At 60.2% G+C, this 57,671-nt stretch carries 52 protein-coding genes (2 of these 52 running past the window's edge); 29 read left to right on the top strand and 23 right to left on the bottom strand.

Annotated elements, in window-relative coordinates; genetic code table 11:
• The 8 genes from EGJ86_RS01025 to EGJ86_RS00990 form a co-directional block, all read left to right on the top strand.
• A protein-coding gene (locus tag EGJ86_RS01025) for a lipopolysaccharide kinase InaA family protein (RefSeq protein ID WP_125833615.1) crosses the window boundary here: on the top strand, positions 1-785 show its 3' portion. The gene continues 643 nt to the left of window position 1, outside the view; 785 of the gene's 1,428 nt are visible here — the last part of the coding sequence; the start codon falls outside the window, past its left edge; the stop codon is at positions 783-785.
• A gap of 76 nt (positions 786-861) precedes the next feature.
• Positions 862-2,637, top strand: coding sequence for a carbamoyltransferase (locus EGJ86_RS01020; protein ID WP_125833614.1), 1,776 nt, complete (start codon positions 862-864; stop codon positions 2,635-2,637).
• A 32-nt stretch (positions 2,638-2,669) separates the two neighbouring features.
• Positions 2,670-3,716 (top strand): polysaccharide pyruvyl transferase family protein, encoded by a 1,047-nt coding sequence (locus EGJ86_RS01015; protein ID WP_125833613.1) that lies wholly within the window; start codon positions 2,670-2,672, stop codon positions 3,714-3,716.
• A 215-nt stretch (positions 3,717-3,931) separates the two neighbouring features.
• Complete coding sequence (locus EGJ86_RS01010) at positions 3,932-5,065, top strand: glycosyltransferase (RefSeq protein ID WP_125833612.1); 1,134 nt, start codon at positions 3,932-3,934, stop codon at positions 5,063-5,065.
• Entirely contained in the window at positions 5,062-5,976 is a 915-nt protein-coding gene (locus tag EGJ86_RS01005; protein ID WP_125833611.1) for a glycosyltransferase family 2 protein, read from the top strand. Before EGJ86_RS01010 ends, EGJ86_RS01005 begins: the two co-directional genes overlap by 4 nt.
• Before the next feature lie 12 nt (positions 5,977-5,988).
• Entirely contained in the window at positions 5,989-7,158 is a 1,170-nt protein-coding gene (locus EGJ86_RS01000; RefSeq protein ID WP_218565864.1) for a glycosyltransferase, read from the top strand.
• A gap of 31 nt (positions 7,159-7,189) precedes the next feature.
• Positions 7,190-7,981 carry a glycosyltransferase gene (locus EGJ86_RS00995; RefSeq protein ID WP_125833610.1) on the top strand — a complete coding sequence of 264 codons (792 nt, stop codon included), beginning with the start codon at positions 7,190-7,192 and terminating at the stop codon, positions 7,979-7,981.
• 25 nt (positions 7,982-8,006) lie between these two features.
• Entirely contained in the window at positions 8,007-8,867 is an 861-nt protein-coding gene (locus EGJ86_RS00990) for a glycosyltransferase (RefSeq protein WP_125833609.1), read from the top strand.
• Here EGJ86_RS00990 and EGJ86_RS00985 read toward each other — a convergent pair.
• Positions 8,800-10,077, bottom strand: coding sequence for a hypothetical protein (locus EGJ86_RS00985; RefSeq protein ID WP_125833608.1), 1,278 nt, complete (start codon positions 10,075-10,077; stop codon positions 8,800-8,802). The two genes, EGJ86_RS00990 and EGJ86_RS00985, sit on opposite strands and share 68 nt — an antisense overlap.
• A gap of 74 nt (positions 10,078-10,151) precedes the next feature.
• Between EGJ86_RS00985 and EGJ86_RS00980 the strand changes: the two genes are divergently transcribed.
• From EGJ86_RS00980 to EGJ86_RS00955, 6 genes are all read left to right on the top strand, one after another.
• Entirely contained in the window at positions 10,152-10,886 is a 735-nt protein-coding gene (locus EGJ86_RS00980) for a lipopolysaccharide kinase InaA family protein (RefSeq protein WP_125833607.1), read from the top strand.
• A 116-nt stretch (positions 10,887-11,002) separates the two neighbouring features.
• A complete protein-coding gene (msbA, locus tag EGJ86_RS00975) occupies positions 11,003-12,823 on the top strand; it encodes a lipid A export permease/ATP-binding protein MsbA (RefSeq protein WP_125833606.1) in 1,821 nt (606 codons plus the stop codon).
• A 111-nt stretch (positions 12,824-12,934) separates the two neighbouring features.
• Positions 12,935-13,987, top strand: a complete 1,053-nt coding sequence (locus EGJ86_RS00970; RefSeq protein ID WP_158620890.1) for a glycosyltransferase family 9 protein — start codon at positions 12,935-12,937, stop codon at positions 13,985-13,987.
• Complete coding sequence (locus tag EGJ86_RS00965) at positions 13,987-14,898, top strand: glycosyltransferase family 2 protein (protein ID WP_125833604.1); 912 nt, start codon at positions 13,987-13,989, stop codon at positions 14,896-14,898. The genes EGJ86_RS00970 and EGJ86_RS00965 overlap by 1 nt, the downstream gene beginning before the upstream one ends.
• Positions 14,891-16,018 (top strand): glycosyltransferase family 4 protein, encoded by a 1,128-nt coding sequence (locus EGJ86_RS00960; protein ID WP_125833603.1) that lies wholly within the window; start codon positions 14,891-14,893, stop codon positions 16,016-16,018. Before EGJ86_RS00965 ends, EGJ86_RS00960 begins: the two co-directional genes overlap by 8 nt.
• Positions 16,019-16,031: 13 nt before the next feature.
• Complete coding sequence (locus tag EGJ86_RS00955) at positions 16,032-16,910, top strand: glycosyltransferase (protein ID WP_125833602.1); 879 nt, start codon at positions 16,032-16,034, stop codon at positions 16,908-16,910.
• A 54-nt stretch (positions 16,911-16,964) separates the two neighbouring features.
• On the opposite strand, the gene EGJ86_RS00950 is transcribed toward EGJ86_RS00955, so the two are convergent.
• Together EGJ86_RS00950 and EGJ86_RS00945 are read right to left on the bottom strand one after the other, a co-directional pair.
• Positions 16,965-17,627 carry a lipopolysaccharide kinase InaA family protein gene (locus tag EGJ86_RS00950; protein WP_125833601.1) on the bottom strand — a complete coding sequence of 221 codons (663 nt, stop codon included), beginning with the start codon at positions 17,625-17,627 and terminating at the stop codon, positions 16,965-16,967.
• Positions 17,624-18,805 carry an O-antigen ligase gene (locus EGJ86_RS00945; RefSeq protein ID WP_256672249.1) on the bottom strand — a complete coding sequence of 394 codons (1,182 nt, stop codon included), beginning with the start codon at positions 18,803-18,805 and terminating at the stop codon, positions 17,624-17,626. Before EGJ86_RS00945 ends, EGJ86_RS00950 begins: the two co-directional genes overlap by 4 nt.
• 109 nt (positions 18,806-18,914) lie before the next feature.
• Between EGJ86_RS00945 and EGJ86_RS00940 the strand changes: the two genes are divergently transcribed.
• The 3 genes from EGJ86_RS00940 to hldE all read left to right on the top strand — a co-directional run bounded on the left by EGJ86_RS00940 (position 18,915) and on the right by hldE (position 22,742).
• Positions 18,915-19,811: a GNAT family N-acetyltransferase gene (locus tag EGJ86_RS00940; protein WP_125833685.1), complete on the top strand. Its 897-nt coding sequence runs from the start codon at positions 18,915-18,917 to the stop codon at positions 19,809-19,811.
• A gap of 4 nt (positions 19,812-19,815) precedes the next feature.
• Positions 19,816-21,237, top strand: a complete 1,422-nt coding sequence (locus tag EGJ86_RS00935) for a PIG-L deacetylase family protein (RefSeq protein WP_125833600.1) — start codon at positions 19,816-19,818, stop codon at positions 21,235-21,237.
• An 83-nt stretch (positions 21,238-21,320) separates the two neighbouring features.
• Entirely contained in the window at positions 21,321-22,742 is a 1,422-nt protein-coding gene (gene hldE / locus EGJ86_RS00930) for a bifunctional D-glycero-beta-D-manno-heptose-7-phosphate kinase/D-glycero-beta-D-manno-heptose 1-phosphate adenylyltransferase HldE (RefSeq protein WP_125833599.1), read from the top strand.
• A gap of 213 nt (positions 22,743-22,955) precedes the next feature.
• Here hldE and EGJ86_RS00925 read toward each other — a convergent pair whose 3' ends face one another.
• The 14 genes from EGJ86_RS00925 to EGJ86_RS00860 all read right to left on the bottom strand — a co-directional run bounded on the left by EGJ86_RS00925 (position 22,956) and on the right by EGJ86_RS00860 (position 37,857).
• The gene (locus tag EGJ86_RS00925) at positions 22,956-23,675 is read right to left on the bottom strand and encodes a membrane integrity-associated transporter subunit PqiC (RefSeq protein ID WP_125833598.1); all 720 of its coding nucleotides are present in this window, start codon (positions 23,673-23,675) and stop codon (positions 22,956-22,958) included.
• 167 nt (positions 23,676-23,842) lie between these two features.
• Positions 23,843-26,092, bottom strand: coding sequence for a DNA topoisomerase IV subunit A (gene parC / locus EGJ86_RS00920; RefSeq protein ID WP_125833597.1), 2,250 nt, complete (start codon positions 26,090-26,092; stop codon positions 23,843-23,845).
• A gap of 7 nt (positions 26,093-26,099) precedes the next feature.
• A complete protein-coding gene (locus EGJ86_RS00915; RefSeq protein WP_372237952.1) occupies positions 26,100-26,585 on the bottom strand; it encodes a TIGR02281 family clan AA aspartic protease in 486 nt (161 codons plus the stop codon).
• Positions 26,586-26,620: 35 nt separating this feature from the next.
• Positions 26,621-27,604 carry an esterase-like activity of phytase family protein gene (locus EGJ86_RS00910; protein ID WP_125833595.1) on the bottom strand — a complete coding sequence of 328 codons (984 nt, stop codon included), beginning with the start codon at positions 27,602-27,604 and terminating at the stop codon, positions 26,621-26,623.
• Positions 27,604-29,502 carry a DNA topoisomerase IV subunit B gene (gene parE, locus EGJ86_RS00905; RefSeq protein WP_125833594.1) on the bottom strand — a complete coding sequence of 633 codons (1,899 nt, stop codon included), beginning with the start codon at positions 29,500-29,502 and terminating at the stop codon, positions 27,604-27,606. Before parE ends, EGJ86_RS00910 begins: the two co-directional genes overlap by 1 nt.
• Positions 29,503-29,517: 15 nt before the next feature.
• Positions 29,518-30,129, bottom strand: a complete 612-nt coding sequence (locus EGJ86_RS00900; protein ID WP_125833593.1) for a YqiA/YcfP family alpha/beta fold hydrolase — start codon at positions 30,127-30,129, stop codon at positions 29,518-29,520.
• A gap of 61 nt (positions 30,130-30,190) precedes the next feature.
• Positions 30,191-31,012 carry a 3',5'-cyclic-AMP phosphodiesterase gene (cpdA, locus tag EGJ86_RS00895; protein WP_305965121.1) on the bottom strand — a complete coding sequence of 274 codons (822 nt, stop codon included), beginning with the start codon at positions 31,010-31,012 and terminating at the stop codon, positions 30,191-30,193.
• A 181-nt stretch (positions 31,013-31,193) separates the two neighbouring features.
• Positions 31,194-31,646, bottom strand: coding sequence for a DUF1249 domain-containing protein (locus EGJ86_RS00890; protein WP_125833591.1), 453 nt, complete (start codon positions 31,644-31,646; stop codon positions 31,194-31,196).
• The gene (locus EGJ86_RS00885; RefSeq protein ID WP_125833590.1) at positions 31,637-32,254 is read right to left on the bottom strand and encodes an NUDIX domain-containing protein; all 618 of its coding nucleotides are present in this window, start codon (positions 32,252-32,254) and stop codon (positions 31,637-31,639) included. The genes EGJ86_RS00890 and EGJ86_RS00885 overlap by 10 nt, the downstream gene beginning before the upstream one ends.
• A 169-nt stretch (positions 32,255-32,423) precedes the next feature.
• Positions 32,424-32,975, bottom strand: coding sequence for a sugar transferase (locus EGJ86_RS00880; protein WP_125833589.1), 552 nt, complete (start codon positions 32,973-32,975; stop codon positions 32,424-32,426).
• Between the two features lie 41 nt (positions 32,976-33,016).
• On the bottom strand, positions 33,017-33,979 hold the full coding sequence (locus tag EGJ86_RS00875; RefSeq protein WP_256672248.1) for an NAD-dependent epimerase/dehydratase family protein: 963 nt from the start codon (positions 33,977-33,979) through the stop codon (positions 33,017-33,019).
• Positions 33,980-33,991: 12 nt separating this feature from the next.
• Positions 33,992-35,446, bottom strand: a complete 1,455-nt coding sequence (locus tag EGJ86_RS00870; RefSeq protein WP_125833588.1) for an MBL fold metallo-hydrolase RNA specificity domain-containing protein — start codon at positions 35,444-35,446, stop codon at positions 33,992-33,994.
• Between the two features lie 132 nt (positions 35,447-35,578).
• The gene (gene cysC, locus EGJ86_RS00865) at positions 35,579-36,148 is read right to left on the bottom strand and encodes an adenylyl-sulfate kinase (RefSeq protein ID WP_372237949.1); all 570 of its coding nucleotides are present in this window, start codon (positions 36,146-36,148) and stop codon (positions 35,579-35,581) included.
• 50 nt (positions 36,149-36,198) lie between these two features.
• Complete coding sequence (locus tag EGJ86_RS00860) at positions 36,199-37,857, bottom strand: GspE/PulE family protein (protein ID WP_125833587.1); 1,659 nt, start codon at positions 37,855-37,857, stop codon at positions 36,199-36,201.
• 24 nt (positions 37,858-37,881) lie between these two features.
• On the opposite strand from EGJ86_RS00860, the gene EGJ86_RS00855 reads away from it, so the two are divergent.
• From EGJ86_RS00855 to EGJ86_RS00800, 12 genes are all read left to right on the top strand, one after another.
• Positions 37,882-39,252 carry a type II secretion system F family protein gene (locus EGJ86_RS00855; RefSeq protein ID WP_256672247.1) on the top strand — a complete coding sequence of 457 codons (1,371 nt, stop codon included), beginning with the start codon at positions 37,882-37,884 and terminating at the stop codon, positions 39,250-39,252.
• Positions 39,253-39,267: 15 nt separating this feature from the next.
• Positions 39,268-39,705, top strand: a complete 438-nt coding sequence (gspG, locus tag EGJ86_RS00850; RefSeq protein ID WP_125833586.1) for a type II secretion system major pseudopilin GspG — start codon at positions 39,268-39,270, stop codon at positions 39,703-39,705.
• Positions 39,662-40,084 carry a prepilin-type N-terminal cleavage/methylation domain-containing protein gene (locus EGJ86_RS00845; RefSeq protein WP_256672245.1) on the top strand — a complete coding sequence of 141 codons (423 nt, stop codon included), beginning with the start codon at positions 39,662-39,664 and terminating at the stop codon, positions 40,082-40,084. The genes gspG and EGJ86_RS00845 overlap by 44 nt, the downstream gene beginning before the upstream one ends.
• Positions 40,085-40,088: 4 nt before the next feature.
• Positions 40,089-40,523 carry a type II secretion system protein J gene (locus tag EGJ86_RS00840; RefSeq protein WP_125833585.1) on the top strand — a complete coding sequence of 145 codons (435 nt, stop codon included), beginning with the start codon at positions 40,089-40,091 and terminating at the stop codon, positions 40,521-40,523.
• Positions 40,513-41,130, top strand: coding sequence for a type II secretion system protein (locus EGJ86_RS00835; RefSeq protein ID WP_125833584.1), 618 nt, complete (start codon positions 40,513-40,515; stop codon positions 41,128-41,130). The genes EGJ86_RS00840 and EGJ86_RS00835 overlap by 11 nt, the downstream gene beginning before the upstream one ends.
• 15 nt (positions 41,131-41,145) lie before the next feature.
• Positions 41,146-42,222 carry a general secretion pathway protein GspK gene (locus tag EGJ86_RS00830; RefSeq protein ID WP_125833583.1) on the top strand — a complete coding sequence of 359 codons (1,077 nt, stop codon included), beginning with the start codon at positions 41,146-41,148 and terminating at the stop codon, positions 42,220-42,222.
• Complete coding sequence (locus tag EGJ86_RS00825) at positions 42,152-43,147, top strand: hypothetical protein (protein ID WP_256672244.1); 996 nt, start codon at positions 42,152-42,154, stop codon at positions 43,145-43,147. The genes EGJ86_RS00830 and EGJ86_RS00825 overlap by 71 nt, the downstream gene beginning before the upstream one ends.
• Positions 43,144-43,737 (top strand): GspMb/PilO family protein, encoded by a 594-nt coding sequence (locus tag EGJ86_RS00820; RefSeq protein WP_125833582.1) that lies wholly within the window; start codon positions 43,144-43,146, stop codon positions 43,735-43,737. The genes EGJ86_RS00825 and EGJ86_RS00820 overlap by 4 nt, the downstream gene beginning before the upstream one ends.
• Positions 43,734-44,204, top strand: a complete 471-nt coding sequence (locus tag EGJ86_RS00815; RefSeq protein ID WP_125833581.1) for a hypothetical protein — start codon at positions 43,734-43,736, stop codon at positions 44,202-44,204. The genes EGJ86_RS00820 and EGJ86_RS00815 overlap by 4 nt, the downstream gene beginning before the upstream one ends.
• A gap of 39 nt (positions 44,205-44,243) precedes the next feature.
• Positions 44,244-46,493, top strand: a complete 2,250-nt coding sequence (locus EGJ86_RS00810) for a secretin N-terminal domain-containing protein (RefSeq protein WP_125833580.1) — start codon at positions 44,244-44,246, stop codon at positions 46,491-46,493.
• A 609-nt stretch (positions 46,494-47,102) separates the two neighbouring features.
• A complete protein-coding gene (locus EGJ86_RS00805; protein ID WP_125833579.1) occupies positions 47,103-48,488 on the top strand; it encodes a hypothetical protein in 1,386 nt (461 codons plus the stop codon).
• 184 nt (positions 48,489-48,672) lie between these two features.
• On the top strand, positions 48,673-49,731 hold the full coding sequence (locus EGJ86_RS00800; RefSeq protein ID WP_125833578.1) for an acyltransferase: 1,059 nt from the start codon (positions 48,673-48,675) through the stop codon (positions 49,729-49,731).
• 19 nt (positions 49,732-49,750) lie between these two features.
• Here the strand turns inward: EGJ86_RS00800 and EGJ86_RS00795 are convergent, their stop codons facing one another.
• The 6 genes from EGJ86_RS00795 to EGJ86_RS00770 all read right to left on the bottom strand — a co-directional run.
• Positions 49,751-50,830 carry an acyltransferase gene (locus EGJ86_RS00795; RefSeq protein ID WP_125833577.1) on the bottom strand — a complete coding sequence of 360 codons (1,080 nt, stop codon included), beginning with the start codon at positions 50,828-50,830 and terminating at the stop codon, positions 49,751-49,753.
• A 192-nt stretch (positions 50,831-51,022) separates the two neighbouring features.
• Positions 51,023-52,330 carry a hypothetical protein gene (locus tag EGJ86_RS00790; RefSeq protein WP_125833576.1) on the bottom strand — a complete coding sequence of 436 codons (1,308 nt, stop codon included), beginning with the start codon at positions 52,328-52,330 and terminating at the stop codon, positions 51,023-51,025.
• Entirely contained in the window at positions 52,327-55,185 is a 2,859-nt protein-coding gene (locus tag EGJ86_RS00785) for a hypothetical protein (RefSeq protein ID WP_125833575.1), read from the bottom strand. The genes EGJ86_RS00790 and EGJ86_RS00785 overlap by 4 nt, the downstream gene beginning before the upstream one ends.
• A 5-nt stretch (positions 55,186-55,190) precedes the next feature.
• Complete coding sequence (locus tag EGJ86_RS00780) at positions 55,191-56,561, bottom strand: ABC transporter ATP-binding protein (protein WP_125833574.1); 1,371 nt, start codon at positions 56,559-56,561, stop codon at positions 55,191-55,193.
• Complete coding sequence (locus EGJ86_RS00775) at positions 56,551-57,369, bottom strand: ABC transporter permease (protein ID WP_125833573.1); 819 nt, start codon at positions 57,367-57,369, stop codon at positions 56,551-56,553. Before EGJ86_RS00775 ends, EGJ86_RS00780 begins: the two co-directional genes overlap by 11 nt.
• A gap of 192 nt (positions 57,370-57,561) precedes the next feature.
• Positions 57,562-57,671 carry the 3' end of a glycosyltransferase family 2 protein gene (locus EGJ86_RS00770; RefSeq protein WP_256672239.1) on the bottom strand. The gene runs 859 nt beyond the window's last position, so only the last 110 of its 969 coding nucleotides appear in the window; its start codon lies beyond the right edge, outside the window; its stop codon occupies positions 57,562-57,564.

The raw sequence follows: 57,671 nt of genomic DNA, 5'->3' as shown, positions 1-57,671 counted from the left end.
GCGAACATGCACTGCCACTTGAGGCTCTGCTCAGGGCGGTGGCCAAGGCACGCGGGCTGCGCCTGCATACTTTCATGGCCAAGATCCAGCGAGAGTGCACGGCTTTTCGTGTCTGGCGCGGCCCGTCGCGTCTGCAAGTAGTGAGGCGCGAGGAGGACGCGGTGCTGGCGCCCATCCTGGCCGATCCCGATGCGGCGATAGCGGCTGGCGAGCCGCTCAAGCTGGGCGGCTCCTCGACCGTTGCGCGCATCGAGCAGGGCGGCCGGCAACTGGTCATCAAACGCTACAACATCAAGGGCTTCAGCCATTGGTTGCGGCGCTTCTGGCGGCCGAGCCGGGCCTGGCACAGCTGGTGCGAGGGTAATCGCCTGGATTTCCTCGGTATCGCCACGCCCAGACCGCTGGCCGTGCTCGAACGACGTACCCTGTGGCTGCGCCGCCAGGCCTATCTGATTACCGAACACGCGCCGGGTATGGATATAATCGCCCGTTTCGCGCACTGCGGGGCGGACGGGCTGCCGCCCGAGGCGGATTTGCAGGCCCTGGAGGCCTTGTTTGCGGCCCTGCTGCGCGAGCGCATCAGCCATGGTGACTGCAAAGGTAGCAATATCCTTTGGCAGGACGGCTGCTGGGCGCTGATCGATCTGGATGCCATGCAGTACCATGGCCAGGCCAGCAGCTTCAAGGCCGCCTATGCACGTGACCGTGCGCGCCTGCTGCGCAACTGGTCGGCCGACAGCGCCCTGTACCGTGAGCTTGATCGGCGCCTGCCAACACTTAATTGAGCCCTCCGACGGAGGCTCAGCGAAATCAAACCGTATCGGTTGTCGAGTCAGACAGCCGCGTTAAGAGGCTTTATCCGTGGCATTGACGATTCTTGGCCTGTCCGGCGCCCTCAGTCATGACCCTTCCGCGGCGTTGTACATCGATGGCAAGTTGATTGCTGCGGCGGAAGAAGAGCGCTTCGTGCGTGACAAGCACGCGAAGAATCGCATGCCTTACGAGTCGGCCAAGTTCTGCCTGGAGCAGGCCGGTATCAAGCCCTCCGATGTCGATGTGGTGGCGATTCCCTTCGCGCCCATCAGCCTGTTCGGCAAGGCGCGCTGGCATTATGCCAAGCGCTACTGGTACGCGCCGGATCGTGCCCTCGACGCCATCCTCATGGGTAACCGCCGTTACAAGCGCTATCGCAAGAAGATCGTCTGGTGCCTGGAGCAACTGGGTTTCGACGCCAAGAAGGTCAAGATCGAGCCGGTCGAGCATCACCTGGCCCACGCCGCCAGTGCCTATCACTGCTCGGGCTTCACCGAGAAGACCGCCATCCTCGGTATCGACGGCAAGGGTGAGTACGCCACCACCTTCTTTGGTTACGGCGAAAACGGTCGCATCCACAAGATCAAGGAATTCTTCGACCCGGACTCCCTGGGTGGCCTGTATGGTGCGGTGACCGAGTTCCTCGGTTTCGAAATGCTTGACGGCGAGTTCAAGGTCATGGGCATGGCGCCCTACGGCGATGCCAGCAAGTACGATTTTTCCCGTCTGGCCAAGTTCGAGAACGGCGAGCTGGTGATCAACACCGACTACGCCAACGTTATCGGCCTGCGCCGCCACAAGGAAAAGGGCAAGGGCTTCTACTTCTCGCCCAAACTGATCGAGTGGCTGGGGCCCAAGCGCGAAGGCGACATTGCCGACGACCCTTACATCCACTACGCCGCCAGCATGCAGGCGCTGTTCGAGAAGCTGGCGCTGGAGATGATGGATTACTACCTGGGCGACATCATCCGTGAAACCGGCAAGATCGCCTTCGCCGGCGGCTGCGCGCTGAACGTCAAGCTCAACCAGAAGATCATCGCCCGCCCCGAGGTCAAGGAGCTGTTCGTGCAGCCGGCCTCCGGTGACGCCGGCACTTCGGTTGGTGCCGCGGCTTACGTTTCCCACAAGCGCGGCGTGCCGGTGGAGAAGATGGAGCACGTCTACCTCGGCCCGGCCTACTCAAACGAAGACGTCATCGCCGCCTGCGCCCGCCACCCGAACGCGCCGAAATGGCAGAAGATCGACAACATGCCGCAGCGCATCGCGCAGATCATGGTCGATGGCAACCCGGTGGCGTGGTTCCAGGGCCGCATGGAATTCGGTCCGCGCGCTCTCGGTGGCCGTTCCATCATCGGTTGCCCGAGCATCCCCGGCGTGGCCGACCGCATCAACGAACAGATCAAGTTCCGCGAGCGCTGGAGACCCTTCTGCCCGTCGATGCTCGACACCGTCGCCGACAAGATGCTCAAGGTCGACCACCCGAGTCCGTTCATGACCTTTACCTTCGAGGTCAACGACGAGTGGAAGGAGCGTGTCAGCGAAGTCGTCCACGAGGACGGCACCTCCCGCGCCCAGGTGCTCAAGCGCGAGTACAACCCGCGCTGGTATGACCTGATGCTGGAGCTGGAAAAGCTCACCGGCAATGGCGTGTCGCTGAACACCTCGTTGAACCGCCGTGGCGAACCGATGATCTGCTCGCCGACCGATGCCCTGAACATGTTCTTCGGCTCGGACCTGCAGTGCCTGATCATGGAAGATATTCTGGTGGTCAAGGATGACGTCATTGCGCCGAACAGTGACCTGTCCGGCAGCGTGGAGTCTTAGGGGTGGCTGGCAGTCAGGCAAGGTTGAAGGCGTTGTTGTTCAACGACACGTCTTCGGAGGGGCACCACGGCTGCCATTTGGTGATGCAGCAGATCTACACACTGGCCGAACAGGCTGGCATGGATATTTTGCGCTCCTGCCCGATGTATCACGACTGGCAAACAGACGAGCAGTTGCAAGCCGACATCCGCGCGGCTGATATCTGCCTGGTCAACGGCGAAGGCACCATGCACGACGATGCGCCGCTGGCCCTGCGTTATGGGGCACTAGCGCGGTATTGCCGGGAACACGGCGTGCCCTGTTTTCTGATCAACTCCGTTTGGCAGAACAATGATCGGCTCAATGCCGATGCACCATTGTTCACGCGTATATTCGTGCGCGACGTTCTGAGTCAGGCCGCGCTGGGGGAGGTCGGCGTTTCGGCCGAGGTCGTACCGGATCTGACGCTGTCTTATCAATACCAGGGGGCTACGCCCGCTCGTCAGGGTCTGCTGATCAACGGCAGCGTGCTCACGGAGCGGTTGCGCGAAGCATGGCGCATCAGCTGTGCCAATCCCCGGCTGCGTTATTTCAGCATCCGCACTGTTGCGCCCCTGCAGCTGGGTAAGGGTTTCGATATCTATCTGCGCAAGAATCTGCGCAAGCGGCTGAAGGCCTACCGGCGTATCGCTGCCAGTTATTTGCATCGCTACCCCGCCGACTTACCAAACTCCCGGATCGACAAGCTGCGCTGGCGTTACGCCGTGCTGTCCCCCAAACGTTTCCTGGCTTTGCTGCGGCGCTCCGAAGGCGTAATCACCGGGCGTTTTCATTTGGTTACCTTGTGTCTGGTCACCGGTACTCCCTTCTACGCCATTCCTTCTAATACTCACAAGATCGAGGCTCTGCTGACGCAAGTCGGCTTGAGTGATCGCCTTCGCCTGTCATACGAAAATGCCGCTTCCGATGCTTGCGTCATCGCCTTCAGCGAGAGGGAGCAGGCGCACATCGAGCGCCTCTTGCAAGAGGCCCGTAGAAGGGCCCGAGAGATGTTTGCGGCCATGGCGCAAGTAGCCAAGAGTCGCCGTGAAGCCGCTTAATGCTCATAACCATGCCAGTTAGACGTAGATGACTCGTCAGTCAAGGTTGTTTTGTTGCCGTTCATCAGAAAAAATTGAACTAGCTGAAAAACCTTGCCTCCGACAGTTAAGGTCGAAGCATCGGCTGTTCAGGTTAAGGGCTAGAATTCTTTTTTAAGTAGTGACTTTCAAGGGTGCGTACAGGTACCTGACGTTGTCGTTAATTGGTAGGGATCATGAAAACCAATAATAAGAACCAAGCATGGGTGCTGCAGATTTGTCATGGTTACGATGGGCCGTTTCTCGATTGTGCTCGACAATATGCCGTGCTTTTTGCCGACACTCCCTACAAGGTGATGACCGTATACCTGAGCGGCAAGTACGATGCTCAGGTGGAAGCGGGATCTGCCTCCGATGAGGTGGTCTTTCTCGAATACAGCAGCAAGCAGTTGAGGGGCTTGAAGCTCGGCGCGATTCGAGCGATTCGTCGCATTGCTTCTCAACGCAACTTCGCCCTGTGCATTGCCCATCGCTCCAAGCCTGCCTATGTGGCCATGCTGGGCACCAAGCTTCCAGTGATCGGTATTCATCACGCCTTCGGCGATTACCAGCGCAAGTCGCGCCAGCTCTTCGCCAACCTGTTTCGTAAGCGGCTTTACCTGTTTGGCGTATCCGACGCGGTTCGTGATGACCTGCGCGCTTGCTTGCCGGGGTGGCCGCAACAGCGCATTCAGACGCTCTACAACCGGATTGATCTGCAAGCCGTGCAGTCCGAGCAGCTTTCACGTTCAGCCGCGCGCGAGGCGCTTGGCCTGCCGAGTCAGGCTTGGGTGATCGGTAACGTGGGGCGGTTGCATCCTGACAAGGATCAGGAAACCCTTATCCGCGCCTTTGCCGACGCGCTTCCCACTTTGCCGAACAACAGTCTGCTGGTCATAGTCGGAGAGGGGCGGCTCGAGGCGAAGCTCAAGGCCTTGGTGGCCGAACTGGGTATCGCAGAGCAGGTTCGTTTCCTGGGGCATGTGCCGCAAGCTCGGCGCTACTTCCGGGCCTTCGATATGTTTGCTCTAAGTTCTGATCACGAGCCTTTCGGCATGGTGTTGCTCGAGGCCATGGCGGCTGGTTTGCCTGTGGTCTGCAGCGATTGCGGTGGCGGCAGGGAAGTGGTCGGCGAGAGTGGAGAACTGTTCACCTTCGGTGATTGGCATGCCTTGTCTGCCAGTCTGCGAAACGTCGCGTCGGTTCAGCAGAAGGAACTGGAACGGCTTCGCGAAGACATGCGCGGCCGGCTGGAGAGCCGCTTCGTCGACTCTGCAGTCGCTCCGCGTTTCTTCGACACCCTGTCCCGCTGGTCGGGATGCCGCTTATGAGCGTTAGCGAGCGCCCCGGTGCGCCTTTGGTCAGCGTCATTGTGCCTTGCTACAACTACGCGTCCTATGTGGGCGATGCACTGCGCAGTATCCTCGAGCAGGATTATCAGTCCATCGAGCTGATCGTGATCGATGACGGATCAACTGATGACAGTGCGCGCTGTATCGAGGATGCGCTGCGCGACTGGCGCAGTTACCCGGGGGTACGTCGCGTGGAATTCATCCGTCAGTCCAATCAAGGGGTCAGCGCCGCGCTGAACAAAGGGCTGGAATTGGCGCAGGGTGAATTCGTCGCCACGTTCGATGCGGACGATGTCATGGTGCCCGGTCGTATCGCGCTGCAAGCCCATTACCTGATGAAACATCCGGAAGTCGGGTGCCTTGGCGGTCGTGCGCAGCGTATCGATCAGCATGGTGCGATACTGCCGAAGAAAAACAAGGCTCGTGAGGTCCGGAGCTATGATTTCTCCCAGGCGCTGGCTCAGGCCTTGGTGGTAGGCGGAAATCTGGTGATGTATCGGCGCGATGCTATGCTCGCGGCCGGCATGTATGACCCTTCGTTGCGTGTGCAGGATTTTCAGATGACTCTGAAAATCGCCCATGCAGGTTACCGTATCGATGTCATACCCGACACCGTGACCCTGTATCGCAAGCACGAAGGAGGTTTGTCGCGTAATTATCTTGCCGAGTACCGTTACGGTATGCAGTTGCTTGATCTATTCCGCGATCATCCGGCTTACGAGTCCGGAAAGGCGCGCTTGCTCACCAAGATACTCGGTCCAGCCGTAACCCAGGACAAACGGTTCGCGTGGAGACTTTTCGCGCAGATCCCCCTGCGGCAGTGGGATCGTCAGCTGTTCAAGCGCTTTCGGCACCTACTGTTGAAACCGCGAGCCAGGCAAGCGTGCTGAGCTGCCATCAGTGTGCAGCGCAGCCGTCACCTGGCGATCAAGCGATCATTAATTCGAGCTACCGGCCGGGTGTTGCAAAGCAGTACCCGGAGCCTATGGATGGATGACATGGAGCACATGCTCGATAGCGATACGACGCCTGTTGGCAAACGCAAGTATTTGATTCTGGATGGCATAGGCGGCGTGCCACTGGGCCGCGAGTTGTACGAGGCCTTTCTCGGCGCTGGTGTGTCAGCAGTCCACTGGGATGCTTTGCAGCAGAAGCCGCGCCGCTGGTATGGCGTGGCATCGGCACTTTACAAGGCGAGAAACAAAGCCCGCGAACGGGACGGCTTCACTCATTTGCCGCGTCTGTCGCTGCAACCGCTGCGCAAGCTCATCGAGGAAGAGGCGCCGACGCACGTGTTGGTGATCGGCTTCCTGTACAAGCACTACGACGTGGATCAGGTGGCAAGCATGGTGCGTGGCGCCGGGGCGCGCTTCATGCTCTACGATACCGACAGTTGCAACCTGTATTCCAAACGCCGGGAGTTTCTCTACTTCATCGGGCAGGAGCTGCCACGTTACGACCAGCTGTTCTCCTTCTCTGCGGTGACGACGCGTTTCTTTCGTGAAACCTTGGGGCTCGAGGCTCTGCACTTGCCGTTCGGTGCCGTGGTCCTGCCTCAGCATCAGGCTGAGCCAGAGCATGATGTGCTGTTCGTTGGTAGCGCCGATTTGCGCAGGGTGTTCCTGCTGGAAAATATCCGCGAACACCTGACGGTGCGCGGCAATCGCTGGCGTCGTAACCGGGCACTGATGTCTTCGGCGCTGCAACAGCGCGTCGACGATAGAACCGTATGGGGTGAGGAGTTGCGGCAGTTGCTACAGACTTCTCGAATGGTGCTCAACATCACCCGCTCGGATTTTTATGGCGCCGAAACAGGCGTCAATCTAAGGATTTTCGAAGCGCTATCGGCAGGCTGTTTCCTGATGACCGACTACTGTGAGGAAATCGCCGAGCTGTTCACGCCTGGAGAGGAAATCGAGATATTTCGCTCAAGAACCGAGCTGAGGGACAAGGTTCGTCATTATCTGGCCAACCCCGAAGAGCGTGAGCGTATCGCACGTAAGGGGCAGGCGCGCTTTCTTGCAGAACACACCTGGACGCATCGCGTGGCGCGTATTCTGGCCTGTTCCTGATGGCGATCTTTTTTACGTTTCGAGATATCGCATGAATGATTTCCTTGCATCGTCACCCGTATGGTTTGACGTAGTGATACTCAGCTTCGCCAAGGACGACGCCTTGCGCCAAGTTACCGAACACTGCCTGGACTCTCTGGTCGCTTCGGAAGATTCCGAGCGGATTCGCTTCCGTATCTGGGTGCTCGAGTCGAATGCACAAGCGCCTATTTATACGCAGCCGGGCGTGGTCACGCTCTATCCCAAAGGCGTTTTCAACTACCACGCCTATATGAACATCGGCATTCGCGAAGGACAGGCGCCCTTCGTGGCCATTTGCAACAACGATCTGTCCTTCCATCCCGGCTGGGCTTCAGAGCTGCTGCGTGTGTTCGAACAAGATCCGAGCGTCAGCAGTGCCAGCCCGGCTTGCTCCCTGCATCATCCGGCCAAGGGGTTCCCGCTCGACAGCGGTGTCTATCCAGGCTACGGCGTGCTGCGGGAAATTTCCGGGTGGTGCCTGGTATTTCGCCGATCCATTCTGGACGTCATCGGCGCGCTGGATGAGCGGTTTTTCTTCTGGTACGCCGATAACGACTACGCCTTGACGCTGCAGGCAAATGGATTGCGGCACGTGCTGGTCACCTCTTCGGTCGTCGATCATCTCGATAGCCGCACGTTGAGTACTCACACCTCGGCTCGCCAGTGGCTGATGACCAAACGAGCCAAGTACATATTCGAGGAAAAATGGCTCGGCCGTAGCCGGGGTTACCTGCTGCGTAAAAAGCTCAAGCTGTACCTCAAGTTTCCACTCTATTACCTGGGGCTGAAGAAAGTTAAATGAACGGTGGTTTTTCGGGACGCGTCGCGTGATTTCCGTTGTGATTTGCAGCGCCCAACCCGCACGGTTGCAGGCGGTGGCTCGCAATATCGAGGCCACGATCGGTGTCGAACACGAGCTGATCGCCATGGACAACAGTATCGAGGGGCGAGGTATTTGTGCGGTCTACAACGAGGGGGCGTCGAGGGCGAGCTTCCCCTTCGTGTGTTTCGTGCATGAGGATGTCGAGTTCCTCAGCCCGGATTGGGGCGCGCGTGCGCTAGCTCATTTCTCAGGCGACGCAGAGCTTGCCCTCATCGGGCTGGCAGGAAGCCGCTACAAGGCGGCAACTCCCTCTGGTTGGCACAGCGGTGATGAAGACGATCTTTGCATCAACATACTGCACGGTTCATCGAGAGCAGATGCCAGCGCGGCTTTCGCCAAGCCTGCCGACAGCGGTTCGAGCCAATGCGTTCCTGTCGTGGCGCTGGACGGCGTCTGGCTGTTCGCGCGCCGTTCGGTATGGGCTCAAACGCGCTTCGATGAGCGAGTGACGGGTTTTCATTTCTACGACGTTGACTTCAGCCTGCGCGTGGCCCGGGCCGGCAAGGTCGCAGTCGTGTTCGATATTGATCTTTTGCACTTTTCAATGGGCAGCTTTGGCGAGGCCTGGGCTCGCCAGGCGCTTGCCTACGCTGATGCTGCGCCGCTGGAGTTGCCTTTTTCCAGCGCGCGGCCGTTGGCCAAGGGGCAGCAGCGGCGTAAGGAGGCGCTAGCGGTGCGCTACTGGCTGCGCTTGTTGAGAAGAGCGCACCTTCCGCTGGCATTGCGCGTTCGCTGGCTTAAGGCCGTGGGAATTCAGCGCTATCCGGCTCAATGGCGGGTGGCGTTGAAGTTTCTGCTGCGTTGATGATTTCGCGGTAGCGAAAAAACGAGGCGCCCAGCAGATAATCGGCGATCGGTCGGGTGTCGATTGGAGATTCAATCAGCGCTGCCAGCTCCGCGGCAGTCCGGAAACTGGGGACTCCATCTGCGGTGAGGTTGAGGCTCTGTGCCCGATACAGTGCACAGGGGACGTCGAACAGCATCGTTTCGAACAGGCTGGTGGTATTGAAGCCGACGACTAGGTCGTAGCGTCCGGCGCTTAGCGTATCGGCAAGGGTAGGGCTGTCATCGAGCGTTGCGCTGGCCGGCAGAGCAGCCAGCAATGCTGCATTGCTGGCGAGCAGCGGATGCAGGCGCACGGTCAGCGGATAGCATGGCTGCAGTGCGGCCAGTAAATGGAGAAGTTCGATGCTGTCCTTCACGTAGCGTTTGCCTGGCAGCACGCAAAGGAGGTTCTTCTGCGCGTGTGCGGGCCGCGGTGAAACATGGGCCGGCTCAGGCGGGTTAATGTAACCGGCAACCTGCATGTCGAAATCGGGGGATCGGCCTGTTTCGCGGTAAAACGCCTCGATCTCCGTGCGGCAGAACTCGCTCCAGACCAACAAAGTATCGGCGGTGACGTTTTCGTAGTTGATGATGTCGATCGGTTGTTCGCCGCGATAACGATGATAAAGCCCATGCTGCAGCGAGTAGGTCGGCAGGCCATGATGCCGGCAGGCGGCGACCAGAAAACACTCGGGAATGTTGGCGCTGTTGTAGCTCACCAGGGAGGTGATTTGCTGGGGTATCTGCAGTGTGTCGATGGCTTTGAAATGTTTGATGGTGTGGCACAAGACGCTGAATACGTAGAGCCGTTGTAGCCAGGGCAACGGGCAGCGCCGTGTTATCTTCCAGGCTGCGTACATGGCACGCCAGTCCAGCGATTTGTCGGCGTCCTGCTTGATGGCAGGCATGAAGCTGATATTGCGCTCGAGCTGCTTGCCCAGGCTCATGGCCAAGGCGCTCTGGTCATCGCGGTCGCAGTGCCAGATGTACGCGTGGCCCTTCAACTGCTCGTGGTTGCTGTAACGCGGCGTCATGCGTATCAGCTTGATTGCGCTGCGAATGCGCTTGCGTGTAGAGCGATTGTCGAACAGCAGGTGTGCCAGCAGCGCGGCTGCTGGATTGCATAGGTTGTGGCCGGCATAAGTAGCGAGCCTTAGGCTCTCTTTTGTTTTGGCGTAGAGGCTATACATGAATCGATCCATGGGGCAGCAAGAGGCTGCACGCGAAGCACCCGACGCCGCCAGACTTCACTGGGAGGCTTTAGGTGAGTAAAACCATAGTCTTTCAAAAGGAGCTGCTCGGGCGCAAACAGATCGGGGCGTTGTTGCCGGTCTTCGCTCAGTTAGACGATTTTGCGCCGGGGCGAGCGGTCGCCAGGATTACGCGGGAAGACGACGTCCTGTTCGTCAAACGCTATCGCCGCTCGATGAAACCCTGGTGGAAGCGAATATTGCGTCGGGCCTACCGATCTCCTCTACGCGATGAGGCGATGGTGCTGGCAAGGCTGCATACACTGGGATTTGCAGCCCCAGAGCCACTACTGTACACGGAAACCCGGCATCCGCGCTGTCACGAAAGCCTGCTGCTTACGCGGTTTTTGCCGGGCGTACCACTGGCGACATTGACGGGGTCGCAATTGTTGCGAGGCGCTTGCCAGTCGCTGAGCCTGCTTGGCCAATTGCACGGTCACGGCATCGCCCATGGCGACTGTAACCCCTATAACTTCTTGGTCGCCGACGAAACTTGTCTGCTGGATTTCGAGCGTGCAGATGATTTCAGCGAAGAAGCAGGCGTCGAAGATCTGAAGAAGATTCTCCTTCGCTTGCGCGATCTGGGGCTGAGTGATCCCGAACTTCAAGATGTGGTCGCATGCTATGCCTCTGCAATTAGGTCGCCGAGGTTCGACGCACGGGCTGTGCTGAATGAGCTGCATGGTATGAGCGTGGCCTGCAAACCGACACGCTGGCGTCCGCCGCAGGAGTTGCAGAGTTCGCCATGACGCCATCCTGAGCTGTGCGCCAATGCAGGCGCACAAATGCGAAGGTATTTCGCCTGCATTTGGTTGCGTGTTGCCTGATGGTACAATCGCGCGCTTAATCACAGAGCCAGCATCTTATGCCTGATTCAAGCGCCAAACCGTCTTCCCTCTCCAGCTTCAAGTTGTACATGCGGCTGTTGAGCTACATGAGGCGTTACTGGTTCATGTTCGGCGTCAGCATGATCGGTTACATCATTTTCGCCTCGACTCAGCCGATGCTCGCCGGCCTGCTCAAATACTTCGTCGACGGGCTCGCCAGCCCCGAGGCCGGTATGGTCGAATTGCCGCTGCTGGGCAGCATGCAGTTGCTCTACGGCGTACCGCTGGCGCTGCTGCTGATCACCTTCTGGCAGGGCATCGGCTCCTTTCTTGGCGGCTATTATCTGGCTCGGGTATCGCTGGGGTTGGTACAGGATCTGCGCATCGCGCTTTTCAACAACCTGCTGACACTGCCCAACCGCTATTTCGACAACCACTCCACGGGCTACCTGATTTCCCGCATCACCTACAATGTCGGTTCGGTCACCGGCGCGGCGACGGACGCCTTGAAGGTCATGGTGCGCGAAGGCCTGACGGTGGTTTTCCTGTTCGGTTATCTGCTGTGGATGAACTGGAAACTGACCATGGTGATGGTGGCGATCCTGCCGCTCATTGCACTGATGGTTAAGAGCGCGAGCAAGAAATTCCGTAGCCAGAGCCGCAAGATCCAGAGCGCCATGGGCGAATTGACCCATGTGTCTTCCGAGACCATCCAGAACTACCGCGTGGTGCGCAGCTTCGGCGGCGAGCGCTATGAGCGCGAACGCTTCCACGAAGCGAGTGAAGACAGCACCCGCAAGCAGCTGCGCATGACCCGTACCAGTGCGATCTACACACCCAGCCTGCAACTGGTGAACTACGCCGCCATGGCGTTCCTGATGTTCCTGGTGCTGTTCCTGCGCGGCGACGCCAGTGTCGGTGATCTGGTGGCGTATATCACCGCCGCAGGGCTTCTGCCCAAGCCGATTCGCCAGCTTTCGGAGGTCAGTTCGACCATCCAGAAAGGGCTTGCCGGCGCCGAAAGCATCTTCGAACAACTGGACGAGGCGCCCGAGCCGGATCAGGGCACGGTCGAGAAAGAGCGGGTCAGTGGAGCTCTCGATGTCAAACATCTGAGCTTCGTCTACCCGGGCACTGAAAAAACTGTCCTGCAGGACATCAGTTTTAGCGTGGAACCGGGGCAGATGGTGGCGTTGGTCGGTCGTTCAGGTAGCGGCAAGTCGACTCTGGCCAATCTGATTCCGCGTTTCTACCAGCATGATCAGGGTCAGATTCTGCTCGATGGCACGCCGATAGAAGACTATCGCGTCGAGAACCTGAGAAAACATATCGCCCTGGTCACGCAGCAGGTTTCCCTATTCAACGACTCCGTGTTGAACAATATCGCCTACGGCGATCTCAGGCACCTGCCTCGCGAGGCGGTCGAGCAGGCCGCCGAAGCCGCTTATGCCCGCGAATTCATTGATCTGCTGCCCCAGGGCTTCGAAACCCGGGTAGGTGAGAACGGCGTCATGCTGTCGGGCGGCCAGCGTCAGCGTCTGGCGATTGCCCGGGCGTTGCTCAAAAGCGCGCCTGTGCTGATTCTCGATGAAGCAACCTCGGCCCTGGATACCGAGTCCGAGCGCTATATCCAGGCGGCGCTGGATAGGGTCATGGAGGGTCGCACGACGCTGGTCATTGCGCATCGATTGTCGACCATCGAGAAAGCCGATCTGATCCTGGTCATGGATCAGGGACGTATCGTCGAGCGCGGTACCCACGATTCACTGCTTGCGCAGAACGGTTACTACGCCCGCCTTCATGCCTTGGGCCTCGAGGAAAAGGATGAACCGCAAGTGCAGGAGCAGTCCGAGCCCTGACTGAAAGGGCGGACGTCGAGGCGACAACGACACGGCGTTCCGAATGAGCGGATGTGCTCAAAAGTTTGCAGTACTTGGTCACGGACGATATTGGATTATGCGGGAGTTTTGATGGGCGAGGTTTTAACGCACGCTGATACCCATCTATCAGTGGTGTCGGCTGATTGTCGGATCGCATTGGTGCCTTCCATGGGCCTGGGCGATGGATGCGTCTATCTGGTACTGGCTGCCAACCTGGCGCGCGCTGGTTATCGGGTGACAGTGCTTAGCAATCACTTTGGCGCCCTCAACGACTGGTTGCCGCTATTCGAGACCCGGCCGCTGCCGTTGCCCGCGGACACATTCGCGGTGCTCGATGGTTTCGATCTGGTCATCTCAGACATGGGTAGCATGCTGACCCGCTATGCTGAGGCGGCCGAGAAATTGGCCAGGCGTTATGTCTTCGTCGGCACACTCAAAGTCGACTCACGATTCGTGCAAGACCCGGCGGTCGATACCCTGGCGCGACTGCCTGCGGAAAAGGCTCGCCTTCTGGCTCCTCTGGCTGCAGCCGCCGGGCCGCTGCGTTGCCTGCCGGACGATAGCGTCAGTATGGTCGAGCAGGCGGTCGCCTTCTGCCGTATGCGCTTGGGGCTGAGCGATGCCAGTAGCGATATCGGCCTGCAGACGCCGCCCACGCTCCAGCATCGCCGACATGCTCGGCGTGTGATGTTCCACCCGCTTTCGTACAACGTGAAGAAGAACTGGCCCGCATCCAAGTATCTGGCCTTGGCCAGGCGTTTGCGCGCCGCCGGCTATCAACCGCAGTTCGTGCTGTCGCCCAAGGAGCGAGACGATCATGTGGATGTGTTCGCACCCGAATTCGAGGTCCCCGAGTTTCCAGATGCCAGAGCGTTGGCCGCGCACTTGTACGAGTCGGGTTATGTGATTGGTAACGATTCGGGGGTTGGCCATTTGGCTTCGGCGTTGGGCGTGCCGGTTCTGACGCTTTATCGCAAGCGACGAGATGGTTTTTGCTGGCGACCGGGCTGGGGCACAGGCCAAGTCGTGCGGCCGGCTTTGTCGCTGAGTTTCATGCGTGATCGATGGGCGATGTTCATGAGTGTCAATCGCGTGGCCAGAGGCTTCCGCGTACTGAGTCGAAAGGTCGGAGGGGACCGGTAATGAGTGGGCCTACTGCGATCACGATCGTTATTCCGGCATATAACTATGCCAAAACCCTGGGACGCACCGTTCGCTCGGTGGTGCCGCAGTTGGGTGATGACGATGAGCTGCTGATCATCGATGACGGCTCCAAGGACGACACGCCGCAAGTCATCGAGGCGTTGAAGGTCGAATTCCCCGATCGCTTTACCGCACTGCGCAAGGGAAATGGTGGGTTGGCCTCCGTGCGCAATCTGGGTATCGAGAGGGCTCGCCATGACTGGCTGATCTTTCTCGATGCGGATGACGAAATGGCTCCACACAGCCTGGCTCTGATTCGTGCGCACCTGATCGGCAACCCCCATACGCGTATGGTGATCGGCGGGCACTGGTCGGTCGATCAGAATGGGCGGCGTCGCCAGCATTCGCCCGATCATTTGCCTGATACACCGCTGCTCCGTGTGCGCGCCTATCTGCTCGACAAGACAATGAGCATTTCCAACGGCGCCTGCGTGATGCATCGCTCCATCTTTCAGGCTGGCAACTATCCCGAGCGTTTTCGCAACGCCGAGGACATTCCCGTCTTCGCGCAGACCCTTGCGGCGTATCCGATCACGCTGCTGTCAGAACCATTGGCGATGATTCACAAGCATAGCGACAGCCTTCGCCATGATTTTTCTTCCAGCCTCGCGGGCGGGGTTGAACTGGTCGACGAGGTGTTCGGGCGATTGCCCGAGGCACTGCAACAACTGCGCGCCGCCTTTTACCAGCAACGCTGCCTGTCACTGTTTCGCAGTGCCTGCCTGGCAAGAGATTTGCCAGCTGCCAAGCAATTCTACCGTCAAGCGGTGGCGAGCGACTGGCGTGTCCTGCTGAAGCTGTCTTATTTGCGCAAGGCTATTCGTCTGTGGATAGGACGGATGGATGGCTAAGGTCCTGAAAGTTCTGCAGCTGCAGACGCGCTATAACGCAGCGGACACCAATTCCGACCTGGGCGAACAGATCCTGCAGGGGCTGCCTGCAGAGCGCTTCGAGGTGGTCAATGCCTACCTGGAAGGCCGGCCTGCTGAGGGGGCGCTCAACCCGCCAGGCCGACGCCAGGTGTTCTTCGAATTCAATGAGAAGGACATGAGCGGTTTACGCCGCAAGGTGCGGGCGCGACTGCTGGCGTTCTGTCGTGAGGAAGGTTTCGATGTGGTGCTGCTGCACCGTTTCAAGGCCGTGAACCTGTTCATGCACCTCAACAAGCAGCTGCGTATTGCCCGCTGTATCGGCGTGTCCCACGGCTTTGGCGAGTACGACCGGTTCTATCGGCGCTGGCAGGCCAGGCGTTTGATTGATGAGCGCTGGCGCTTTGTCGGGGTCTCGCCGGCGGTGGTCGACTACCTCGTCTCCTTGCGCTGTGGTTTCACGGCGGCGAACACGCTGGCGATAACCAATGCGCTGGATATCGACCTGGCCGAGTCCCTACAACTGTCTCGAGACGAAGCGCGTCAGGCGCTGGGCTTGCCGATGGAGCCGGTGATCATCGGTGCCATCGGGCGCCTGGTTCCGATCAAAGGTCATACCCATCTGATCAAGGCATTCGCTGCCGTGAGTCGGGAATTCCCGCATGCGCATCTGGCTATCATCGGTGGGGGGCGTGAACAGAGCAATCTCGCCGCGCTGATCGTCGAGTCCGGTTTGCAGGGACGCGTACATCTGTGCGGTACCCAGCCCGATGCCATGCGCTATGTAAGGGGCTTCGACATCTTCGCCATGCCTTCGCTACAGGAAGGGCTTGGGCTCGCGCTGCTCGAAGGCATGTGCGGCCGCTTGCCGGTGATGGGTTCGGACATTCCCGCGATGCGCCCACTCTTACAAGGAGCTGGAGGGCGATTGTTTCGCCCTGGCGATGTGGCCGCGCTGACCGAACAACTGCGGGCTAGCCTGGCCGATAGCGAGGTCGAGCGAGTTGAGCTGGGGGAGCGGGCTTACCGCTACCTCAGGCGCGAGCATGATATCGAAGATTTTCGCCGTAAATACCGAGAGCTGCTCGAGGGCAGCCACTGACAGGATCGTCTTCATGACCGATAGCGCCAACCCGCTGCCTCTGGTGTCGGTACTGATCTCATCCTATAACCACGTCGATTTCATCGAGGCCAGCATACGCAGCGTGTACGCGCAGCGTTACCCCAACATCGAACTGCTGGTGGTCGACGATGGCTCGCGCGACGGTAGCGTTGAACTGATTCAGCGCCTACAGGCGGAGCTCGGGTTCGACTTCGTGGCGCAGGCAAACAAGGGACTCTGCACCACGCTAAACGACATGATCGCCCGTAGCAAAGGTCTTTATATCGCGCCGCTGGGCTCGGATGACCTGATGCTGCCCGAGCGCTTTTCCTTGCAGATTCCGTTCATGGAGCGGCATCCGGAGACCGGCATCTGTGCGGGCGGTATCGTGCTTATCGACGGCGAAGGCAAGCCGTTGCCCGACAAGAAACAACGCCATCGCCCGGCTCGGCGCCTCGATTTTGACGATCTGTTCATGGATCGCAAGCCGGGCCCGCCAGCGCCGACCCTGCTGTTTCGCCGTCAGGCACTCGAAGAGGTGGGCGGCTTCGATCCGACCATTCGTATCGAGGATTACTTCGTGGAGCTGCGCATAGCGCGGGCCGGCTATTTCATCGACATACTCGAGGAACCGCTGGCCCTTTACCGTGTGCATGGCAGCAACACCTACAAGAACCGCCGCCTGATGATCGAAACCGAACTGGCGATCTACCAGCGCTTCAGCGACCACCCGGGCTACGAGGCGACGCGCCTGCGTTACCTGAACGCCATGTTCACCAAGGTCGCCAATGAGGATCGTCAACTTGCCGGTGAGCTGCTCGCGCAGATTCCTTGGCGTTCACGCAACCTGAAGACGCTCAAGGGGCTATGGCGCTATTGGCTCAAGCGTTGAGCCGCTGTTCATCTCGGATAGCGGCGCTTTCGCCGAGCTTCTGGGGGGCAGGCCTCACCTGGATTTCAGCCACCTTTTCAGGTCCCGGGTAAAGCGCGCGGCGTCGCGCTGGCCGACGCTCCGCGCGTAACCGTCTAGCCAGTTGTCCAGGTGCTGTTGCGTCAACCAGTGAATGTCCTCGGCGTAGCGCAGGATGTGCTGGAGATTGCGGCGTCGCTTCCTAGGCGCGAGCGGGCTTCCCTCCAGCTTCATGTCGGAAAGATCGATCAGGCCGAAGGAGCCGTCCGGCAGGAGCAGTACATTGCCCAGATGCAGGGAGCGAAAGTAAACGCCGCGCTGGTGCAATTCGCCGAGGAAGGTTCCGAACGCCATCACCAGTTCAGCGCGCGCCATGGTATCCAGCTGGCCCAGCTGGTTGCGCAGGGTGTCGCCTGGCAACGGCTGATAACGTACGGCGCTCAAGCGGCATTGGTTGATGATCAGAACGTCGAGAACCTTCGGAGCGGCGATGCCAAGGCGCAGCAGGCCTTGCGCATTGGTCGCGAAACGTTGCGCCGGCAGGTTCCAGAGATCGGAGGACAGTAGTCGCTTGCGCCGATAGAGTTTCAGGAAGTCGCCGTCCTCCAGGCGCGCCACCTTGACGCCCAGGCCATCCTCTTCGATGGTTTTGGCGCCCTGCAGCAGTGCGTTCAGCTGCGCCGCATCGATTCGTTTCATGCCTGGGCCTGCCTGTGTCGTATGGAAAGGGCGCCTAACAGCGCCAGGGGAATCCAGATCAGAAACCAGCTTTCATTGGGGCGCGACAGATAGTTGCCGCCTTCAGTCAGGCCAGCACACAGGCCATAGATCAGCAGTGCCGAGGCAATCTGGAACTGTGGTAGCGCACGCAGGCGCAGACAGCGATGGAGGGCGAAAATGTACATGATGGTCCACAAGCCTAGGCCAATCAGACCCAGCTCGAGAAGTACTGCGAGCTCGACATTGTGCGGGTCATGTAAAAGATAACGCATGCCCTGAATATCGAACTCGAACTTGCTGTTGTAGCCGGCACCAAACCAGAGGTGTTCGCCAGCCTGTCGCCAGGCATCGCTCCAGAGTTCGGGGCGGAAGGAGGTACCACGCTGCAGAATAATTTCCGGGGCGACCAGATAGGTTGCGCTAGCAACGAGGGGTAGCGCGGCAATTAGATACACCGCGCGTTGGCCGCTCATCAGTAGCATCCAGAAACAGGTCAGCGTTAGGCCCATCAGCGGCGTGCGTGAGCCAGTGGTGAGCAGTGCAGCCAGCAGAGGAAGCGCCATTACAGCCGGCAGCCAGTCGCGACGCTCGCTGCGTGACAGCCACGCCGCGATCCAATAGGCGCACAAAAAGCCGAGAACATGGGAGGTGAGTAAGGGGTTGCGCAGGGCGCCGGTTCCGATCAACCGCGCGCCCGGGGCCGCGTTGTGCAGGAACCAGGCGACATTAATGAGGGCGGCCAATGCACCGATTGCAGCGCCGAGGCGCAGGGCCTTGAGCAGCAACTCTTCGCGTTTGATAGCAATTAGTGCGCAGCCTACGAAGAGCATGAACACATAAAGCGGACGCTTGGCTAGGCTGCCAACGCCATCATCGGCGCGGCTCCAGCTCATGCTGATCAGCAACCACAGGCTGAACGCGAGAAAGCTGAGGATCACCGGATCGCGCAGGACGGACTTCATCTGTGCGGGTGCGAGCAGGATCGCCAGTAGGGAGGGGGCCGCGAGGAACGCGTAATAGAATTTTGTGTACAGACTGCCGTCGGGTACCCAGAACAGACCTGTCAACAGGACCAGATACCCCCCCACGAGCCAGCGGCTGGTGATGAAATCGTGGAGTCGCAGGCGTCTGGCGCCAGGCTGTGAAGGTGTTTGCACCAGAAATCCTAAGCATCGATGAAAAGAGCCTATGTTAAAGCATCGTTCGGGTGAGGGGCAGCGACCACGTGTTAAGCTTTGCGACCTTTTCGTTCGAGCTGGATGCCCGATGTTCAACCCGTTACAACGCTGGCGCGAGCGTGGCTGGCGCCCCATCAGCGCCGATCTTTATGCGCAGGTGTGGGCTCGTCTGGGCGGCAGTGTCGTGACTCATCCGCAGGTGGTTTCACGGCTTTCGGCGCTGGCAGGCATACCCGTGCGCTATCTGGGCTGGCCGCTGCAGGGCGAGTTGCAGGCAGCGGTCCCGGTGTGGGGGCGCCACCTGGCGTTGTCACGCGATGTGCTCAAGCGTCAGGGTCGACGCGACTTTTTCGATCTGGGCAATGCCGAGGTGATATTACCGGTCGCCCGAGGGGCCATGGCTCCGGTTCGCCAGCGCATGCGTTATGTGACCACCCTGCATGAAGGCGGGATATCGACACTGCGTAAACAGCGGGAAGAGTTGGCCCTGGCGCGCCAGCCGGAGGAATACGGCAAGAAGTTTCGCTACAACCAGCGGCGCGAGTTGCGAATGCTGGAAGGGGCGGGTGGTGAAATCCTGCCGGTTTCGGGCCTGTCGCCCGATGCCCTGGCTGCCATCTACACGGAACTGTTCGAAAAAAGATGGGGCTTCGCTGTCCCCGGCAAACAGCATCTGTGCGAAGTGTTCGACGCACTGAAGGATTTTCTCTGGGGCAATTATCTGCAGCTGGACGGCAACCCGATCGCCGTTCAGGTGCTGTACAGGGTCGAATCGCCAGACTGGATCAGCATTGAATACATCAATGGTGGAGTCGATCCAGCCTCCCGTGATTTCAGTCCCGGCAGTGTGCTCAGCTTTATCAATACTCAGTCCGCTTGGGAAGATGCGCGTGCTCGAGGGAAGCCGCTACGCTACTCATTCGGCCGAGCCGATGTGGAATACAAGGATCGTTGGTGTAATCGCCAACCTGTTTTTCAGGTGTAAATGAATGGAAGCACGCAAGCAGCAATTGCTACGCCGGCATCGGCGTAACAAGCGCATTCTCATGGTCGTGGCACTGCCGATTCTGGTCGGCTTGGACTGGTTCGGATCATGGAGTACCACCCCGGTGGTGCTGCTATTGGCCTGGATCGCCCACGAAGCCTGGTTCTCCGATCATCTTTTCTACTCCCCCCGCGATGACTATCGCCATGCCTTTCCGCCCGACAGCCTGAGCTTCCCGGTTCTGCTCGACCGCAAGGGATTGGTATCTCCGAATGGGGCCGCATTGCCCGACGATGCCGACACGCTGGTACTGGCGGTGCACATCCGCAGCGGTTGGCTTGGCCGTTACCTCGATCCTCATGTGCTCATCGGCGAGGGCGAAGCGCAGGATCGGCAGGATCTCGAGCGGGGCGTCAATGGCGTGCGCTTTCTTAATCTTTCGGGTTGCCTGCCGTCGCTGCGCAGCGGGCAGTTGCGACTGCGTGGGCGCTTCTGCCGGGTAGGTCGTGAGGCGACCCTGTATTGCTTCAACAATCCCGATTACTCCCGGCGTCGGGTGATGGTGCTCGCCCCTCATGCCGACGATGCCGAGCTTGCCGCGTTTGGTCTGTACAGCCGCAGTAGGGAAGTTTCCATCGTCACCCTGACCCAAGGTGAGATCGAGGCCGATTTCTACCGTCGCCTCGGTCTCAGTGATGCGGCCGCGGCTCGTCTCAAGGGACGGCTGCGCAGCTGGAGCAGCCATACGGTGCCGTTATGGGGCGGTGTCGAACCCAGTCGTTGTGTGCACCTGGGTTATTACTGCATGCAACTGAGGCACATGGAGGGCGAACCGAACATGCCATTCGCGTCACGTGAATCCGGCGACTCCGACATCCGCAGCGTGCGTCGCTTCAATGCGATGAAGTTGCCCGCCGATGCGGATGGCGCCCCCACCTGGCATAACCTCACAGCCGATCTTGCCGCCCTGCTGAAACACTTCAAGCCAGAAGTGGTGGTGCTGCCTCATCCCGAACTCGACCCTCATCCCGACCACATCCAAACAGGGCGCGCATTGCTCCAGGCCATTGAACAAAGTGGTTGGCAGCCGGATGTGCAACTGCTCTACGCCAATCACCTAGTTGATAATGACCGTTGGCCCATGGGCCCTGCGGGTAATGGTATCGCTCTGCCTCCGTGCATCGAGCCTTTGCCGGCCGATAAGCTTTGGTGCCTGCAGCTCGATGACCATGTTTTGCTCGACAAGAGTCAGGCGCTGGCGATGCAGCACGACCTGCAAACCCCGCTGGCTTTCAAGAAGCGTCTGCGTCGCTTCATTCAATGGTGTCTGGCTGCACGTCGCTGGCCGCAGGCGGGTGAAGATGAGTTCTTCCGCAAGGCTGTGCGTCGGCATGAATTGTTCTGGGTGCGTCCCTTCGACCGCTGAGCTGCGCTGAATAGCACACGGCGCGGTGCGTGAAAGCCGATGTGTTATTCTCCGCGGCGATTTTGCAATCCCGGAGTTTCCGCATGAAATTATCCATGCCCCGTTTCGATCAGGCGCCCGTCTTGGTAGTCGGTGATGTCATGCTCGATCGTTATTGGCACGGCGGCACCTCGCGCATATCGCCCGAAGCCCCGGTGCCCGTGGTGCGGGTCGATCAGATCGAGGATCGTCCGGGCGGCGCTGCCAACGTGGCGCTGAATATCGCGGCGCTCGGCGCGCGCGCCTTGCTGGTCGGCGTCACCGGCGACGACGAGGCGGCTGAAAGCCTCTGCGACAGCTTGCGTGGCGCCGGGGTGGAGGCGCACTTTCAGCGCATCGATAACCAGCCCACCATCGTCAAGCTGCGTGTGATGAGCCGTCATCAGCAGTTGCTGCGCATGGATTTCGAAGAACCCTTCAATACCGACACCGCTGCGCTGGCGCGTGAGGTCGAAGCATTGCTCGACGGGGTCAAGGTGCTGGTGTTGTCGGACTACGGCAAGGGCGCGCTACAGAACCACCAGGCGCTGATCCAGGCGGCACGCAAGAAAGGTATTCCGGTACTCGCCGACCCCAAGGGCAAGGATTTTTCCATCTACCGTGGTGCCAGTCTGATCACGCCGAATCTTCACGAGTTCGAGCTTATCGTTGGTGGTTGTACTGATGAGGCTGAGCTGGTCAGCAAAGGTGCCAAGCTGATGCGTGAGCTGGAGCTGGGCGCGCTGTTGGTCACCCGTGGCGAACATGGCATGACCCTGCTGCGCCCCGAGCATGCCCCGCTGCATCTGCCGGCCCGAGCCCGTGAGGTGTTCGACGTTACCGGCGCTGGCGACACGGTAATTTCCACCCTGGCGGCATCTATCGCCGCAGGGGAGGAGCTGCCGCAAGCGGTTGCCCTGGCCAACCTAGCCGCCGGCATCGTCGTCGGCAAGCTGGGCACGGCTGCTATCAGCGCGCCGGAACTGCGTCGTGCGGTGCAGCGCGAGGAAGGCTCCGAACGTGGTGTGCTGAGCCTGGACCAGCTTTTGATCGCCATTGAGGACGCCCGCGCCCATGGTGAGAAAATCGTCTTCACCAATGGCTGTTTCGACATCCTTCACGCCGGTCACGTGACCTATCTGGAGCAGGCTCGCGCGCAGGGTGATCGACTGATCGTTGCGATCAACGACGACGCCTCGGTCAGTCGGCTCAAGGGGCCGGGCCGGCCTATCAACGCCGTCGATCGTCGTATGGCAGTGCTCGCCGGTCTCGGCGCCGTTGACTGGGTGGTGAGTTTCAGCGAGGACACGCCCGAACGCCTGCTCAGCCAGGTGCAGCCGGACGTGCTGGTCAAAGGCGGCGACTATGGCATCGACCAAGTGGTCGGCGCCGATATCGTTCAGGCCTATGGCGGCGAAGTGCGCGTACTCGGTCTGGTGGAGAACAGCTCGACCACCGCCATCGTCGAGAAGATCCGCAGCAAGTAGGTGCAACGTTCTCCTGAGCGACTGTCGCCGGCTCGCTGCTTGATGGTGCTTGTCGCGGCGAGCGCGGTGTCTTGAGCTTCGACGGCCAAGGCTCAGGTGTAGCGACGATGGTGCAGTCGAATGCATCGAGCCGTCCGCTGCGGGACTCTGCTAACTCTTAAAGTTCAGCTGTCTTCTACCCATAAAAAAGCCCGCATCTGCGGGCTTTTTTGTCTAGAAACGAAACACTTCCGTATCGATCTTGATCGGTTCTGCCACCGGAATCTTCGGCCCGGCAGTGGTCGGTTCCTGCGGTTTGGCTTTGGCCACCGGCGGTTTTTTGCGCGGTTCGGGTGTCGGTTCGGCTGCGGCGACAGGTTGAATGGCCACTGCCATCTCAGCGGTCAGGCGCTGCAGCAGAGTGCTCTGCGCCTTGACCTGCTCGGCCAGCGGGCCCCCGTGTGGCTGCTCCAGGCGAATCAGGCGGCTGTCGCGCAGTTGTCCGCGACGATCGAGCAAACGCCATTGTGCTTCGAGCACGGCCGGTTGGGTTGGGCCGGAGTCCAGGCGGGTAATGGTCAACATGACCTGTGCGTCGGCGCTGAAGCCGGGTGCGGCAGGAGCCAGTACCAGGCGCTGGCTATCCAGGCGCCAGGCCAGCTGGCGCAGCACCTGCTGGTCGATATCGTTGGCCAGGCTGCTGGCCCAGCGAGCGTCCTGCGCGGCAACCAGGCTGCCATCGGTCTGGCGCTGCAGCAGATGCTGCTGGCGCAGGTAATCGGCCACGCTGATCGGGCCGACCAGCACGGTTACACCGTTGTCCTTGGTCGGCGTCACCGCATCGCCGCTGTCGAGTTGGTAAAGGGGCACCGGCTTCTGCTGCAGCAGGCTGCAACCGCTCAGTACGAGCAGCGCGATCAGAAGCAGAGCCATCGGGCGTACTACAGTCATCATCAATTCCAGGCAGCCGCTTCTGGGGCAGCTGCACATCGATCCCATATCATGCTGGGGGTCATGGACGACCCAGGGCGCGTATCATCCGTCAAACCGCGCTACGACTCCAGCCTTGGCTGCTTGCCGGTAGGGCGGATATCCCGGACGAACGGGGCGTGTTGCCGACGCTATTCCACCAGAAGCTGGTCGACGCGCTGGAAGCCGCGCGGCAGCTTGTTGCCACGGCGGCCGCGCTCGCCCTTGTAATGCTCGAGGTCGTCGGCTTTGAGTGTCAGGGTACGCTTCCCGGCCTGCAAAACCAAACTGGAGCCGCTGGGCAGTACGGCCAGATCGGTCAGATACTCCTCACGCGAGGCCACGCGCTCGCCAGGAATGCCGATGATCTTGTTGCCCTTGCCTTTGCCCAGTTGCGGCAGGTCGGTGACCTTGAACAGCAGCAGACGGCCTTCGGTGGTCACGGCGGCCAGCCAGTCGTCTTCCAGGTTGGTGACCGGCTTGGGAGCAACCACCTTGGCGCCGTTGGGCAGGCTGAGCAGGGCCTTGCCGGCCTTGTTCTTGGCTTGCAGGTCCTCGCCCTTGACCACGAAGCCGTAGCCGGCGTCGGAGGCGATCACGTACAGCGCGCTGTCTTCGGGGAGCATCACGCATTCGAAGGTCGCGCCCGGCGGCGGGGTCAGGCGGCCGGTGAGCGGTTCGCCCTGGCCACGCGCCGACGGCAGGCTGTGGGCCGTGAGCGAATAGCTGCGGCCAGTCGAATCGATAAATACCGCGTACTGGTTCGAGCGTCCGGGCGCTGCCGCCTTGAAGCCGTCGCCGGCCTTGTAGGACAGGCCTGTGGCGTCGATGTCGTGGCCTTTGGCGCAGCGCACCCAGCCTTTTTCCGAGAGCACCACTGTGACCGGTTCGGTCGGCATCAGCTCGGTTTCCGACAGGGCCTTGGCTTCGGCGCGGGCGACGATCGGCGAGCGGCGGTCATCGCCGTACTTCTCGGCGTCTTCGATGATCTCCTTGCGTACCAGCTTCTTCAGCTTGGCTTCGCTGCCGAGCAGAGCCAGTAGCTTCTCGCGCTCCTTGGCCAGCTCGTCCTGCTCGCCTCGGATCTTCATTTCTTCCAGGCGAGCCAATTGGCGCAGGCGGGTGTCGAGAATGTAATCAGCCTGCACATCGGTGAGGCCGAAGGTTTCCATCAGCATCGGCTTGGGCGAATCCTCGGTGCGGATGATGCGGATCACCTCGTCGAGGTTGAGGAAGGCAATCAACAAACCTTCCAACAGGTGCAGGCGCTTTTCCACCTTGTCCAGGCGGAACTGCAGGCGGCGGCGCACGGTGCCGACGCGGTACACCAGCCACTCGCTGAGCAGGGTGCGCAGGTCCTTGACCTGCGGCTTACCATCGAGTCCGATAACGTTGGTGTTGACCCGGTAGCTGGATTCCAGGTCGGTGGTGGCGAACAGGTGAGTCATCAGTTCATCGGCATCGACGCGGTTGGAGCGCGGGATGATGACGATGCGGCAGGGGTTCTCGTGGTCCGACTCATCACGCAGGTCAGCGACCATCGGCAGCTTCTTGGCCTGCATCTGTGCCGCGATCTGTTCCAGCACCTTGGACCCGGAGACCTGATGCGGCAGGGCGGTGACGACGATGTCACCGCCCTCGACACTGTACACGGCGCGCATGCGCACCGAGCCGCGGCCGGTTTCGTAAATCTTCAGCAGGTCGGCCTTGGGTGTGATGACTTCGGCTTCGGTGGGGAAGTCAGGGCCCTGGATATGCTCGCAGAGCTGCTCGACCGTTGCGCTCGGCTCATCCAGTAGACGCACGCAGGCCGCGGCCACCTCGCGCAGGTTGTGCGGCGGCACGTCGGTGGCCATGCCCACGGCGATGCCGGTGGTGCCGTTGAGCAGCAGGTTGGGCAAGCGTGCCGGCAGGGTCGCCGGCTCGTTCATGGTGCCGTCGAAGTTCGGCACCCAGTCGACCGTGCCTTGGCCCAGCTCGGAGAGCAACACTTCCGAGTAACGCGACAGGCGCGCCTCGGTGTAGCGCATGGCAGCGAAGGATTTGGGATCGTCCGGCGCACCCCAGTTGCCTTGGCCGTCGACCAGTGTGTAGCGGTAGCTGAACGGCTGCGCCATCAGCACCATGGCTTCATAGCAGGCGATGTCACCATGCGGGTGGAACTTGCCGAGCACGTCACCGACGGTACGCGCCGACTTCTTGTGCTTGGAGTCGGCGTCCAGACCCAGCTCGCTCATGGCGTAGACGATGCGGCGCTGCACGGGTTTCAGGCCGTCGCCGATGTGCGGCAGGGCGCGGTCCATGATCACGTACATGGAGTAGTTGAGATAAGCCTGCTCGGTGAAGTCGGCGAGTGACCGGCGTTCAACACCTTCCAGGCTCAAATCGAGGGATTCGCTCATGCGGGCCTCATTGCAAGGTTGATTGGCGCAGCACCAGGGTGCCGCCCTTCTGACTGAATTCGAGTTGTTTCAGGGCGCTCATGCCCAGCAGCACTTCATCACCGTCCATGCCGGAGGCGATCAGTGCGGCGACGTCACGCAGTTCGATATCGCCCAGGCGCAGGCTGTCCAGGCGCGTGCGATGTCCCGTGGCACGGCCGTTGGCGGTGCTGATGATGACCGGCGCACCGCGTTGCAGGCCGAGCCGCTCGGCCACCGTGCTGGGGATCGCGACCTGCGTGGCGCCGGTATCGAGCAGGAAGGTCACGTCCTGCCCATCGATCTGGCCGTTGACCACGTAATGCCCCTGACGGCTGCTGGCCAGGCTGACTTCGACGAAACCATCGCCATGTAGCGACTGCGGCGTCTGGTTCGGGTTGCGCTGGCGATCTTCCCAGTTGCCGAAGAAATGCGTGGCCAGCAGCAGGCCTGCACCCCAGGCGAGCACCCACATCACGCGTCCGGCACGGCGGCCGGGCGTCTGCTCGCTCACGGGCGCCGGCTCCAGCCGCCCTTGGGCGCAGCAAAACGCCAGACGATTGGGCGTTCTTCACCATCGGCGCGGGCCTGGCTGCCATTGTCGACGCCGATCCAGGCGCCGTCCTTGTCGATCCACAGCGCTTCGGCCATGCCGTAGTCCGGCGTATAGCGGCGTGGCTCGCTCAGTGCCTCGGCGGCGAATGACCAACAGATATCCGCAATACCGTCGCTCAGGGTGCGGCGGCAGATACGATGAGCCTGGCGTTCCAGAGTGAAGATTTTTTCGCCGAAATAGGCCAGGCCGGAGAAGTCGCGAGGGGCCAAATGGCCGCCGAGGGCTTCCGGGGAGGGTTCATCACCGCTTTCGCTGGTCAGCACGCAACCGCCCGTGCAGCGCCAGCTACTGCCGCGCCGATGCAACACGGTCAGGCCGCGACGACGTTGTTCCGCTGCCAGCCACAGGCGTTCGCCTGCTGGGTCGATGGCGATGCCTTCGAAGCCCTGGTTGAAGTGCAAGAGCATGCCGCTGGCGCGCGCCTGGCGTACCAGGCCGCTGGGCAAGTTGAGCCACTGTGCGTTGCCGTTGCTGCTGACCTGCAACACGGCGGCACGGGTTTCGCTGACCAGGTAACGGTTGCCCTGCGCATCGCACGACAAGCCTTCGAAATCCAGCTTGCCGCCGCGTACCAGGCCAGCCGCCCAGTTGCGCATGCGCAGCCCCCAGGGCAGGGTGTTCTCGGGTGGTTCAGGGGCGACGAAGGTTTCTGCCTCGGCGCGCAGCAAGCCCTCCTCACGGTGCAGTTGGTAGATACGGTCGTCGTCGCGGTCGGACACCGCCCATATCGTGTCGCCACACATGGCCAGGCCGGACAGATTGCCGCTGGGCATTTCCGTCACCGGGTACTCAGCCTGCAGCTTCAGCTCTTCCAGCACCACTGGCTCGGCGTGCGCGACGCCGGCCAACAGACCAAGTGCGAGGAGGTGGTTGCGCATCAGGCCAGTACCTCGGCCAGGTTGCCCTTGGTTTCCAGCCAGCTCTTGCGATCACCAGCGCGCTTCTTCGCCAGCAGCATGTCCATCACTTCGCGGGTGCCTTCGAAATCATCCAGAGTCAGTTGCACCAGGCGCCGGGTGTTCGGGTCCATGGTGGTTTCGCGCAGTTGCGGCGGGTTCATCTCGCCGAGGCCCTTGAAGCGGGTGACCTGCGGTTTGCCGCGGCGTTTCTCGGCCACCAGGCGGTCGAGGATGCCGTCACGCTCGGCGTCGTCCAGGGCGTAGAAGATCTCCTTGCCCAAGTCGATGCGGTACAGCGGCGGCATGGCTACGTAGACGTGGCCGGCATCCACCAGCGGTCGGAAGTGACGCACGAACAGGGCGCAGAGCAGGGTGGCGATGTGCAGGCCATCTGAGTCGGCGTCAGCGAGGATGCAGATCTTGCCGTAGCGCAGCTGGCTCAGGTCGCTTGAACCCGGATCGATGCCGATGGCGACGGCGATATCGTGCACTTCCTGGCTGGCCAGCACTTCGCTGCCGTCCACTTCCCAGGTGTTCAGGATCTTGCCGCGCAGCGGCATGATGGCCTGGAATTCCTTGTCGCGCGCCTGCTTGGCGCTGCCGCCGGCGGAGTCACCCTCGACCAGGAACAGCTCGCAGCGCAGCGGGTTCTGCCCCGCGCAGTCGGCCAGCTTGCCGGGTAGCGCCGGGCCCTGGGTGATCTTCTTGCGTTCGACCTTCTTGCCCGCCTTGAGGCGGCGGCCGGCGTTGCTGATGGCCAGTTCGGCCAATGCCAGGCCGGTTTCCGGGTTGGCGTTGAGCCACAGGCTGAAAGCATCTTTGACCACGCCGGAGACGAACGCGGCGGCCTCGCGGGAGGACAGGCGTTCCTTGGTCTGGCCAGAGAACTGCGCGTCCTGCATCTTCATTGAGAGGACGAAGGCGATGCGCTCCCAGACGTCTTCCGGTGCCAGCTTGACGCCGCGCGGTAGCAGGTTGCGGAACTCGCAGAACTCGCGCATGGCATCCAGCAGGCCCTGACGCAGGCCGTTGACGTGGGTGCCGCCCTGCGCAGTGGGAATCAGGTTGACGTAGCTTTCCTGCACCGCGTCGCCGCCCTCCGGCAGCCACAGCAGGGCCCAGTCCACCGCCTCCTTGTTGCCAGCCAGGGCGCCGCAGAAGGGCTCGACGGGCAGGCGTTCGAATTCGCTGACGGCGTCGACCAGGTAGGAGCGCAAGCCATCTTCGTAATGCCACTCGACTTTCTCGCCAGCGGCCTTGTCCTCGAAGGTCACCGACAGGCCCGGGCACAGCACGGCCTTGGCCTTGAGCACATGCTTGAGGCGGCTGACCGAGAATTTGAAGGAGTCGAAATACTTGGCGTCCGGCCAGAAATGCACGCTGGTGCCGGTATTGCGTTTGCCGACCGTGCCGATGACTTCCAGGTCGCTGGCCTTGAAGCCATCGGCGAAGCTCATCTGGTACTCGTTGCCATCACGCTTGACGGTGACCACCACGCGCGTCGACAGGGCGTTGACCACGCTGATACCGACGCCGTGCAGGCCGCCAGAGAACTGGTAGTTCTTGTTGCTGAACTTGCCGCCGGCGTGCAGCTTGGTGAGGATCAGCTCGACCCCGGGCACGCCCTCTTCGGGGTGGATGTCCACCGGCATGCCACGGCCGTCGTCGAGCACTTCCAGCGAGTTGTCCTCGTGGAGGATCACCTGGATCGACTTGGCGTGCCCGGCCAGGGCTTCGTCGACGCTGTTGTCGATGACTTCCTGTGCCAGGTGGTTGGGGCGCGTGGTGTCGGTGTACATGCCCGGGCGCTTGCGCACCGGGTCGAGGCCGGAAAGGACTTCGATGGCGTCTGCGTTATAGGCGTTCTGCTGGGCCATAGGGTCTCTTGTTCGTCAATTGAATACGGAAAAGTCGGTATCACGCCAGAGTGTGGCGTTAATACCGGCAAAAGCGAAGAGGGTCGGCAGGCGTTCGGCAAAACCCTGGAAACCGTGGTCGCCACCGGCCTGGATGCGCAGGGCGCAGGCGCGGTAGTAACGCTCGGCGTCGCGGTAGTCGAGGGTCTCGTCGCCGGTCTGCAGCCACACCTGATAACGGCTCGGGTCACTCGGTGCCGGGACTTCGAGTTCGGCCAGGGCGTGAACGTGATCCTCGGTAAGATCCCAGGTCTCGTCGCTGTAGTAGTTCTTTTGCGGGCCCAGGTAGCCATCGAAGCGCAGGTGCGGCTTTACGGCTGGGTTGATCAGCAGCGCCTTGAGCCCGTGCTGCTCTGCCAGGTAGGTAGCGTAAAAGCCGCCCAGCGAGCTACCCACCAGAACAGGATCGCCCAGTTCGGCGACCAGCGCCTGCAACTGGGCGATAGCTTGGCGTGGGTGGTGATGCAGCGCGGGCACGCGCAGTTGGTTTTCCAGGCCCAGATGGGCCATGGCGCGGCTCAACTGGCTGGCTTTGTGCGAGGCTGGCGAGCTGTTCAGGCCGTGTATATAGAGGATGGATGCGGTCATGGAGCGGGAGGCTACTCGTCAGGGGCCTCAAGCTGCAAGCTTCAAGCTGATTGGGGGTATGTCAGTAACCCTTGACGCTGTAGTCCACTTCGAAATCAATGCCGGTGACGCGCGACACGCCGGTGTCCAGCTTGCCGTCGGCATGCAGACGCAGCCAGCGATAGCCGGGGGCATCATTGCCCACCTGAAACTCCTCGCTGCCCGGTGCGAACTGTACGCAGGTCGAGGGTGAGGCGAGTAGGCGCAGGTTATCGTGTATCTGGTCGAACTCCTGGTGGATATGCCCCCAGAGCACGCCCCGCGCCTGCGTGTAACGGTCAAGGATGGCGAACAGCGCGTCGGCGTTACGCAAGCCTATGGGCTCCATCCACTTGCAGCCGATGGATACCGGGTGGTGATGCAGGCAGATCAGGTGATGGCGCTGCGGTGCTTCGCTGAGGGCGCGTTCGAGCAGTTCGAGTTGGCTGTCGGCAAGAAAACCGGGCACGGCGCCGGGAATCGACGAATCGAGCATGACGATGCGCCAGGCGCCAAGGTCGATTACCGGCTCCAGCAACTCACTGTCTTTGCAGGCGGCCTGCATCGGTGGGGTTTCATCGTGATTGCCGGCCAGCCAGCGAGCCGGGGCGGCAATGGCCGAGGTGAGTTGGCGAAAGCGCTGATACGACGCAACGCTGCCGTCCTGAGAAAGATCGCCCGTGGCCAGGATCAGATCTATCTGCGGCTGCTCCTGCTGCACCCGCTCGATCACCCGTTGCAGGCTGTCGCACGTATCCATGCCCAGCAGCTTGCCGTCCGCTTCGGCGAACAGATGGCTGTCGGACAACTGCACCAGCAGGACCGAGGATTCAGTGGATGGGGCGGGCAGGCTCGGCAAGACCATCTCCTAAGGCATTATCGAGTGAATTATGGTGGTTGCTGCGGCAAAGGGAAAACCCGGGAAGCGGAAGCAGATCACAGAAAAAACGCCGAGAGCGTTTTTGACGTGGCTTGCGCTAACCCCCGGCAATGAAAAACCACGCCAGCGCATATTGGCCGGGCAGTGCAAAGCTTGATTGCGGGGGCTACATCACCGGCTGAGGTTCGTGCCCGCAGGCCAGGCAATGGCTCAGCCATTCGCCGAGGAACAGATTGAGCTGGCTCTTCTCGTCCGGCTGGTGCATGGCGGCGTTCGGGTACGGGTAGCGAATATGCAGGCGCCGCGCGTTCTCGGCGCCCACCACCTCGGCCATGCGTGCATCGTGATACACCCGCACTTCCAGTTGCGGCACCGGCAGCCAGGGCAGGCTGTGCTCCTGGCGTACGCGCAGGGTGGTGGTGTACGGGCAGCTTTCCAGCACGTCCAGCGCCAGCACACCGAGCAGGTGTTCACCCTGGCTAAGGGCAACACGGCGGCTTTGCGAGTGCTCGCGCATGTGCGGCAGCAGGCGCATCAGGCGCGCGTAGTTGGCCTCGCAAGCGGTTTGCAACTCGACCAGGTCGACCCGATAGCGCTCGCGCAGCAGGTTCATGACCACATGCCCCGTATTTCGTCGCGGTTCAGTGCCAGCCATTGCAAGGCGATGATGCTGGCCGCGTTGTTGATGCGTCCGTCGCGCACGGCAGCCAGGGCATCGGCCAGCGGCATCACATGCACGCGAATGTCCTCGCCTTCCTCGGGCAGGCCATGCACGCCACCGGCACCGCTGCTGTCGCAGCGACCCAGAAACAGATGGACGAACTCATCGGAGCCGCCAGGGGAGGGGAAATACTGGGTAATTGGCCACAGCGGGCCAAGAATCAGATCGGCTTCTTCGACCGCTTCGCGGCGGGCGACTTCCTCGGGCTCCTCGTCCTTGTCGATCAGCCCGGCGACCAGCTCCAGCAGCCAGGGATTGGCGGCCTTGTCCATGGCGCCGACACGGAACTGCTCGATCAGCACCACTTCATCGCGCTGCGGATCGTAGGGCAGCACGCAGACGGCATCGTGACGCACGAACAGCTCGCGGGTCAGTTGCGGGCCCATATTGCCGGCGAACTGGCGATGGCGCAGCTTGATCCGGTCGAGGCGATAGAAACCGCGAAAGCAGTTCTCGCGCTCGATGATTTCCACCGCGTCGGTCTCAGGTGTGAAGGGGGCTGTCATCTACCGGGCTCTCGGTTGGAGTGGCTTCAGGCGCATCCTAGGGGCAGTTCGAGCTTGCTCGCAAGCGCCACGAGCATTGCCTGGGGGCTGCGCTGTAGCTTGAGCCATTCATTTTGCTGGGAGCAGTCAATTGCGGTGCCTCATGAGCGCTGTCGACATTCGTTGCTGCTCAATGCCGTATGCGATCCCCACGGCCCTGACCCAGAACCGTCATGAGAATGAGCTTGAAGTAATACGAAAGGGTCAATTGCCGGAGCATTTTGGCATCGGTCTCTGCCAGCAACTCAGGGGTAGACATATCGATACCACTCACCTGGGCGAGGCCGGTAATACCTGGTCTTGCTTCAAAGACCTTGCGGATATCGCGCTCATGCAGCAGTTGTTCCTGATTGAAGAGTCCAGGTCGCGGCCCCACCAGGCTCATCTCACCCTTGAGTACATTCCATAGCTGAGGCAGTTCGTCGAGTTTGGTTTTGCGCAGCAGCGCGCCCAGGCGCGTGATACTCGAGCGTGAAGCCAGGTGGCTTGCAACGGAAGCCGTATCAACATCCATCGTACGAAACTTGATCAGGGTGAAGGGCTTGCGATAACGCCCGACACGCTCCTGGAAAAACAGCGGTGAGCCGGTGTCAAACAGACCTGCACAGTAGATCAAGAGCAGAACGGGTGCTCCGAGAACGAGGCCGGCCAGGGACAACAGAATATCGACGAAACGGATCACTTAGACACCCCAGCCCACGATGGAATATTGCGACAACACAATTACGAAAGCTCGGTAGCCTGGTGGGCGTACCACCTGGCGGTTAGACGTAAGCCCTGATCAATCGTGAACGGAGGCCGCCAGCCGAGTTGCGTGCAAATCTTCCTGTTGCTGACAACCAGTGATCGGGTGAGACGCTCCGCCAGCGCCTGTTGCCCAAAAACTCTTGCTGCTGTGTTGAGCACCCACACAGGTATTGCGACGTCACGATTAGGTACGCCCAGACTACTGGCAATGGCTGCGACAAGGTCGCTGCTGGAAAGTGCGACGCCATCATCCAGCAGATAGGTTTGACCTGCTGCCTCGACATGGGTTGCGCAGAGAATCAGGGCATCTACCAGATTGCCGACAAATAGTAGGCTCCGCTCATTACTGATGGCCTTGAAGGGCGTCGGCCAACCGCTGTGGACTCGGCGCAGCAACTGCAGGAAATTGGCCCTTACGCCCGGGCCGTAGACCAGCGGGGGGCGCACTATTACCACCTCCAGGCCTGTTTCAGCGCCCAGGCGCAGCAAGGCTTGCTCTGCTTCCCATTTCGACACGGCGTAAGGGTCATCGGGGGCTGCTGCATCGGACTCCACAAAGGGCTTGCCCGGCGCTGAGTGCTCACCGTTTACCTTGATCGTACTGACGAACACGAAGCGCCTTACCCCGGCGTTCGCGGCCTGGCGAGCCAGGTTCACTGTTGCCTCGACATTGGTTCGCCGAAATGCAGCGAGCGGATCTGCGGCCTTGTCACGCATCACATGCACGCGCGCAGCGAGGTGGATCACCACACCGATATCATGCAGTGCAGGCGCCCAGGGTGTGTCACCGTCCAACTCGCCGTAGCTGTAAATGTCGGCTGTGTTCGTTGCGTGACGCATGGCGGCACGATAGCCAAGGCCTCTCTCGGCAAGCGCCTGGCAAAGAGCAGCGCCTACGAAGCCATTGGCTCCTGTTACCAGAAAACGTATCGCGCTCACTGCATCACGTCCTTATGCCCCACTGTTGATTATGACGACCGGTCGCTGCGCTTCATCATAGAGGCGTGCCAGCACCTCGCCCAGTGAGCGACGCGCCTGCGGCTCACCATGTACCAGGCGAATTTCACCAGGCCATTTGCGCATACCGGTTACGAAGCTCACCAGGCCGGCCTGATCGGCATGCGCCGAATAGCCATCAATACTATGAACGCCCGCCCGGATGTCATGGCGTTTGCCGTCCAGTTCGACATAGCCCTTACCAGGGCCGAAACGCTGGATCGCGCGACCCGGAGTGCCATGTGCCTGATAACCGACAAACAAGACATCGTGTCGTGGGTCGCCCAGCATTGCCTTGAGGTAATTGACGATACGGCCACTGGTACACATGCCACTGCCGGCGATGACAATCGCAGGGCGTGCGCTGTGGGTCAGGTGCTCGAGAATTTTCTGATGATCGGTATGACTGTCCACCGTGATCAGTTGCTCGAATGCCAGTGGGCGGCGACCCGATTGCACACGCTCATGGGCCTCTTCGTTCCAGAAGTCTCTTAGCTCTCGATAGGCCCTGGTTAAGCGGCTGGCCAGAGGGGAGTCGAGGATCACCGGCAAATGCGGCCAGCTCAGACCGGTGCTGTCATCGGCTACCGCATCTGCGACCGTATGCTGATCGAGTTGCCGGCTATGAATAATGTCTTCAAGCTCATAGAGCAGCTCTTGCGTACGCCCCAGGCTGAATGCCGGTATCAGTACCGTGCCATTGTCGGCCAGCGCATGTTCCACCACCTGCTCCAGGCGCTCACGGCGACGGCTGCGATTTTCATGCAGACGGTCGCCATAGGTACTTTCCAGTACCAGCAGATCAGCCCGCTCAGGTGCACGGCATGCTTTCAGAATGGGGGCATCAGGTGCGCCCAGATCGCCGGAAAAGACCACGCGGATGCTGTCTTTTTCCTGCTTACCGTCCAGATCAATTTCCACGTAAGCCGAGCCCAGTATGTGTGCAGCGCGCTGCAAGCGGACTCGGGCCAGTAGTCCGGGCTTATCCTGAAGGGTAAACCAGGTTGCATAAGGCAGCGCGATGATGCGCCGTTGCACCTCAGCGATATAACGCTCAACCTGCTGCTGATCGCGGCTGAACACCAACTTGAAGGCATCCTCAAGGACGATAGGCAGCAGTTTGGCAGAGGGAATGCTGCACAAGATCGGCCCCTTGAAGCCGGCAGCCAGCAGATAGGGGATACGTCCGACATGATCGGCGTGCACGTGAGTGACGATCAGTGCGCGCACACCTTCAATAGAGAAATCGATCGTCTGGTTGTGCTCGCTGGCGCCAAGGTTCGATACGTCGGCACCCTGAAAAAGACCGCAATCGACCAGAACACTGTTATCCGCGTCGAGAAACAACTGATGGCACGAACCGGTGACGCCTTCAGCGGCACCGTGGTGAAGAAGCCGGATAGAGCCCATAGTCAGTCCTTTAACTGGGGTTGAATGAGCGATGTTCAGGTCATGGCAGTGGCTTGGGGGTTGCGCCTCGGATGGCGACAGATACCATGCTGACTACCTCGGAGCAGAGCATGCGTGCTAGTCGTCAGAATGTTAGTCGGCGCTCGGTCCTACCAGGCCTGCGCGCTCAAGATAATCCAGTATCTTCTTGACGCAAGAAACTAGGTCCGACTGTACGGTATCGAGACGAATTTCTGGTTGCAGAGGCGCCTCGTAAGCTGAGTCGATACCGGTAAAGTTTGGTATCAACCCTGCTCTTGCCTTGCTGTAGAGACCCTTGGGGTCGCGCCGCTCACATTCTGGCAAAGGGGTATCGATGAAAACCTCAATGAACTCACCTTCCCCGATAATCGCTCTGGCTGTTTCGCGGTCTACACGGAACGGCGAAATGAATGCGGTGATGACGATCAAACCAGCGTCGACGAACAGCCGAGCGACTTCCGCGATACGACGAATGTTCTCCTCGCGATCCTTGTCGCTAAAGCCAAGATCCTTGCATAAGCCCTGGCGAACGTTATCGCCATCAAGCAAATAGGTGTGACGGCCGTTTTCTGTGAGCGCCACTTCCAGCGCATTGGCGATGGTCGACTTGCCTGCGCCGCTGAGCCCTGTTAGCCAGATTGTCACCGGCTTCTGGCTCTTAAGGCGAGCACGAGTGGCCATGTCAACGTCGGTATGTTGTCTCTGTACATTCGAGATTGTTGGCATATTACTCATTCTAGGTCTTGCTCCACGTAGGCAACCCGCATCACTTCCTCGATACTGGTAAGCCCCCTGCTTGCCTTCAGCAAGCCATCCTCGAACAGTGTGCGATGGCCTTGTTGGCGTACCAGCGCTTTCATTTCCTGAAGTGGCGCTTGGCGGTTGACTAACTGCTGCAGAGCGCCGGTCATCGGCACCATTTCATAAATACCCATCCGGCCACGGTAACCAGTTTGATGGCAGTGAGTGCAGCCAACCGCACGCTTCCACTGTGGTTCGCCAATTGGTTTGAAATCGCTGAATTCGGCTGGTAGCTCTACGGCTTGATCTTCCAGCGCGCAATATGGGCAGAGCTTACGTACCAGGCGCTGCGCCTGAACGCCGCGCACTGATGCGGCCACCAAAAATGGCTCAAGGCCCATATCAACCAGTCGGGTAAAGGCCGAAGCGGCATCGTTTGTGTGTAGCGTCGATAGCACTAAGTGGCCGGTCAATGCTGATTGAATGGCTATTTGCGCAGTATCAAGGTCGCGTATTTCGCCGATCATGATGGTATCGGGATCCTGGCGCAGGATGGCGCGCAAGGCCCGTGGAAAGGTATAGCCGATCTCCGCATGAGCCTGAATCTGGGTAACGCCGGGCACCTGGTACTCTACCGGGTCCTCCACGGTGATTATCTTATTGCTGCCGTCGCGCATCTGCGCCAACGCTGCATACAGTGTGGTCGACTTGCCCGAACCTGTCGGGCCTGTGACCAGAACGATGCCGTTGGGGAACGCCAGCCACTGCTTGAGCTGCTCTAAGTGATCCGTCTCGAAGCCAAGGCCCGCAAGAGACAACTCTTCGCGATTCTTCGGTAGCAAACGCATTACGATGGACTCGCCGAAGACGCCTGGCGCTGTCGAGACACGAATGTCCATGTCCTTGCCGCTCAATCGAAGCGTGATGCGACCGTCCTGCGGTAAGCGCTTTTCGGCTATGTCTAGGCCAGCGATAAGCTTGATTCGTGAGCCGACCGCCGCGTAGCGCTCGAAAGGTTGAACCATGCGCGTGTGCAGTACGCCGTCGACACGCATACGCACGGTGAAGCGCGCCTCCTCTGGCTCCACATGGATATCCGAGGCTCCTGAATCCACTGCCTGGGCCAGCAGGTTGTTAACTAGCTCGACGACAGGAGCCTCCTCGATAAGGCTCTTCAGCGACTGGTGATCATCCCGGAAAAGATCGGAAACTGCACTTTCGCGGCGTACATGTCCGACCAGATTGTCGATGTCCTGTGTCCTTGCCAGGTAGCGCCTGGGGGCTCTTTGCGGGAACAGATAGGCCAGCAAGTCAATGATTCGCGAATCATTCAGGTCTTTGGCCAACACGTTCAGGTCGCCGTCTTTTTCCCAGAGCAGCAGGTTATTGTCCAGCAGCCAGTCCAGGCGTACCTCCAGTGTCGCCATAAAGGTATAAATCTCAGCCGTGGTTGGAAGCTCATCGCCTGACAACAGCGGCAGGCCGTTCTGCTGCGCCAGAACGGTCAGCAAGGCGTCTTCGGAAAGTGCCCCTAGGCGGATCAGGATAGATCCCAGTCGACCGCCGGTCTGGCGCTGCAGACTGAGGGCCCGTTGCACGTCGTTTTCCTCGACCAGCCCTGCCTGAACCAGCAGCTCCCCCAACTTCATATTTCGCTCCCCGGTTTTGTTGCCATGCGCCTGCCAATCAGCCCCGCAGGGTGCGGCATTCTAGCGAGCTGGCCGGCATCGCACAAAGAAAGCGACTCAGCATCGAAGGCTAGCTTGGCTCGCCTACCCACCAAATCCAATATTCATCTACAATGCGGCGCTCGCCAGCGGCCCACAGCAACAGGTTTTGGCACCATGAAATTCGCCTACGACGGATTCGACGCCCAGGGTGAGCGACAGACCGGTGTGCTCGAAGCGGCCAGTCAGGTCGATGCGCTGCGCGAGCTGCAGCGCAAAGCCATCACGGCGGTTGAACTCAAACCCCAGGAAAACGCGCGCGCGCGTCGGTTATTCACCCCTCGCCTTACCCAGCGCCATGTAACCCAGGCGCTGCATGAGCTGACGCGCTTGATCGAGTCAGAGGTCTCGCTCAGCGAATCCATCGAGGCCATGACCGATGCTGGTCACCACGAGCGCATCGACCGTGCCTTTGCCGATATTGGTCGCGCCCTGCAGCACGGCGAGTCGTTCTCCTCCGCTCTAGCAGCCTGTGGCTTGCCGCTGCCGGGTTATGTCCTGCACTTGGTGCGCGCGGGTGAGTTGACCGGCGATCTGGCGGGCGCTCTCAAGCGAGCCCAGGAGAAAATGGAATACGACGAGCGCACGGCCAACGATCTGCGTAATGCCCTGACTTACCCGAGCATTCTGGTTGTCGCGGGCATTGCCGCTGTGCTGCTTATGTTCATCGTGGTCGTGCCCAAGTTCAGCGGCATGCTCGGCAAGCACGACGCCACGCTTCCCTGGTTGGCGGTCGCCGTGTTGAGCGGCGGCACCTGGTTCAATGCCAACTGGCCATGGCTGTTGGGCGGGATCGGGGTGGTCATACTCACGGCAGGAGCGGCGTTGCGCCAGCCGGTGCTGCGTGCCAACCTCACCAATGCCGCGACGCGCATACCGGTGATCGGGAAATGGCTGGCAGAAAGCGATATGGCAAGCTGGTCCTACACCCTTTCCGCCATGCTCGCGTGCAAGGTCGAGCTGTTGGCAGCATTGAGCTTGTCTAGCGACTCCATGCGCATTCCGAGGCGCCGAGCCGTCATGCAGGACGTCATCCGTCAGGTGCGCGCCGGCAAAAGTGTTTCTACTGCTTTGGATGAAACCAATATTCTCAATCGCACCGGTATCAACCTCATCAGGGTCGGCGAGCGTACGGGGCGCTCCGCCGAAATGCTCGGCTCGCTAGCCAGCCTCTATGAAGAAAACAGTAAAAATCGCATGAAGAAACTGATGGCCCTGATCGAGCCGGTAGCCATTCTGCTGATCGGCTCGGTGATAGGCGTCATCATCCTTGGCATAATCCTGGCCATCACCAGTGTCAACGACATGGTCATCTAACCCGGAACCCCTCATATGAAGTTGTCCTCGCTGAACCTGAGCCGCGACCGCGGCTTCACCCTCATAGAACTGCTCGTCGTCCTCGTCATCCTTGGCATGCTGGCCGGTCTGGTCGGCCCGCGACTGTTTTCCAACGTCGACAAATCCAAGGTCAAGACGGCCGAAACGCAGGTCAAGATGCTGCGCGGGGCCCTGCAGAGCTACCGCCTGGATGTTGGAAGTTACCCGCGTACCGAACAGGGGCTGGTCGCGCTGATGAGCAGGCCTTCGGACACGCCCAACTGGCAGGGGCCTTATCTCGAAGACGAGCTGCCGCGTGATCCCTGGAATAACCCCTACGTCTACAAAAGCCCTGTCGACAACCTTCAGGGTTTTGCCCTTTATTCGCTCGGAGCTGACGGAAAAGAGGGTGGCGAAGGTCTCGATGCCGATGTGGGCTACCTGGAAAAGTGACAGCGTGAGTGGCTCGCAGCGCGGTTTCACCCTGCTTGAATTGCTCGTTGTCCTTGCGCTAATCGGTTTGATTGCCGGTGTAGTAGCGCCGCGATTCATCGGATTGGGTGACCGTCTGGCACTAAAGAACCAGCTTCTGGAAGTTCGCCAGCGGGTTAACGGCCTGCCACTGATTGCCTTGCGTGGCGGCCGGTCGCTGCATATCGATAATGACGGTGCTCCGTTGAATCTGCCCGATGGCTGGCGCGTCACCTCACGCACGCCCGTGCTTTATCAGGGTAATGGCACTTGCCTTGGCGGTGAGATCGAAGTTTGGCGTGGCTCGCAACGTGAAGCGCGCGTTACCCTGTTGCCTCCCTTGTGCCAGTGGTCATCCTGACGTCATGAGCAAACCGGCCAAATGCCAGCAGGGTTTCGCGTTGCTTGAAGCCATTGTGGCCCTGGTAATCCTGGCGGGTACCTGCATGGCCCTGTTTGCATGGATCAACGCCAGCCTGGTGCAACTGCAGCGCGCCGAACTCTACGTCGAGGCCGGCCCGGCAATTGCCAGTGCCGGGCAGTACCTGAAAACCGTCGACCTGGCTCAGCGCCCCGAGGGCACGTTCAGTTCCGGCAATGTCTCTGTTGACTGGCGGGCCAGTCCCATCGAATCAGGGGTTACGCGATCGTCGAGTTTTGGGGGGAGCAACTTCTTGCTCTCGCTCTATGACGTCACTCTTTACCCGCGCACCAGCAGCAGAGCGTTGCCGCCCCTGCATACACGGGTTGTCAATTACCGGCTAAAGCCCGGCCTGCCGGAGCCTGGCAATGGTCTCTAGTGTGCAGTGTGCTCGCCAGCGTGGCATGACCCTGCTTGAGTTGCTGGTGGCCATGACCATTCTTGCCATGGTTGGAGCTCTGCTGATGCAGGGCTTTGGCACAGCCCTTGGCACCTACGAGAGAGTGCAACGGCGGCAAAGTGAAGGTATGCCCTACGAGCTCGGCTACCGCTGGTTCAGCGAAACGCTTTCTGGCTCACAGGCCGAGCTCGACGAGCCACGCCAGTTTCGTGGTGATGCTCAACACCTTGGTGGTGTGACCCATCGCCCCCTGTTGGGCGGCGGTGGCCAGGCCAGCTTCTTCAGTTGGCGCCTGCAACACGCTGAAAATGGCGAGTTGCAGCTCAGCTATCAGCAGCCAGGCGTTGATTGGCTGGTTGCCAGCTGGCCGCCTGGCAGCGCAGCGCGATTTATTTACCGCGCTGCCAATGGTGCCGCCGTGGAGCAATGGCCGCCGCCGCAAGGGGGTGGCGGGGCAACTCCCGGCAGTGGGCAGATACCAGGTGCGATCTTGCTGGAGGTCACTCCTGTTGAATCGCCGCCTGTGCGCTGGTATGCAAGTCTTCCCGGGCGAACCTTTCCGCGCCCTGACTATCGCGACTTCTGACCAGGTTCTAGCGCCATGCCAGCTACTCCTTCCACCCCAAAATATCGGCACCGCAGCGGTGGCTTTGCGTTGATTGCTGTGCTCGGCCTGCTCATGCTGCTATCGCTCGTGGCTGCGTTCATCTCCGGTTATGCCGAGCAGCGCCTGGAACAGACCTACCAGTTGCAGCGACAGCTGCAAGGGCAGTTGGACCGTGACGCCACAATGGCCACCCTACTGCATGTGGTCGCTACGCGTCCCCTTATGCAAAACGCCATCCTCCTGCGTAATCCGCAGCAGGAGGCGCGAAGCAGCTTTGACCCTTTCGCGGACAGCTTCGCGGGTGTAAAGGTTGAGGACTATCCCCATCTGCTGGTTGAAGGTACGCGCTACCGTGGTATCGGTGGCAGTGCCTTTTCTCTGCAGGATGAAGGCCCGCTGCTCAGCTTGCTTGAGCCGGATCGGCAGCGCTGGACGCGTTTTTTTGCCCAGCATGGGTTAAGCCCCCAGCAGGCGGAGCGATTTCTCGACCAGCTACAGGACTACACCGACAGGGATGATGTGCGTCGCCTCAATGGCGCCACCTCCGCAGACTACCTCAACCAGGGGCTGCAGGTGCCCCCCCAGCGTCTGATGATCAGCCCTGGGCAGGTTTTCAATCTGCTCGATGCTGCTGCGCTGCGTCCCCAATTACAGGCCATGTTGCCCTATGTCACAGCGCGCAGTGGGCAGCTGAACAACCTCAACACCGCACCTGCGGCTGTCCTGCAGAGTCTGCCGGGCTTCGATGCCGCGCTGGCCGAAGCCATTGTCAGCGAGCGTCGCCAGCGGCCTTATGCTGACCTTTCTGATGCCAATGCGCGGCTGGGGCGGATTATTCCTCTCGATCCGCTGACAACGCCGAGCCGGGCGTCCCCGTTCATGAGGATCCAGCTTTGGAGCGAAACGGCCGATTGCAGACAGCCGCTATGGCTTGGGCTATCATCCACGCCCACTTCACGAACCGCTCCATGGGAAATCGACTATCTCTTTTCGTCTGAATATGAGCAGCCTTGCGACACGCCTCAATCAGTGGATTTCCCGCCGCTGGACGAGCCGGCAATGGACGGTTGATCGCCTAGATATCCGCCAGCAATCCTATGCCGGGATACGCCCGCGCGTATTGCTATCGCGCGACAGCTGCTTGTACTTCAGTCTGGATTTCTCGCGTATACCGGCAAGCAAGCGTAACCAGGCGTTACAGCAACAGCTGCTTTTGCTTTCTCCTTTCCCCCAGGCAGGGCACTACGTCAGCTGGAGTGCGGGCTGGGCGCAGCTGTGGATATGGGATCAGGCCAGCCTGCTTGCCCGTCTGCCACAGGCGGCGCGTTATAGCGTCCTGCCCGACTCTGCACTGAGCCTCGTTACGCCGCTAGACGAGGGCCGGCGGCTGCTCCGTGGTATTCATGGTTATGAGTGGCAGTCTTGGCTGGGGGGTAGGCTCAGTGATAGCCGCTGGAGCCAGGAAGCAGATGCGCAGCTGTCCACTCACGACATCGATCTGAGCCGGCGCAGCCCGCTGCAGGCCGCCGAGCGTGAGCTGCTACAGGGCCTCGTTTTCGCTGGCAGTGGTGCTGTGCTATTGGCTGCTTTGCTGATCCAATGCGGCGCCTGGTTCGACCTCAATCAGCGCCACGCGCACCTCGCGGCTCAGGTGAGCGTCGCCGAGCAGGGCAGTGAGCTCCAGGCCCAGGCGCGTCGGAGAGTCATGCAGGGGCGTGACCTCTGGCTGGCGCGCCAGCAACTGTTCGTTAACAGTCAGGGAGAGCTGATAGCCCGTGTGGGTGAAGCGCTGCCTGAGAGTGCACGCCTATGGCAGCGCTACGACTATCAGCCGGGAAGCCTGCAGATCCTCCTGCAGGATCCCAGCCCAGATCCGCGTGACTATGTGACCCGGCTCAGCGCCAGCGGGTTATTGAGCAACGTCCAGGTGCAGCCCGAGGCTCGTAATGACATGGTCACCCTGCGCGCCGTGCCTTTCGCGGGAGAGCGCCAATGAACGAGTGGCTACTTCGTGAATGGAGCAAGACCCGCGAGCAGCTCGACGCCAATCCGCGCTTGCGTTGGGGTGTGCTGGCGATTCCGCTGATCGGTTTGCTCTACCTCAATCTTGTTGTCTCCGATGCCCGCTATGAGGAGCGCGAGGCGCTTGTCGAGCTGCAGCAGCAACTGTCCGAGGCCAGCCAGCTTGCCGAGCAGGACGAATGGGTCAATCGCCTCGACCTGGTCCGTGCTCGGCTGGATGAGCAGCTCGCACGGCGCTTCGGCAAGGCCGAAAGCGAAGCCTTCGCTCGCGCCGATATTCAGGCCAGCGCCCAGGCGCTGCTCAGCGCGCAGAGCCTGGAAAAGATTCGTATCGAAGTCTCCACTGCCGGTAAGCCTGATCCCGCTACCAACTTGATCCCTCTACAGCTGCGTCTGGCCGGCAACGCGCAGGGCGAACAGCTTTACGCGCTGATTGCCGGTCTGGAGAGCGCGACGCCCAGCTATCGAATCGACAACCTCAGTGTCCAGTCCCAGCGTGGGCAGCATTTGATTTTTTCGCTGGTAGCCAGTGTCTGGTACCAGCCTTGGGAGGTTGGCCAATGAAATTGCGGCTGCCTCTGCTGTCGCTTCTCGCTGCGGCCTTGGTCATTGGTTTGTTTCTGGTTGGCTACCTGTGGCCTGTAAGTCAGGCCGATTTCGCTGAAACTGCCGAGGATCAGTGGAGGTGGAGCGCCAGTGCCCCCCCCGTTGCCGAGCGCCCGTTGCCTGGCAACCTGACCAGTTTCTGGCCAGGCAAGAAGCCTCTGAGCAGCGCCGAACAAGCCGCTGCAGCGGCGGCGGCGGCAGAGGGCGCCCGGCATGATTGGATGCTCATCGGCATTATTCGTCAGGGCGGGCCGCCCAGCGCGGTAGTGCTCGATCCTGAGGGCAAGCTGCTGACCCTGAGCATAGGCGACCGGCTCGACGAACAACGTGAAATAACCGCGCTGCGTGCGACAACCCTCATCTGGCAGGATGCGAAGGGTGCCACTGGAGAATTGCAGTTGTATCCCGAGCCAGCGATGCCCTAAGAACTGACCACAAGGGGGCCTTGCCCCACGAGAAACTACATGACCGACCACGCCAAGACCGCACGGCCGCGCAGCTGCCGCCCGTTCTTCTCGCTGAGCCTGCTGAGCCTGGCTCTGATGCTTGCCGGCTGCGCCATCGACACCCGTCCCACGCCGATCCCCGAGCCTGTGCGTCCCCCTGCGCAGCCGGTTGAATACGAGTCCAGTCTCAGGCAGGAGTCCGTACGTGACGAGGCTGCGCTCATGGCGCAGCGCTTCCAGGGTACGCCTGGCCAGGTCAAACAGGGGCCAACTTATATCGAGCCCAATGCCGATGCTCTCGGCAAGGAGCTTGTTGGCGCGCCGATCAGCCTCAACCTGAACAACTTTCCACTACCGGCCTTCATCAACGAAGTGTTCGGTAATCGTCTTGGCCTGTCGTTCAGCGTGGCGCCGGCGTTGCAGGACAAGAAAGACCTGGTATCGCTGCGCCTGAGTGAGCCACAGGCGCCGGCAGACCTGTTCGCCACTGCGCGTTTCGTCTTGAGCGACTATGGCGTTGCGGTCAGCGAGCGCGACGGCGTGCTGTACTTCCAGTTGGCCGAGAACACCGCCAACGACACCCTGCCGTTGCTGGTCAGTGGCAGCGCGCTCCCGGATGTGCCGATGTCGCACCGTCCCGTGTTCCAGTTGATCCCTATGCGTGTTGTGCGTGCCGACTCCATGGTGCTCTGGCTCAAAGACATGTTCACCGGCACCAGTTTACAAATCAGTGCCGACCCCCTGCGCAATTCGGTCCTGCTGCGCGGCTCTGTCGAGCTGATCAGCCAGGCCAGCCAGGCGGTCGAGCTGTTTGATCAACCCGCCCTCAAGGGCAGCCACAGCCTGGCCGTCAGCCCCGTGTTTTCCGACGCGGAAAGCCTCGGCAATGCCCTGATGAAAGTGCTCCAGGCCGAAGGTTACGATGTTTCCGACAACCCACCGCTTGGTGGGGTGGTGGTACTCAAGCTCAAGGAACTGCAGCGCCTGGTGATATTCGCCGCCGATCCGGCGATCCTGGCCACGGCCCGCCAGTGGGTGGAGCTGCTCGATCGACAGAGTCAGGAACAGGTGGAGAGCGGTCTGTTCGTCTATCAGGTGCGCAACACCCAGGCCGCCGGTATTGCCGGCATGCTCGGTGCCCTCGGCTACCGTGCGACGATTCCCGAAACCGGCCTCAGCAGGAGCAATACACGTAGCGCTAACGGGAGCAACAGGGGTAGCTTGACCGGCAGCTCCAGTGGCCTTTCCAATAACTCCAGCGCTCTTGCTGACGCCAGCTCCAGCCTTCAGGGCGGTGCTGGGCAGCCGCGTACGATCGAGGGCGAGGAAGGGCAGGGCAGCGTCGTGGTCGATGCCAACCGCAACGCCATCATCTACAAGGGCAGCGGCAAGCAGTGGCTGCAGTTGCGACCGCTGCTCGAAGAGCTGGACCGCCCGGTGCCTTCGGTGATGATCGATGTGCTGCTCGCGGAAGTGAACATCAACGACCGCGAAGGCCTGGGTATCGACTGGCGCAATATCACTGCCAGTCTCGGCGGCAAGGATCTGATTATCGGTACTGCCAACGGCATCGGTTCCAGTGGCCTCAATATCAGTGCGCTGAACAGCGCCGGGCAGACCAAGGCCGCGCTCAACGCCTTCTACGAGAACCAGCAGGCAGTGATTCGCTCCAGCCCCAAGCTGATGGTGCGCAGCGGTGAAGAGGCACGCATCGAAGTGGGTAATGAAATCCCGGTGGTGACCGGCTCCACCCAGTCTACCGACAACCCCGATGCGCCGATTACCCAGACCGTGCAGTACCGCAAGACTGGCGTGCTGCTAAGCATCAAACCCACCGTGCAGGCCAGCGGCGTGGTCGATTTGCAGGTAAGCCAGGAGCTGTCGGAGAACACGGATACCGGTAGCGGGCAGAACCTTACGCCGGTTATCAACAACCGATCCCTCGAAACCACCCTGACCCTGCGCGACGGCGGCTCGGTGATGCTGGCTGGCTTGATCTCCAGTAATCGTGGGCGCGGCGACAACGGGGTGCCGCTATTGGGCGACATCCCCTGGCTGGGCAATCTGTTCAAGTCGCAGAACGCCAGCGAGAACCGCACCGAACTGATCGTGATGATCATCCCCTACATCATCCGCGACTTCGATGAAGCACAAACCCTTACCCGCAGCTACCGCGAGCGCCTGCCGCTCAACAGTGCGCCCAACCTGGAGCGGCGTGGTTTTCACCGCCTACCCGAAGCGAACCCGACGCCCCCGGACGCGCCATAAGAACATGGCCGGCCGGTAAAACGGTTCAGGCAACGTCAGGCGTTTGCTCACACCTCCCACTCGTGATCGCTTGTGGGCAGGGCAGCGTGCCGAAAACACCCAGCTGCGCCCCTGCCCACCTGAGGTAAGGGGCCTTCGGCTGACAGTTCTGTGAGCGTTTTCACATGGCTGGCTGGCGCTCGGCATTGGTCGCTGCTATACCTCTTTGGCGCTGTCTGCCTGTCATGTCATGGCAATGTTGCGGTAATGGCCTTGTCATTGTAAAAAGCCAGTTCGCGACATTTTTCAGGCGTCAAAGGCAACTTTTTCTGCTATAACCTGTCCGCTGCGGCTGTGCCGCAAATGGCCGCCGTACTGGTGTGATCCGGTCGATATCTGCAGAAAAACACGAAACCCTGCGGTTAAGATTCTGTTAACCAACGAAAAGCAGGCCATCTTGGTACTTGCACTTTGAGACTGGAACGCTATTATCGGCAGCGGCTAGCCTTATGGTTACCTCATTTGCCGAATGCCGCTCGTTCCCTTCCGGAAGAGAGCGAGCACCGTAAACGGTAAATGCAAAGGACGGTCCACCCACTGGACCAACACAACATCTGGAGTACTCCGTACATGAAAAAGACTCTGCTCGCACTGGCAGTTTCCACCCTGGCAACCAGCGCCTTCGCGGCCACCGTTGATCACACCGCTACCACGGTAGTCATCAACAACATCGCTCGCGAAGTGGTACCCGTCACCGCTCCGACCGATCTGACCACCACTGACGGCATCATCTGGACCCAGGGCTTCTCGACCACCAACCAGAACCTGGTGCGTATCGACCTGCCGGCTGGTGTGACCTTCACTGGCGTCCCGTCTCTGGCCGTTGACGACGGTACCAACTCCCTGGCTTCGACTATTTCCGCTGGCGGCGTTGGCCAGAGCTTCGTGCTGTTCCAGCTGGACGGTACTCAGACCGTTGACCAAGCTGGTGATGTAACTCTGACTCTGGCCGGCCTGCGTGTTACCAGCCAAGCTGACATCAACGTTCGCTACCGCCTGTACGACGATCAGGTCGAAGCCAACAACGCCACCACCCGCACCCTGCAGGATCGTACCTTCGGTTACGCTTCCTTCGGCTCTGGTCTGGTGTTCGCCAGCGTCAACCCGGGTGTTTCCCGTCAGATCGACGTTAGTGCCACCCCGTCCAGCACTCTGTTCGAAAACGGCACTGATACCTCTGACGCCTTCGGTGGTCTGAATCTGCGTGTTACCAACACCGCTACCTACGGCACCAACCTGAGCGGTCCTGCCCTGACTCTGACCAACCTGATCGGTGCTAACCCGATCCTGACCGTCAGCGGCGACTTCAGCGCCATCTCCGGCACTTCGGCTAACACCCTGCTGGGCACTCTGCCGGGCGCTGTTAACACTGCCGAAACCGCCGTCACCTACAACCTCACCGCTACCCCTGCTGAGCTGAACGCTGCTCAGCTGACCTACGAAGTTGACGGTACCACCGTCATCGCTCCGTCCTCGTACAACGCCAGCCTGGCCCTGGGCACCGGTGCTCTGATGACTGCTGCTCCGGCCGCTGTCACCAACTTCGCCACCCTGGCGAAGAACGGTTCCACCGTATACGTTGACCTGGCTCTGAACCCGAACGGCGCGTTCCAGAACTTCGTCCGCATCTCCAACAAGACCAACACCGCTGGTAATGTCAACCTGACCGTTATCGCCGACGATGGTGCGCAAGAGCAGATCGCCCTGGGCGACATCGCTGGCCAAGCTACCAGCGAGCTGGCTGCTCGTTCTTCGACCACTCAGATCAGCGTTAGCGATATCTTCGCTGCTGCCCAGGCTGCTGGCCTGAGCCTGTCGGGTCAAAACAAGCTGCGTCTGGTTGTTGATGGTGAGTTCCGTGGTGGCGATGAAACCAGCGCGCTGAGCAACGATTACGCTCTGAGCGTCCAGTCCATCACCGTTTCCAAAGACGGCAACAGCTTCTCCACCTTCTAAGCATTGCTTAGATCGTAGAGTGGTATAGAGAGGGCAGCCTTAGGGCTGCCCTTTTTTATTTTGGCTGTAGTAGGGCCTGCCTGATTGCATCGATTGCATGCTGACAGGTTTGCACCTCGGGTTAAAAAGCTGCCGCCTGCAATGGCGCTGTAGTACGCTGCCGGCTTTTGCTGGCGAATCCTGCATGACGTCCTCCCCACATTCGTTGCCCGCTGCCGACGGCATCCGTGGCGTTGCCTGTTTGATTGTCCTGTTGATGCACGGTCTCAGCCTGGGTTGGCCTGAGCGTCTGTTCCCCCTGCTCAAGGGCGGCGGCAAGTACGGTGTCTGGCTGTTCTTCGTGCTCAGCGCTTTTCTCCTTACCCTGCGCCTGCAGCGGCGTGGCTTTGGCCTGACCAGCCTGGCGGACTATGCATTGGCGCGCAGCTTGCGCATCGTGCCGCTGTTCGTGCTGGCCTGCCTGCTTTACGCCTGGGCCGGTGTCGGCATCACGGATACACAACAGCTTGGCGAAGTGCTGAGCATGCAGCGCGGCAGCATTCACCTGTGGACCATTCCCGTGGAGTTCAAGGCCTATGTCGTGCTGCCGCTGCTGGTGTGGCTGGGGTTGTGGCTGACGCGTCGTGTCGGTCGGGGCGGTTTGCTGCTGGCGGCGCTGCTGGCTTTGCTCGTGCAGCAGTGGCTGTGGCCTTTTTGGCAAACCCCGGCGGACTCGCCCAATACGCGCTGGTACCTGCCGGCGTTCCTGTTCGGCTGCCTGGCTGCACTGCTGTTGCCCTGGGTGCGGCAATGGCAGCGCGGTAGCGCCGCTACGCTGTGTGCAGTGCTGACCTGTGTGTTGTTATTGGCGGCACTGCCAGGTGTGCGCCAGGCTGTGTTTGGCGGGCCGCTGGCCAATGACCTGATGGATAAGCACCTGTTCATCGGCTTCGCCTGGGCCGTATTCGTGCTGCTGCTGGTGGATGGTGAGGGGCTTGCCGGGCGTTTGCTGAGCAGCCCGGTGCTGGGCTTCATGGGGCGTATCAGTTACTCCACCTATCTGTTTCATTGGCTGATCATGGTGGGGCTGTTTCACTGGTTCCCGCAAAGCGTGCTGGCGTTCATTGCCGCGTTGATGCTTGCCTTGCTGGCGGGGGCGCTGGGCTATTACCTGGCCGAGTTGCCACTGGAGCGTTTGCGCCAGCGCCTCACACCATTGGCCCGCCGGCAAGCGGTGGCATCCGCTGCGCTGCCGCACGACTAGCGTTGGGCCCGTGCGCGAGTCATGGTTGCGCCCGCTTTGGCATCAGGCGTTGGAACCAGCTCGGTATGCGCGGTGAGCGTGCCCAGGCCAGCGCCGGTGCTTCGATACAGCGCCAAGACAGATACGCCAGCATCAGAGTGGGGAGTAAGGCCAGCACGAAGAAGGTGCCGATCGATAGCCCTGGGCCGTACAGGTGCATGATCAGTTGCTGGACTGGAAAGGCGTATATATAGATGCCGTAGGATAGGTCACCGTGGTGGCTGGTGGCGCGCAGTCGCGGCGTATCCAGTTGCGCGAAGTAGAACACCAGGTAAGGCAGCGCCAGCATGTAGAAATAGAAGCCCAGGACGGTGCCTTTCGTCAGCAGTAACCCCAGAAGCAGCAGAGCGGCAGTGGGTAGGCGGTAGGCAATATGCTGGCGAAACAGGTAGCAGCAGGCGCCCAGGACGAAAAAACAACCCATTCGCAGCGCCAGTTTCAGGGGCGCTGCACTCAGTACGACCATGTCGGCCAGTGCGGGAATGTGGCGGATGCCGACCAGTGCCAGCAGGCACAGCAGGGCCAGGCCGAGCATGGGCCAGGGGCGGAGCAGGGTGCTGATGCCGAGCAGCAGCACCATGATGTACAGGAAGAATTCGATCGGCAGCGTCCACAGCGAACCGTTTATCGCATGCGGGTGCGGGTTCTCGGCAAAGACCTGCGGCAGGTGGTAATGGATATGCAGCCAGATGTTGCTCAGGTAATTGAGGGTCAACTCATGGCTCAGGTAGTCCCGCAGCTTTAGCGGGGTGAGTAAGGCGCCCAGCACGATGCTCAGCAGCACGGCGACCGCCAGGCCGGGAAAAATGCGCATCACGCGTTTGGTCAGATAGTCCAGTGCGCTTCGACCCCTGAGCCACGAGGCAGCAATGAGATAACCGCTGATCGTGAAGAACACCGCCACCGCCACACCACCACCGGTCTCGTAGCCCAGGAAATTGAGAACCGGCTCATCCGCTGATCGTCCTGCCAGCGGGTAACAGTGGCTGAACAGAACCAGAATGGCGGCACTCAGCCGCAGGAAATCGAAGTTGTTCAGGCGCGTATCGGTGGCGATCATCGAGTGCTCTGGCAGCAAAGTCAGCAGGCGTTTGCCTAATGCTGATTAGATGAGACAGTAATGACTTTCACGGATGGCCTTTGTAGGGTGCGCCATGCGCACCGAAGCACCGATGTCATCACCCTTGGTGCGCACGGCGCACCCTACGTAACCTTATCCTGACGCTTAACTGACAGGCATTTGGCGTTTGCCTCAGTTCCGGTAGATCTCTGCCAGCACCGATGGCATATCGGCGGCGCCACCGATGTGCAGGGCAATGGCAGGGTCGTATGCATTGGCATAGGTGAAGTAGAGCAAGCGCCGGATATCCTCATGGCGCTGCAGCAGGTTACGTGCTCGCAGCACTTCGTCGCGCACCCGTAGCTCGATAAGCTTGGCGGGTTGGCCCTGTTTGGGGGTGCTGCGCGCATCGAATTCGAGCAGGCCGTTATCGCTCGACTCGCCAATGAGCATGATCTGCACGGGGCGGCCGCTGGTGATGATGGCCTCACGTAACAGTGTAAGGGTGCCTTCCATTCGGCAATCGTGTGCGGCATCGAGCAAGGCGCGATCCTGTTCGATCCAGTGTTGGCCTGCGCGCATTGAGCCGTCGTGAAAGAAGCTCAGTTGTTTGCGCAGGTCACTGACCGTGGTGTTCGCGAAACGGGCGCAGGCACCATCGGCAAAGCGTTTGGCGAACCATGCCAGGGATTCTTCGTGTGTCTGGTCGAGCAGCAGGCTGGAAGCATAGAAGTTGAAGGATACCCAGTCCACCCCCTCAGGTATGCCGCCACCAGTGTAGATGTTGCCTGCCAGGTCGTAGGTGGTCAGGCGATGTTGGGCGATGTTCTCACGCCAGGCTTGTTCTGCGGGCGAGGCTGGTTGGTCGCCGATGCGCAGGTATTCATTGTCGATGGCTTCGACGTAGGCGGCAGCATGGCGCTGGATGAGCTGTGCGAAGTCGGCATTAAACAGCGCTGAAGAGAAGATCACGCCGATCTTGACGTGCTGTAGGCCTGCACCATCGAGGGTCTGCCGTACATCACCAGCCAGGGCAGCGTAGGCCTGTCGGGATACGCCGTTGAGGTAGGGTTCGTCAATCAGAAAGACGCTGTCTACCACATCCGCATAGGCGCTGAGCAATGGCAGGTAAGCCTGCAAGCGGCGCATGCCATCGGCATGCCCGGCCTTTGCCCAGAGCTTGTTGCGTGGGGCTGGAGCCAACTGTTTTTGGCGTTCGTTACCATCGCTTCCAAGGTAGCTGCCTTTAACCTCGGAAGCGGGGGCCGGCTGCCGCATGATCGGCCCCAAATCTACCAGCAGACGAATGTTCGCACGCCGAGCCTCGTGCAGGCTGATGGTCAACTGCTCTATCGAGAGTGCATTGACCATTGCCACGTCCACGTGGGGGCTGAATTCGCTGGACAGCCCGTCCGGGGAGAGAAAGCCGATTTCGGTGGGCGGCGCGCAGCCCTGCATGAGCAGTAGGGCCATGGCACCCGCCAGGTTTGCTAGTTTCATGCTTGTGTCTGGGTTTGCCGGTAGTCGTCGATCAGTTCGCCGAGCAATTGCTCACTACGCTCGATAAGCGAGTTGTAGCGCGAGTTGTGAAAGCCCCAGAGGGTGGAGTGCTGTTCTTCCTTGTGGCCAACCAGAAAAGGGTGAACGGTGAACACGCGAATATGTTCGTGGCTCTCCATGTAGCGGTCGATGGCATTGTTATGCACATCGTGGTTTGTCTCGTCCCAGCGCAGGATGGCGTCATAGAATCCGGCGTTGTAGACGTTCAGCACGGCGCTGACCATATGGTCAATGTGCGCGATTTCCAGCTCGCCGACTTCGGCAATGTCCAGCACTCGGGTATCGGTGTGCAGGTCGGCGATAAAGCCGGAGAACACATCCCAGTTCTCGTTGTGCTCGGCCAGGTATGTCTTGATGGTCTGAAACTTTTCCTTCCAGCCAGGCAGAAAATCGACGTCGTCTTCGCATACTGTGATCTGCGCCAGCCCCTGTTCTCTAGCCTTGCGCATGATGAACTTGTAGCTCATGCCGCAACCGACCCAGCCAAGGGCGTGACGCAGGCCTGGGAAGTACTCGATGCCGTATTGATTATCGGCCTCGAAGTTCTTGCGGCGATCAACCGACTCGGGCAGGCCCAGGCAGACGAAGTCTCCGGAGAACTGCACGTTATGCCCGGCAAGGTTGTAAAAGGTATCGAAGTCAATGTTTTCTGTGGCCAGCAGGAAGCGCTGGAAGTAGAACTCGAACCAGTTCGGCTGCTGGTTTAGCTGCTCGCGATTGGTGCTGATCCGTGCCTGGCGACGTGCGTCGTCGGCTAGCCAATAGTCCAGGCGCTCTACCATGGCTTCGGCATCATCGATTTCGACGAAGTCGACGATATCTCGAAGATGCTGGTGCTCGTCGATGTCGACGCTGCTTTCCGAGACGATCAGACAGTCCAGCGAGAGCGATTCGTAGAGGCGCGTGGTTTCCAGCAGGGCGCCTTCGTAGTAGTGAATGTTGATCACTACCTTGGCCTTGCGCAGCTCCGCATAGAGCGCCTCACCGAACAGGTCGCCAATTACTTTGACGCGATACTTCTGCTCGATGCGGCCTATGAATTTCTGGCGGCGTGTGCAGGTCGCATCGCCATAGAAGATTACGTCATATTCCTTCTCGGGTATGGCCGACTGACTGTAGTTGCTCAGGTAGCCGACGGGCATGAAGTACATCTGTCGGTAGCTAAGGCCGTTGTTGGTAAAGTAGCCGAGGTTGACCTGGGAGTAGTCGAACACGGCAAAGGCGTGCTCCAGCATCCTTGTGTAGCGCTGGGTCAGCCAGCGTGAGCTGACGGTCTGCTCCATCTGGAAGGCGACGTACAGTTCGGGCAGTTCAGCGAACATCTGTGGGCAGATGACAAAGTGCGGGACGCGGGCAAAACCCCTGGCAGGCTTTTCCGTGATGATCTGCGAGCGAATACCGGCCTTGTTGAGTTGGCGCGCGATAAGCTCGGCTACGAACAGGCAGTGGCGGGTGGTCAGGATGTGTGCCTCGCCTGGCGTCTTCAGGTCGAAACGAACGCCTTGATGTGCGCCCAGTACCGCGACGGCATCCGGGCTGGCAACTTCCTTCAGGCGGCGCAGGCCTGCGCGCAGGCCGTGTCGTTTGATGTGCAGTAAGGCATTGGGGATGCTGCCCGGATGGCCGGTGACGTAGCGCAGCAGGCGCGTACTGCGGTCGGTGAGCGTGCGCGCTGCGGCGGCAACTTTACGCAGGGGGGCAGTGATGCGCAGCGAGTAGGAATTCATTACCAGTTCGAGCTGTTGTGCCTGACCTTGCTGCAGTACCTTCAACTCGCGCAGCTGGGCCTGGCTCGTGGCCAGGCGGTTCAGGCTGTCGTGCATAGCTTCGCTCAGACGACGATTTTCTTTGTCTGCGGTGACCAGTGCGGTGTTGAGTCGTTCGGTTTCCTGTTGCAACTGTACGCAAAGCTGCTCTGCCCCCGTGGCTCGCCGATCGAATTCATCGAGTGTGTCAAGCATCGGTCGACACTGTTCAAGTTCATCCACCAGGGCGGCCCAGGCCGGCGCGAAGGTCGGCATGATGGATGCTTGTTCGTCGCTGCAGCACTGGCGCAGCAGCGCATAGGCATGTCTGACGCTATCTGGAACGTGCGGTGCAATGTCCAGGTCGTGGGCTTCGAAGCTGGCGTGACGCAAGTCTTGACTGAGGAAGGTTTCGATGTATTCGCGTACGGCTGCCGGCTCACCGTTAAGGGCGAAGCCAGCTGCGAGGCGCTGCAGCTGGCTTTCCGGTTGTGCCAGGAGAGTGTCATAGTCGACGAACAGGCGGTGGGCGCCACTGGTGGCCGTTACGGCACCGGCATAATGCTCCAGCCATAGCCAGTGTGACTTGCGCTCGGAGAAGCCGTTGCGGTGCTTCAGTGATTGAGCGACGCTGAGCGGGTTACGCACGGCTATCAGGTAGTCGACGCGCAATTGCAAATGCTCGAAAACGCGCTGCCAAAAGGGTAGCAGGCGGCAGGTGCGCGGGTCCTTTAGGGTTAGAAGTTGGCAGCGCTCAACTTTGCCACGTAATAGCAGTGTCGCTTCAAGGAGCAGTTCGCCCAAGGCGGGATCGGTCTCGAAGTTTGCCGGCAGCAGCTTGAGGCTGTCGTAAGTGGCGTCGAGAGTAGCCAGTATGCGCTCGTTCATGAGCACAAAGTCCTTATCTTCCCAGAACCCTTTCGGATTGTCGGCGCCAGCCGGCAGGAGGTTGTCGCCTGCATTGGCTCCGATGGCAACCAGGGCGCGCGTCAGGGCGCTGGTACCGCTGCGGTGCATTCCAAGAACGGCGATGATTCGTTTGTCACTCATTGAAGTCATGGGGTTGTAGTCGTGTGAGGGGCTTTAGCCGGTGCATGGCTGCCCGCGCAGTTGAAATAGATGGCTCCGGTCGCGTTGTCGCGAGGGTCTGGCAGAACCTTGAACAGGCAAGCGTCGAGCAGGCGATGCAGGAAAATTTCCTGCTCGCCGGTCGCTCCAGTCACGCCAGCATTGAGGAAATACGTGCCGGGGTTGAGCGAGCAATCGAAGCGAAAGCTGACATCAAGTATTTCGCCTGCGCCAACATGGACGATTGCTTCATCTGCACAGGCAGAAGCTGCACCGCCAAGTTCGTAGCCAGACAGGTTTTTGATCACCATGCCGAAACGTACCCTGCTGGCGCTGCGCTCGAAGCGTACACGGTAGCAATACAAGTAGCTGCGGCCCCGGATCAGACAGTTGACGGAGCGGCCGTCGAGGGTTTGAATCTGCGGTGCTTCGATGAAGGCACCGTGGGATTCGTAAGCCTCCGTGCTACTTGGCTTAAGGTGCGGATCGAAAAACTCGTTCTCGATGCCAGTTACGCTCTCGGCAACTGGTGTTGCTGGCAATACTTCGCTCTGAGGCTCCGTAATTTCTTTCTCGTGAGGGGCGCGCAGGGTGGCGCGCAAGATTTCGCGCTTGTCGTCTGGGGCGTATATCAGCCGCTGATAGGCGCTGATGACTCGCTTGGGTGTGTCGTCCAGTAGCAACTCGCCGCTGTCGATCAGTAGAGCGCGGTCACAGAATTCAATGACCGCGCTTGCAGAGTGAGATACGAACAAAATGGTCACGCCGCGTTCTTTGAGTGCCCCGATCCGTCCGTAACACTTGCGCTGGAATACCTCGTCGCCCACGGCTAGCGCTTCGTCGACAATCAGTATCTGGGCGTCCACATTGATTGCCACGGCGAAAGCTAGGCGGACCATCATGCCGCTGGAGTAGGTTTTTACGGGCTGGTCAATGAAATCGCCGATTTCAGCAAAGGCTTCGATCTCAGCAAAGCGGGCTTCGGTTTCTGCGCGGCTAAGCCCCAGGACGGCCGCGTTCATGAAAACGTTTTCTCGGCCAGTGAACTCAGGATTGAAGCCGGAGCCTAGTTCGAGCAGAGCGGCGATGCGGCCTTGAGTAAAGATATCCCCGGAGGTGGGATTCAAGGTCCCGCAGATCATTTGCAGCAGGGTGGACTTGCCACTGCCATTGCGTCCGACGATGCCGATGGTTTCGCCGCTTCCGATGCTGAAGGAGACATCGCGCAGTGCCCAGAATTCGCGGAAGTATTGCCGTCTGCCGCGCGCGAGCATTTGCAAAAGTCGGTCACGCGGGGTTTCGTAGATGTGGTAGCACTTGTTCAGTTTGCTAACCTCTACGACTGCCTTAGAGTACATCGGCAAACCCCTTGCGTGTTTTCTGAAACCAGGCGAATCCAGTCCAGCAAATTAGCCCGGCGGCGAAGCTATATACGCCCCAGTGCAGCCAATCTGGCTGTTGTCCCAGAAACAACACAGCGCGTACACCTTCCACCACAGGTGTAAGTGGGTTGGCCTGGAGAATCACCCGGTATTGTTCGGGCAGCGCGGTAACTGGATAAAAGATCGGCGAGAGGAACATCAGCATCGAAGTCAAAACACCTACGATCTGGCTGACATCACGTAAATAGACGCCCAGAGATGCCAGAAACCAGGCAAGTCCGAGGATCAGCAGCACCAGCGGCAGCACGATCATTGGGAGTAGCAGGGAGGTAAGCTGTAGTTGACCGACCAGGACAAGGCAGGCGACCAACCAGACGACGAGGCTGACTAGCAGATGGAAGAAAGCTGAGCCAACTGTGACCCAAGGTAGAATTTCTAGCGGGAAAACGACTTTCTTGACGTAGTTGACGTTGCCAAGGATGAGTGCGGGGGCCCGGTTGATGCATTCTGCAAAGAAATTAAAGACCATCAGTCCAGCAAACAGCATCAAAGCGAACTCTGTCCGCGACTCGCTGCCCGCCGACCAGCGCGCTTTGAACACCACGCTGAACACAAAGGTGTATATCACCAGCATTAGGATGGGATTGAAAAGAGACCAGAACATGCCGAGGAATGAGCCGCGGTATCGACCGACTATTTCTCGGCGGGTCATGGCGATGATAAGGCCGCGGTGCTGCCAAGCGCTGGCCAGCATCGTTCGAGGCGAATATGAGAAGCTTTGCATCAACAGAACACCTCAGCTTCGCTAAGACGGCGCCGGGCGCGCGCTTTGCTGCATCCCATGTCCCTATTGATCTGCCAAGCCGCTGGCAAATCCTCGAGATTGAGTTTCGCCTCGTTTGGAGGATCCAGTCGATCGAATACGGTTTGGATTCCGGTAAGCGTGATGCTGCTGGTCGCAAAAAAAATCATTGAGTCACAATTTCCCGATGCTGGCAGCAAGCATGAGCCCTATCGTGCCCAGTACGGTCTGTCGATGGACGCCTGCTTTCTTGAGAAGGTAAAAGCGCTGCGGCAGAGCAGCCT

Source organism: Pseudomonas sp. o96-267 (assembly GCF_003935465.1).
Taxonomy (GTDB): Bacteria; Pseudomonadota; Gammaproteobacteria; order Pseudomonadales; family Pseudomonadaceae; genus Aquipseudomonas; species Aquipseudomonas sediminis.
The sequence above is the reverse complement of the archived record's forward strand: the minus strand, read 5'-3'. Positions and strand labels throughout refer to the sequence as shown.

Coding starts and splice junctions, on each gene's coding strand:
- EGJ86_RS00910 (WP_125833595.1), bottom strand. CDS start 27,604: ATGCGCAACCACCTCCTCGCACTTGGTCTGTTGGCCGGCGTCGCGCAC.
- msbA (WP_125833606.1), top strand. CDS start 11,003: ATGCCTGATTCAAGCGCCAAACCGTCTTCCCTCTCCAGCTTCAAGTTG.
- EGJ86_RS00960 (WP_125833603.1), top strand. CDS start 14,891: ATGGCTAAGGTCCTGAAAGTTCTGCAGCTGCAGACGCGCTATAACGCA.
- EGJ86_RS00795 (WP_125833577.1), bottom strand. CDS start 50,830: ATGATCGCCACCGATACGCGCCTGAACAACTTCGATTTCCTGCGGCTG.
- cpdA (WP_305965121.1), bottom strand. CDS start 31,012: ATGGTCTTGCCGAGCCTGCCCGCCCCATCCACTGAATCCTCGGTCCTG.
- EGJ86_RS00790 (WP_125833576.1), bottom strand. CDS start 52,330: ATGAAACTAGCAAACCTGGCGGGTGCCATGGCCCTACTGCTCATGCAG.
- EGJ86_RS00775 (WP_125833573.1), bottom strand. CDS start 57,369: ATGCAAAGCTTCTCATATTCGCCTCGAACGATGCTGGCCAGCGCTTGG.
- EGJ86_RS00965 (WP_125833604.1), top strand. CDS start 13,987: ATGAGTGGGCCTACTGCGATCACGATCGTTATTCCGGCATATAACTAT.
- cysC (WP_372237949.1), bottom strand. CDS start 36,148: ATGGCCACTCGTGCTCGCCTTAAGAGCCAGAAGCCGGTGACAATCTGG.
- EGJ86_RS01005 (WP_125833611.1), top strand. CDS start 5,062: ATGAGCGTTAGCGAGCGCCCCGGTGCGCCTTTGGTCAGCGTCATTGTG.
- EGJ86_RS00810 (WP_125833580.1), top strand. CDS start 44,244: ATGACCGACCACGCCAAGACCGCACGGCCGCGCAGCTGCCGCCCGTTC.
- parE (WP_125833594.1), bottom strand. CDS start 29,502: ATGGCCCAGCAGAACGCCTATAACGCAGACGCCATCGAAGTCCTTTCC.
- EGJ86_RS00995 (WP_125833610.1), top strand. CDS start 7,190: ATGAATGATTTCCTTGCATCGTCACCCGTATGGTTTGACGTAGTGATA.
- EGJ86_RS00800 (WP_125833578.1), top strand. CDS start 48,673: ATGACGTCCTCCCCACATTCGTTGCCCGCTGCCGACGGCATCCGTGGC.
- EGJ86_RS00870 (WP_125833588.1), bottom strand. CDS start 35,446: ATGGGCTCTATCCGGCTTCTTCACCACGGTGCCGCTGAAGGCGTCACC.
- parC (WP_125833597.1), bottom strand. CDS start 26,092: ATGAGCGAATCCCTCGATTTGAGCCTGGAAGGTGTTGAACGCCGGTCA.
- EGJ86_RS00785 (WP_125833575.1), bottom strand. CDS start 55,185: ATGAGTGACAAACGAATCATCGCCGTTCTTGGAATGCACCGCAGCGGT.
- EGJ86_RS00925 (WP_125833598.1), bottom strand. CDS start 23,675: ATGATGACTGTAGTACGCCCGATGGCTCTGCTTCTGATCGCGCTGCTC.
- EGJ86_RS00780 (WP_125833574.1), bottom strand. CDS start 56,561: ATGTACTCTAAGGCAGTCGTAGAGGTTAGCAAACTGAACAAGTGCTAC.
- EGJ86_RS00835 (WP_125833584.1), top strand. CDS start 40,513: ATGGTCTCTAGTGTGCAGTGTGCTCGCCAGCGTGGCATGACCCTGCTT.
- EGJ86_RS00935 (WP_125833600.1), top strand. CDS start 19,816: ATGGAAGCACGCAAGCAGCAATTGCTACGCCGGCATCGGCGTAACAAG.
- EGJ86_RS00940 (WP_125833685.1), top strand. CDS start 18,915: ATGTTCAACCCGTTACAACGCTGGCGCGAGCGTGGCTGGCGCCCCATC.
- EGJ86_RS00985 (WP_125833608.1), bottom strand. CDS start 10,077: ATGTATAGCCTCTACGCCAAAACAAAAGAGAGCCTAAGGCTCGCTACT.
- EGJ86_RS00860 (WP_125833587.1), bottom strand. CDS start 37,857: ATGAAGTTGGGGGAGCTGCTGGTTCAGGCAGGGCTGGTCGAGGAAAAC.
- EGJ86_RS00815 (WP_125833581.1), top strand. CDS start 43,734: ATGAAATTGCGGCTGCCTCTGCTGTCGCTTCTCGCTGCGGCCTTGGTC.
- EGJ86_RS00830 (WP_125833583.1), top strand. CDS start 41,146: ATGCCAGCTACTCCTTCCACCCCAAAATATCGGCACCGCAGCGGTGGC.
- hldE (WP_125833599.1), top strand. CDS start 21,321: ATGAAATTATCCATGCCCCGTTTCGATCAGGCGCCCGTCTTGGTAGTC.
- EGJ86_RS00955 (WP_125833602.1), top strand. CDS start 16,032: ATGACCGATAGCGCCAACCCGCTGCCTCTGGTGTCGGTACTGATCTCA.
- EGJ86_RS00820 (WP_125833582.1), top strand. CDS start 43,144: ATGAACGAGTGGCTACTTCGTGAATGGAGCAAGACCCGCGAGCAGCTC.
- EGJ86_RS01010 (WP_125833612.1), top strand. CDS start 3,932: ATGAAAACCAATAATAAGAACCAAGCATGGGTGCTGCAGATTTGTCAT.
- EGJ86_RS00970 (WP_158620890.1), top strand. CDS start 12,935: ATGGGCGAGGTTTTAACGCACGCTGATACCCATCTATCAGTGGTGTCG.
- EGJ86_RS00805 (WP_125833579.1), top strand. CDS start 47,103: ATGAAAAAGACTCTGCTCGCACTGGCAGTTTCCACCCTGGCAACCAGC.
- EGJ86_RS00915 (WP_372237952.1), bottom strand. CDS start 26,585: ATGTGGGTGCTCGCCTGGGGTGCAGGCCTGCTGCTGGCCACGCATTTC.
- gspG (WP_125833586.1), top strand. CDS start 39,268: ATGAAGTTGTCCTCGCTGAACCTGAGCCGCGACCGCGGCTTCACCCTC.
- EGJ86_RS00900 (WP_125833593.1), bottom strand. CDS start 30,129: ATGACCGCATCCATCCTCTATATACACGGCCTGAACAGCTCGCCAGCC.
- EGJ86_RS00825 (WP_256672244.1), top strand. CDS start 42,152: ATGAGCAGCCTTGCGACACGCCTCAATCAGTGGATTTCCCGCCGCTGG.
- EGJ86_RS00885 (WP_125833590.1), bottom strand. CDS start 32,254: ATGACAGCCCCCTTCACACCTGAGACCGACGCGGTGGAAATCATCGAG.
- EGJ86_RS00855 (WP_256672247.1), top strand. CDS start 37,882: ATGCGCCTGCCAATCAGCCCCGCAGGGTGCGGCATTCTAGCGAGCTGG.
- EGJ86_RS00950 (WP_125833601.1), bottom strand. CDS start 17,627: ATGAAACGAATCGATGCGGCGCAGCTGAACGCACTGCTGCAGGGCGCC.
- EGJ86_RS00840 (WP_125833585.1), top strand. CDS start 40,089: ATGAGCAAACCGGCCAAATGCCAGCAGGGTTTCGCGTTGCTTGAAGCC.